The 43,664-nt window shown below is 36.9% G+C and carries 36 protein-coding genes, 2 tRNA genes, 1 rRNA gene and 1 riboswitch; of the genes, 36 read left to right on the forward strand and 3 right to left on the reverse strand.

Translation table 11 applies throughout. The annotated features are described in order from the left end of the window. The 24 genes from BLV53_RS14725 to alr all read left to right on the forward strand — a co-directional run. Nucleotides 1-321 (forward strand): 23S ribosomal RNA (locus tag BLV53_RS14725); the annotation flags it as partial. A gap of 73 nt (nucleotides 322-394) precedes the next feature. Next, nucleotides 395-468: transfer RNA gene (locus BLV53_RS14730), tRNA-Met, on the forward strand. Between the two features lie 10 nt (nucleotides 469-478). After that, nucleotides 479-552 (forward strand) — tRNA-Arg (locus BLV53_RS14735). Between the two features lie 198 nt (nucleotides 553-750). Beyond that, nucleotides 751-1,620 (forward strand): YitT family protein, encoded by an 870-nt coding sequence (locus BLV53_RS14740; RefSeq protein ID WP_207646243.1) that lies wholly within the window; start codon nucleotides 751-753, stop codon nucleotides 1,618-1,620. An 80-nt stretch (nucleotides 1,621-1,700) separates the two neighbouring features. Continuing rightward, entirely contained in the window at nucleotides 1,701-2,288 is a 588-nt protein-coding gene (locus BLV53_RS14745) for a hypothetical protein (protein WP_090302247.1), read from the forward strand. Nucleotides 2,289-2,455: 167 nt separating this feature from the next. After that, nucleotides 2,456-2,570, forward strand: a riboswitch (FMN riboswitch). Between the two features lie 142 nt (nucleotides 2,571-2,712). Next, nucleotides 2,713-3,810, forward strand: coding sequence for a bifunctional diaminohydroxyphosphoribosylaminopyrimidine deaminase/5-amino-6-(5-phosphoribosylamino)uracil reductase RibD (ribD, locus tag BLV53_RS14750; protein ID WP_090302249.1), 1,098 nt, complete (start codon nucleotides 2,713-2,715; stop codon nucleotides 3,808-3,810). Then, entirely contained in the window at nucleotides 3,810-4,394 is a 585-nt protein-coding gene (gene ribE, locus BLV53_RS14755) for a riboflavin synthase (RefSeq protein ID WP_090302251.1), read from the forward strand. The genes ribD and ribE overlap by 1 nt, the downstream gene beginning before the upstream one ends. A 12-nt stretch (nucleotides 4,395-4,406) precedes the next feature. Beyond that, nucleotides 4,407-5,603 (forward strand): bifunctional 3,4-dihydroxy-2-butanone-4-phosphate synthase/GTP cyclohydrolase II, encoded by a 1,197-nt coding sequence (locus BLV53_RS14760; protein ID WP_090302253.1) that lies wholly within the window; start codon nucleotides 4,407-4,409, stop codon nucleotides 5,601-5,603. 12 nt (nucleotides 5,604-5,615) lie between these two features. Then, on the forward strand, nucleotides 5,616-6,083 hold the full coding sequence (gene ribH / locus BLV53_RS14765; RefSeq protein ID WP_090302255.1) for a 6,7-dimethyl-8-ribityllumazine synthase: 468 nt from the start codon (nucleotides 5,616-5,618) through the stop codon (nucleotides 6,081-6,083). 126 nt (nucleotides 6,084-6,209) lie between these two features. Further along, entirely contained in the window at nucleotides 6,210-7,022 is an 813-nt protein-coding gene (locus BLV53_RS14770; protein WP_090302257.1) for a Cof-type HAD-IIB family hydrolase, read from the forward strand. Nucleotides 7,023-7,170: 148 nt separating this feature from the next. Next, complete coding sequence (locus tag BLV53_RS14780) at nucleotides 7,171-9,372, forward strand: hypothetical protein (RefSeq protein WP_139298983.1); 2,202 nt, start codon at nucleotides 7,171-7,173, stop codon at nucleotides 9,370-9,372. Between the two features lie 43 nt (nucleotides 9,373-9,415). Further along, nucleotides 9,416-11,248, forward strand: coding sequence for a glycoside hydrolase family 3 protein (locus tag BLV53_RS14785; RefSeq protein WP_090302261.1), 1,833 nt, complete (start codon nucleotides 9,416-9,418; stop codon nucleotides 11,246-11,248). A gap of 91 nt (nucleotides 11,249-11,339) precedes the next feature. Next, on the forward strand, nucleotides 11,340-12,635 hold the full coding sequence (locus BLV53_RS14790; RefSeq protein ID WP_090302263.1) for a glycoside hydrolase family 27 protein: 1,296 nt from the start codon (nucleotides 11,340-11,342) through the stop codon (nucleotides 12,633-12,635). Nucleotides 12,636-12,885: 250 nt separating this feature from the next. Then, nucleotides 12,886-14,994 (forward strand): HD-GYP domain-containing protein, encoded by a 2,109-nt coding sequence (locus BLV53_RS14795; protein WP_090302265.1) that lies wholly within the window; start codon nucleotides 12,886-12,888, stop codon nucleotides 14,992-14,994. Between the two features lie 20 nt (nucleotides 14,995-15,014). Continuing rightward, nucleotides 15,015-19,250, forward strand: coding sequence for a hybrid sensor histidine kinase/response regulator (locus BLV53_RS14800; protein ID WP_090302267.1), 4,236 nt, complete (start codon nucleotides 15,015-15,017; stop codon nucleotides 19,248-19,250). A 22-nt stretch (nucleotides 19,251-19,272) separates the two neighbouring features. Then, nucleotides 19,273-20,028, forward strand: a complete 756-nt coding sequence (locus BLV53_RS14805; protein WP_090302268.1) for a response regulator — start codon at nucleotides 19,273-19,275, stop codon at nucleotides 20,026-20,028. 45 nt (nucleotides 20,029-20,073) lie between these two features. Beyond that, nucleotides 20,074-20,922: a hypothetical protein gene (locus BLV53_RS17410; RefSeq protein WP_242879118.1), complete on the forward strand. Its 849-nt coding sequence runs from the start codon at nucleotides 20,074-20,076 to the stop codon at nucleotides 20,920-20,922. A gap of 14 nt (nucleotides 20,923-20,936) precedes the next feature. After that, nucleotides 20,937-22,460 (forward strand): HD-GYP domain-containing protein, encoded by a 1,524-nt coding sequence (locus BLV53_RS17415; RefSeq protein ID WP_330388380.1) that lies wholly within the window; start codon nucleotides 20,937-20,939, stop codon nucleotides 22,458-22,460. A gap of 113 nt (nucleotides 22,461-22,573) precedes the next feature. Then, nucleotides 22,574-23,947, forward strand: a complete 1,374-nt coding sequence (locus tag BLV53_RS14815) for an MATE family efflux transporter (RefSeq protein WP_090302270.1) — start codon at nucleotides 22,574-22,576, stop codon at nucleotides 23,945-23,947. A gap of 41 nt (nucleotides 23,948-23,988) precedes the next feature. Then, nucleotides 23,989-24,750 carry a hypothetical protein gene (locus tag BLV53_RS14820; RefSeq protein WP_090302272.1) on the forward strand — a complete coding sequence of 254 codons (762 nt, stop codon included), beginning with the start codon at nucleotides 23,989-23,991 and terminating at the stop codon, nucleotides 24,748-24,750. 4 nt (nucleotides 24,751-24,754) lie between these two features. After that, nucleotides 24,755-25,402: a sce7726 family protein gene (locus BLV53_RS14825; RefSeq protein ID WP_090302275.1), complete on the forward strand. Its 648-nt coding sequence runs from the start codon at nucleotides 24,755-24,757 to the stop codon at nucleotides 25,400-25,402. Nucleotides 25,403-25,555: 153 nt separating this feature from the next. Next, nucleotides 25,556-27,058, forward strand: a complete 1,503-nt coding sequence (locus BLV53_RS14830) for an ABC transporter substrate-binding protein/permease (protein WP_090302277.1) — start codon at nucleotides 25,556-25,558, stop codon at nucleotides 27,056-27,058. A 17-nt stretch (nucleotides 27,059-27,075) separates the two neighbouring features. Further along, entirely contained in the window at nucleotides 27,076-27,813 is a 738-nt protein-coding gene (locus BLV53_RS14835) for an amino acid ABC transporter ATP-binding protein (RefSeq protein ID WP_090302280.1), read from the forward strand. A gap of 131 nt (nucleotides 27,814-27,944) precedes the next feature. Continuing rightward, on the forward strand, nucleotides 27,945-29,114 hold the full coding sequence (alr, locus tag BLV53_RS14840; RefSeq protein ID WP_090302282.1) for an alanine racemase: 1,170 nt from the start codon (nucleotides 27,945-27,947) through the stop codon (nucleotides 29,112-29,114). A gap of 182 nt (nucleotides 29,115-29,296) precedes the next feature. On the opposite strand, the gene BLV53_RS14845 is transcribed toward alr, so the two are convergent. Both BLV53_RS14845 and BLV53_RS14850 read right to left on the reverse strand, forming a co-directional pair. Further along, nucleotides 29,297-30,781, reverse strand: coding sequence for a sensor domain-containing diguanylate cyclase (locus BLV53_RS14845; RefSeq protein ID WP_170830895.1), 1,485 nt, complete (start codon nucleotides 30,779-30,781; stop codon nucleotides 29,297-29,299). A 112-nt stretch (nucleotides 30,782-30,893) separates the two neighbouring features. After that, nucleotides 30,894-31,448, reverse strand: a complete 555-nt coding sequence (locus tag BLV53_RS14850; protein ID WP_090302288.1) for a YgjV family protein — start codon at nucleotides 31,446-31,448, stop codon at nucleotides 30,894-30,896. Between the two features lie 197 nt (nucleotides 31,449-31,645). Here BLV53_RS14850 and BLV53_RS14855 point away from each other — a divergent pair, with 197 nt between their 5' ends. From BLV53_RS14855 to BLV53_RS14870, 4 genes are all read left to right on the forward strand, one after another. After that, complete coding sequence (locus BLV53_RS14855) at nucleotides 31,646-32,113, forward strand: LeuD/DmdB family oxidoreductase small subunit (RefSeq protein ID WP_090302290.1); 468 nt, start codon at nucleotides 31,646-31,648, stop codon at nucleotides 32,111-32,113. 181 nt (nucleotides 32,114-32,294) lie between these two features. Next, nucleotides 32,295-33,542, forward strand: coding sequence for a 3-isopropylmalate dehydratase large subunit (locus tag BLV53_RS14860; RefSeq protein ID WP_090302292.1), 1,248 nt, complete (start codon nucleotides 32,295-32,297; stop codon nucleotides 33,540-33,542). A 113-nt stretch (nucleotides 33,543-33,655) separates the two neighbouring features. After that, entirely contained in the window at nucleotides 33,656-34,135 is a 480-nt protein-coding gene (locus BLV53_RS14865; RefSeq protein ID WP_090302295.1) for a LeuD/DmdB family oxidoreductase small subunit, read from the forward strand. A 13-nt stretch (nucleotides 34,136-34,148) separates the two neighbouring features. Further along, entirely contained in the window at nucleotides 34,149-35,390 is a 1,242-nt protein-coding gene (locus BLV53_RS14870) for a 3-isopropylmalate dehydratase large subunit (protein WP_090302297.1), read from the forward strand. Here the strand turns inward: BLV53_RS14870 and BLV53_RS14875 are convergent. After that, the gene (locus tag BLV53_RS14875; RefSeq protein ID WP_090302299.1) at nucleotides 35,387-36,316 is read right to left on the reverse strand and encodes a GTP-binding protein; all 930 of its coding nucleotides are present in this window, start codon (nucleotides 36,314-36,316) and stop codon (nucleotides 35,387-35,389) included. The two genes, BLV53_RS14870 and BLV53_RS14875, sit on opposite strands and share 4 nt — an antisense overlap. A gap of 108 nt (nucleotides 36,317-36,424) precedes the next feature. Here BLV53_RS14875 and BLV53_RS14880 point away from each other — a divergent pair, with 108 nt between their 5' ends. From BLV53_RS14880 to BLV53_RS14910, 8 genes are all read left to right on the forward strand, one after another. Then, nucleotides 36,425-37,345 carry a carbohydrate kinase family protein gene (locus tag BLV53_RS14880; RefSeq protein ID WP_090302301.1) on the forward strand — a complete coding sequence of 307 codons (921 nt, stop codon included), beginning with the start codon at nucleotides 36,425-36,427 and terminating at the stop codon, nucleotides 37,343-37,345. A gap of 31 nt (nucleotides 37,346-37,376) precedes the next feature. Beyond that, nucleotides 37,377-39,050: a GGDEF domain-containing protein gene (locus BLV53_RS14885; RefSeq protein WP_090302303.1), complete on the forward strand. Its 1,674-nt coding sequence runs from the start codon at nucleotides 37,377-37,379 to the stop codon at nucleotides 39,048-39,050. A 64-nt stretch (nucleotides 39,051-39,114) separates the two neighbouring features. Continuing rightward, the gene (locus BLV53_RS17135; protein ID WP_170830896.1) at nucleotides 39,115-39,288 is read left to right on the forward strand and encodes a hypothetical protein; all 174 of its coding nucleotides are present in this window, start codon (nucleotides 39,115-39,117) and stop codon (nucleotides 39,286-39,288) included. A gap of 88 nt (nucleotides 39,289-39,376) precedes the next feature. Further along, nucleotides 39,377-39,991, forward strand: a complete 615-nt coding sequence (locus BLV53_RS14890; RefSeq protein ID WP_090302305.1) for a cyclodeaminase/cyclohydrolase family protein — start codon at nucleotides 39,377-39,379, stop codon at nucleotides 39,989-39,991. Nucleotides 39,992-40,043: 52 nt separating this feature from the next. Then, nucleotides 40,044-40,901 (forward strand): bifunctional 5,10-methylenetetrahydrofolate dehydrogenase/5,10-methenyltetrahydrofolate cyclohydrolase, encoded by an 858-nt coding sequence (locus BLV53_RS14895; RefSeq protein WP_090302307.1) that lies wholly within the window; start codon nucleotides 40,044-40,046, stop codon nucleotides 40,899-40,901. Between the two features lie 100 nt (nucleotides 40,902-41,001). After that, nucleotides 41,002-41,661, forward strand: coding sequence for a PilZ domain-containing protein (locus BLV53_RS14900; protein WP_090302309.1), 660 nt, complete (start codon nucleotides 41,002-41,004; stop codon nucleotides 41,659-41,661). 8 nt (nucleotides 41,662-41,669) lie between these two features. After that, nucleotides 41,670-42,572, forward strand: coding sequence for a hypothetical protein (locus tag BLV53_RS14905; protein WP_090302311.1), 903 nt, complete (start codon nucleotides 41,670-41,672; stop codon nucleotides 42,570-42,572). A gap of 100 nt (nucleotides 42,573-42,672) precedes the next feature. Beyond that, nucleotides 42,673-43,131, forward strand: a complete 459-nt coding sequence (locus tag BLV53_RS14910; RefSeq protein WP_090302313.1) for an HD domain-containing protein — start codon at nucleotides 42,673-42,675, stop codon at nucleotides 43,129-43,131. Nucleotides 43,132-43,664 lie beyond the last annotated feature (533 nt).

Genomic DNA, 43,664 nt, shown 5'->3' on the forward strand with positions numbered 1-43,664 from the left:
AGCTGGGTTCAGAACGTCGTGAGACAGTTCGGTCCCTATCCGGCGCGGGCGGAGGATATTTGAGAGGAGCTGCCCCTAGTACGAGAGGACCGGGGTGGACGGACCACTGGTGTATCAGCTGTCTACCAAAGGCATAGCTGAGTAGCCAAGTCTGGACGGGATAAACGCTGAAGGCATCTAAGCGTGAAGCCCCCCTCAAGATGAGATATCCCCTCCATAAGGAGATAAGATCCCTTAAAGACGATAAGGTAGATAGGTTCAAGGTGTAAGTGTGGTAACACACTCAGCTGATGAATACTAATAGATCGAAGGTTTATTCTAAGGTAAAGATATGTAGAAAGATAATTCTTTAAAGCTGTATGAAGTTTTGAGGTTGCTATAGTTTTGAAAATGTGGCGAGATAGCTCAGTTGGCTAGAGCACGCGGTTCATACCCGCGGTGTCGAGGGTTCGAATCCCCCTCTCGCTACTAATATTATGTGTGTGTAGCTCAGCTGGATAGAGCACTTGGCTACGGACCAAGGTGTCGGGAGTTCGAATCTTCTCACGCACGCTTTGTGTAGACGTTAAATCATAATGATTTAACGTCTATTTTTATAGTAATAATTAATAAAAATAATATGATTATTCGTTAGAATCTATCAAGATAAATACATTAAGATATATTGACTTTTTTGAATTCAAGTCGTAACCTACTATCGCTGCCTAAATATAGATGGTGGCGATTATTTATATAGGACAGGTAATAAAAATGAATGTAAAATCAATAATTAAGGAGATAGTAGTTCTTACAGTAGCTACTTTAATAATTGGAGCAGCTGTATTCTTTTTCCTTATGCCAAGTCATGCTTCTGTAAGTAGTATTTCAGGATTTGCTATAGTACTAACCAATTTTATTCCATTTTCAGTATCTACAATTACTATGGTTTTAAATGTAGTTTTGTTGATAATTGGATTTATAACGTGCGGTCCAGAGTTTGGATATAAAACAGTTTATACATCAATTTTACTTCCAGTAACTATTGGTTTATTTGAGAGGCTTCTTCCTAACTACACATCACTTACTGGAGATGCTGCGTTAGATGTTGTTTGTTACATTTTTACTGTTAGTGCAGGTACAGCAATATTGTTCAATAGAAATGCATCGTCTGGTGGTTTAGATATCGTTGCAAAGATTTTAAACAAATATCTACGTATTGATTTAGGAAAAGCTATGTCGGTTTCTGGAATGTGTATAGCATTATCTTCAGCGTTAGCATATGATTCTAAAACGGTTATATTAAGTATTCTAGGAACTTATTTAAATGGTGTTGTGCTTGATCATTTTATCTTTGATCAGAAGTTAAAGCGCAGAGTATGTATTGTTTCTCCTTATGAAGCTCAGATACGTGATTTTATATTAAATGATTTACATAGTGGTGCAAGTGTATATAAAGTTACAGGTGCATACCGTATGGAAGAACATGACGAAATCATTACCATCGTGGATAAAAGTGAATTCCAAAAACTTATGGCTTATATAGATAAAGTGGATCCAAAAGCCTTTGTTACTGTTTATAAGGTTAGTGATATGCAATATCAATCAAAAAATATGCCAGAAAGAGTCTTTAAAGACCTATAATTAATGATTATTTTATATTTATTTTATTGAAACATATAGTTTGATTAGATATACTAAATCTCTAGAAATGAGATTAAAATATGAAAATTATAGTTAGTGAGAAAACAAGAGAAAAAATAAATATCGAATATGCAAGATTTATAAAGGACCCTAATAATTTAGCTCGGCTCAAGATGAAACTCACATTAAATCAAAGGATTTTTTTGGAGTCACTTCAAGAAGCGTATGATAATTCAAATAATATCCAGGAGGAAGATAGGCAATTGCTTCTTCAGGAAGCTATATTGACATTTAACGCTGAGCCTGAGCTCGTTCCAAATGTTCCTATAGATTTAATGAAGAAGAAAGTAACTTTTAAAGAGTCTGTAGATGATTTTGAACAGCTATTGATCCTTATAAAAGTGTGGAAAAATTCTATTAGAAGGTCAAAGCGACCAATAAACAGATTGGCTATTTTTTTTGCTAGATGGTCTAAAATAATACTTTATCCTTTTTTTGTAGCCACACTTACGGCTGCATTCACTTCAATTCTTACGACAACTAGTACTGTTTTTGCATATAATTATTTAGATACAAAGTACATTGGTATAGCTATAGTGTCAGCTTTTGTATCTTTAGCAGCCGGCAAAGGAATATATCTGAGGATTGTTTCAGAAAACTTAGTCTAATTCGCATTTTATAGGTTTTATTTTATGATTTATTATGAGATTATAAAATAATGATAAATCATGGTGCGCAATAAGAATTAAGAAAAATAGTTTGTTATTTTAACAGAAATATTATAAATAGGTTGACGTCATTGAATAGATAGCGTACAATCAATCCATAAATTGAATAGAATCTTCAGGGCAGGGTGCGATTCCCTACCGGTGGTATAGCCCACGAGCCGCAAGGCATGATTCGGTGAAATTCCGAAGCCGACAGTAAAGTCTGGATGAAAGAAGATATTATATGTTAGTAAAATTATGCTCTGAGAATAGATTATTCTCAGAGTTTTTTATTATTTTGGTATTGTAAAAGCTCTGGAGAGGATTCCGGAGCTTTTTTTGTTTCACATTAATGGATTAAAAAGGCTGTTTGTCAGGAGGGATTATGAAAGAAAAAATGTTCATGAAACGAGCAATAACGCTGGCTAAATTAGGCGCTGGGTTTGTTAATCCTAACCCTATGGTAGGAGCGGTGATTGTTAAGGATGGGAAAATAATAGGAGAAGGATACCATAAAAAATATGGTGACTTACATGCTGAGCGAAATGCTTTAAAGGACTGTAGACAACGAGGAAATGATTCAACAGGAGCAACATTATATGTAACGTTAGAGCCATGTTGCCATCACGGGAAGACTCCACCTTGTACTGAAGCAATAATAGAAAGCGGAATAACAAGAGTAGTAATAGGTACACTAGATGTAAATCCAATTGTGTCAGGTAGAGGGGCAGAAATACTAAGAAATAGCGGTATAAGAGTTGAAACTGGATTGTTAGAGAAAGAATGCAAAGAATTAAATTGTATATTTAATAAATATATGACAGAAAAACGACCTTATGTTGTCATGAAATATGCAATGACAGCAGATGGGAAAATAGCCACAGTTTCTGGTGAATCAAAGTGGATAACAGGAGATTTGGCCAGAGAAAATGTTCATAGGCTTAGGAAGAAACTATCAGCGATTATGGTGGGGGTATCCACAGTTATTGCTGACAATCCCAGATTAGATTGTCGACTTGATGAGCCAGTGAACAATCCAGTGAGAATTATATGTGATTCGCATTTGCGTACGCCTCTTGACTCACAGGTTGTAAAGACTGCAAATGATATAGAAACTATTATAGCAACTTCATCTGAAGATAAAACGTTGATACAAGAATACGAAAAAAGGGGTTGTAAAATTATTGTTGTACCACAAAGCAAAAATGGAGTGGATCTCAATCATCTAATGAAATTAATAGGTGAGATGGGAATAGATAGTGTTTTGATAGAAGGTGGAGGAACACTGAATTATAGTGCATTGGAGAGTAAAATTGTTGACGAAATTCATGTACATATAGCTCCTAAGATTTTTGGTGGCAGTAGTAAATCACCGGTAGAAGGTATTGGAATATCCGATATAAATCAGGCAATTAAACTAAATCCAATAAATACAATTTGGGCTGGTGAAGACTTAATTATAGAAAATGAGGTGATTTACTAATGTTTACAGGCATTGTGGAGGAACTTGGAAAAGTACAAAGAGTCAGTAGAGGAAGCAGGGAACAGCGTATTATTATTTCCTGCAAATCAATATTAGAAGATATTCATTTAGGGGATAGTATTGCTGTAAACGGCGTGTGTTTGACGGTTGTTGAATATAATACGGTGGGGTTTTCTGCAGATGTAATGAATGAAACTTTTTCACGCTCTAGTCTAGGGACTCTAACTTCAGGTAGTAAAGTGAATCTTGAACGCGCCATGGCCTCGAATGGTAGATTTGGTGGTCACATAGTTAGTGGACATATAGATGGGACAGGGATAATAAAAAGTATTCGCAGAGATAGTAATGCTGTTTGGTTTGAAATCGGTACAGACGATTTTATTCTTGATGGAATCGTTGAGAAGGGCTCTATCGCTATAGATGGAATAAGCTTAACTGTAGCAGAAATAGGAAAAAAAACTTTTAAGGTATCAATAATTCCTCACACACTTGATGTAACAGTCCTTGGTAGTAAAAAAATTGGCGATAAAGTGAATTTAGAAAATGATGTTATAGGTAAATACGTAAAAAAATATTTAACATAGAAAGGGAAAATAATGGAAAAAGAGCTTATCAAAAAAGCCATACAGGACCTGAGGGCTGGCAAAGTCATAATGGTAATGGATGATGAAGGAAGAGAAAATGAAGGCGATTTCATTTGTGCGGCTGAGTCAGTAACTACTGAGAATGTTAATCTGATGGCCTCTGTTGGAAAGGGGCTGATATGCATGCCAATGAGCGAAGAAATTTCCAATAGACTTGCATTATCGCCAATGGTTACACACAATACCGATAATCATGAAACCGCATTTACGATATCCATTGATTACGTAGATACTACTACCGGAATATCTGCAGAGGAAAGAGCGCTTACAGCTAGGAGCTGTGTGAATACAGAAGCTTCTCCATTAGATTTTAGACGCCCGGGTCACATGTTTCCTCTTATTGCAAAAGCAGGAGGAGTAATTGAACGCCCAGGTCACACGGAGGCTACAGTTGATTTGATGAAGCTTGCAGGCTTGAAAGAATGTGGTCTTTGTTGTGAGATTATGGCAGATGATGGAACGATGATGCGAGGGGAGGAGCTGAAAAAGCTCGCCAATGAATTAGGAATGACATTCATTACTATTCCTCAATTGATTGAATATCGCAAGGTATATGACAAGCTAGTAGAATGTGTTTCAATTGCAAAAATGCCAACCCGTTATGGTGAATTTATGGCTCATTGTTATATCAATATATTAAATGGTGAGCATCATGTTGCCTTGGTAAAGGGGGATATTAGTGATGGCAAAGACGTTCTTTGTCGAGTTCACTCAGAATGCCTTACAGGTGATGTGTTCGGTTCTATGCGATGCGATTGTGGACAGCAGTTTGATGCAGCAATGAAGGCCATCGCAAAAGAGGGGCGAGGTGTACTTCTTTATATGAGGCAAGAGGGACGAGGTATAGGTCTTGTTAATAAATTAAAAGCATACAAGCTACAGGATGAAGGGATGGATACTCTTGATGCCAATTTGGCTTTAGGTTTTCCAGGAGATATGAGGGAGTACTATACGGGCGCACAGATATTAAAGGATCTTGGAATAAAATCTTTGGACTTACTTACTAATAATCCTGATAAGGTATATCAACTTACAGATTATGGAATGGAGATTTCAAGAAGAGTGCCAATTGAGATTGAAGCTAACAAATATGACGTATTTTACTTAAAAACAAAAAAAGCAAGAATGGGACATATGTTAGAAGTATAGGAGGATAGTAAAATGAAAATTTATGAAGGAAAGTTAGTATCACAAAACATCAAAGTGGGAATCGTAGTTGCTCGATTTAATGAGTTTATTACTTCAAAGCTTTTAGCTGGTGCTATTGATGGGTTGAAAAGGGAAAATGTAAATGAAGACGATATTGAAGTAGCATGGGTTCCAGGTGCATTTGAGATTCCTTTAATTGCTAAGAAAATGGCAAATAGCAAAAAGTATGATGCTGTTATTTGTCTTGGAGCTGTAATCAGAGGTGCAACATCACATTATGATTATGTTTGTTCAGAGGTGTCTAAGGGGATAGCACAGGTTAGCCTTGGGGCAGAAATTCCTGTTATGTTTGGGGTTCTTACCACGGATACTATTGAGCAGGCTGTTGAAAGAGCTGGTACAAAAGCTGGCAATAAGGGATTTGAGTGTGCTCAAGGTGCCATAGAGATGGTTAATTTAATTAAAAATCTTCAACAATAGAAATAGAGTATAAGAAAAATTTGGTATTTAACGATATAGATGAAGGACTAGTGTTACTAGATGCTGCTTTTAATTTCTTAAAATGAGAGATTGACTAAGTAAACTTGGATTGATAAGATACCAATTATGAAATATAAAGCTATAGCATTGGATTTAGACGGAACTCTTTTAAATAGCAAAAAAGAGATTAGCAAAAAGAATAAAGAAGTAATAATGAAAGCAGCAAAGGCAGGTGTTGTTATAATCCTTGCCTCGGGTAGACCTATCCCTGGAGTTAAAAAAATTGCAAAGCAGCTTCATTTAGAAGAAGTAGGAGGATACATACTCTCATATAATGGAGGAATGATTATCAATTGTAAAACAGGAGAGGTTATTCGCAGGGAGACTATTCCTGAAAAGTATTATGCTGATATTGTTCACATCGCCAATAAATTTGATGTCACCACATTGACCTATGATGCAGAGGGCATCATTACAAATAATGAAAACGATAAATACGTACACATCGAATCGCAAATCAACAATATTCCAATCAGACAGGTGTTTCATTTAGAGGAAGAGGCCCAGATTGATCCACCAGTAAAATTTTTGTGCACAGGTGAACATAAGGAACTAAAAAAGGTTCAGGCAAAGCTTGATGAAAAGCTAAATGGTGCTGTAAACGTATTCTTTTCAGAGCCATTTTTCCTTGAGATAACACCTCAAGGAATTGAGAAGGCATCCTCGCTTGAAATCTTGCTTCGAAGTCTTGACATAGACAGGAAAAATCTAATTGCCTGTGGTGATGGCTACAACGACATTCCTATGATGCGCTATGCAGGTCTTGCAGTTGCCATGGAAAATGCGCAAGCTGAGACAAAGGAATGGGCTGATTATATTGCACCAACCAATGATAAGGATGGAGTTGCAGTAGCAATAGAAAAATTTATAAAAGAATAATACATATTTAAGGAGGCTCCTATCGAGCCTTCTTTTTTTGAAAGTAAAAAAATATTTAGTGACATAACTGTGACAATTCAATTGCTATACTTCTCAATATCAAATGAACGAGTTGATAAATACTTTATATAACGAGGAGGAAACTTAAATGGTTAAGAGACAAATGTGGGTTAGAAAATTTGCATGTGGTATGGCAGCGATTGCTATGGTTTCAAATGTTGGTGCAGTTACAGCGTATGCTGCAGAAAATGATGATTTGGCAATTACAGGTTATGTAGATGAAAGCGTACCAGAAGAAGCTCAGAAAGAAGAAGCTCAGAACGGAGAAGCTCAGAACGGAGAAGCTCAGAACGGAGAAGCTCAGAACGAAGAAGCTCAGAAAGAAGAAGCTCAGAACGAAGAAGCTCAGAAAGAAGAAGCTCAGAACGGAGAAGCTCAGAAAGAAGAAACTCAGAAAGAAGAAACTCAGAACGAAGAAAGTCAAAACGAAGAAACTCAGCAAGAAGAAGTTCAGAAAGCAGATGCTCAGAAAACAGTTGAGAAAGAAACTGTAGATCTTTACATGTTACTTGCTAATACATTATGTAAAGATAAAGCCTCAGAAGAAAACAAGGAGCAGGTGAAAACATCTGAAGGTGAAGTCAAAACTGACGAGAGTAAGGCTGAAGAGAAAAAAGAAGAAACTCCAGTGCACAGAGCAGATGCAGGTATTTTTTCAATAATGGAGTTTTCTAATAGTCGATATGTTTATTATGATGATGGAACTTGTAGTGAAATCAAAATAAATGATGATAAAAGTGAAACTTTAGTAGAAAACAAACCATATACTAAAGAAGATTATTGTAAGGCTTACCTTGGTTACAATTTCTTAAATTATATTGCATTAGGTCGTGAAAAAAGCGATGAAATAAGAAAGATGGATAAACAACAGCTTATGGAGTTCATTGAAGAATGTAACAAGAAACCATATTATGATGTGGACGAATTATATCATAAATATATTCCTAATTATGGTGGTGAGTACAAATCAGAATTATTTGAATTAGCTATTAAAAGTGCAAATGAAGGAGTAATGCAGACCAATGGACAAGCTGCAGCAAATTTGGTTGGAGACGTTGAACCAATAAAATATGCTGAAAACTCAATAAAAAACATTGTTACAGGTTTAGCAGGTCAGAATGTGGTTGTTCCAGATTCTGTATATAACAATGATTTTGTTGAAATCAACAATATGGAAGATGATCCAATCACAAAAAACAATGATTATGTTGACTCTATAATTTTAAGAAATCAAGACAATAACTTTATTAATTTTGCCAAAGATGGAATGTCACGTGCAAAGTCAATCGCTGAAATTAGACAGGACAAGAATCTTTCTGATATTCAAAAAACTATTAAGGTGGCAGAGCTTATAGGAAGTACAAAGGAATGGGATGAGGGAGAAGGAAATGCAACTATCCTAAAGAATATGGCAGCAGCATCCCAGGCTCTGATTGCAAATGAAAACGGTGATAATAGCACAAAGACTATGTATGAGGCTATTTACAATTTTAATAAGCATGATTGCTTGTTCTCAGGTGAAGTTATAACTAAGTCAAAGGGATTTATAGAGACAAGAGTTAGCAGCTTTGTACGTAATTGCGAAATCGTTATGGAATGTTTAAAAGCTCATAACCAAGTTGCTAAATTGACTGAGGAGCAGGTAAAAACTTTAGATCCAGAGACTAAGGCTGTTTATGATAGAATTCATGGTGATTCTGCTACAGTATTTAGCAAGATTAAAACAGTGGCTGAAATCTTCTTAGGCAGCGATAACGCCGATGGAACACATAACGCTGGAGTTGCAGATACTGCCAGAGAATATGGTAAAAAGGATAGATGTACATATATTAATTATGGAAAAAATGGAGCTGGTATCAAATTAAATAATAGGCTCAGTTCAAAGGAAGCTAATGACTATACTATTGGTAAATTTACAGATATAAATGCTATTAACGAGAAAGTTAATAATAGTCCGCTGACTACTGATGACTTAAATAATATTTTTGAAAGAGCAGCTAAGCAGGGAAAGACTGTAAAGAATTATCTATCAGAGGTAGGCTTTGATACAAGCAATATGAATAATGGTGTTATTCTCACAGGTTCTTATGATGACAGACCAGAATATGTTAATGCTGGCATTACTATTTCTGTAGGAAGAGGTACAATGGGATTAAAGGGTGTCGGTGTAGATGATACTTCATGTAAAGAACAGAAAGTTGGAATTACAGAACATGAGCATAGAGTATTTTGGACATGTGATACCAGATTAGAAAACAAGCTACCTATTTTTACATTTGAAGCAAAGTAGAGTATTCTTATTATAATAATACGGGGAGAAAAGGAGGACATTAATGAAAAGAGGATTAGCACTATTAACAGCTTTAGTTGTTGGTACAACAACACTATTCAGCCAGTCGGCAATCACTGCCCAGGCAAAGGCAAATACCATTGAAGCTATGGTACAGGAAATGCCAGTAGAGCAGAAGGTGGCCCAGATGTTTATGCCATCCTTCAGATATTGGGGTACTGGCGATGACAAAAAAGGAGTTACGGAATTAAATGATGAGCTTAGGTCTACTTTAAAGAAGTACCATTTTGGTGGAGTGATTTTATTTGGACAGAATGCTCAGAATGCAAAACAGACTACAGAGCTTGTAGCTGATATGCAAAAGGCTAATCTACAGGGTGGAGCCACTTCATCACTACTGATTTCAATTGATCAGGAAGGTGGTTATGTCTCACGTTTAAATACTGGAACTCAAATGCCAGGAAATATGGCAATAGCTGCTACAGGAAATCCTGATAATGCATATAAGGTTGCCCAGATTATGGGCGAGGAGCTTGCAGTACAGGGAATTAATCTGGATTTTGGTCCTGTAATGGATGTAAACAATAATCCAGCCAATCCTATAATTGGTGTTCGTTCATTTTCAGATAAGCCAGAGGTAGTAGCAAAATTTGGCCAGCGATATATTGATGGTCTTCATGCAAATGGAGTTATGTCTGCCTTAAAGCATTTCCCTGGTCATGGTGATACTGCAACAGATAGCCACACAGGACTTCCACTTATCGATAAATCATATGATGAGTTAAAGCAGTTTGAGCTTATTCCATATGCATCAGTTGCTAAATCTACTGATTTTATTATGACAGCCCATATTCAGTATCCGCAGATTGAAAAGGGTACTTATGTTTCAAAGAAGACTGGTGAGGTAATTAATCTTCCAGCGACTCTTTCAAAGACAATTCTTACGGATATTCTGAGAAAGGATTTAGGATTTGATGGAGTAATCGTAACAGACGCAATGGACATGGATGCTATAAAAGAACATTTTGATAGAATGGATGCTGCAAAATATGCTATCAATGCAGGAGCTAATTTGCTACTTATTCCAGTAGATTTAACTACAGTAGCAGACCTTCAAAGCCTGGATGAATATATTGCAGGAATCGTAAAAATGATTCAAAGTGGTGAGATATCTGAGGCAAGAGTAAACGATTCTGTTACAAGGATTCTAAATGTAAAAGCAAAGTATGGATTGCTATACGATGATTCCCTTAATAAGATTTCAAAATGGTCAAGAATCCAGCCATCAGTAAATCTGGCAGAAAGTGTTGTAGGCTGCAAGGAGCATCATGATGTGGAATGGAAGATGGCACTTCAAGCAATCACTTCTGTTAAAAATGATGATGCATTCCCAATTGCCACAAACAAAAAGGTTACTGTTTTATATCCAGCAGAAAATCAAAAGCTTTCAATTACTTATGCTATCAATAAATTAAATGAAAGTGGCATCAAGGTTGATTCAAACAATGTAAATGCAATCTGTGTAAAGGATTTTGCAAATGTAGATGTTAATAAAGCATTAGAAGGAGCTGATGAAGTAATATGTATTTCAGCTACCTATTCAGCAGAGGTTAAAAATAAGGACTTTGTTAACAGTGTAATCAAAACGGCTCATGCAAATAACGCAAAGGTAGTTTTAGTAAGTGCGCATCTGCCTTATGACAGTGCACTTTATCCTGAGGCTGACGGAATAGTTGCTTGCTACAGCGGCAAAGGTATGCCAGAGCTTCCTACAGGAATGCCAAACAACAAACAGTATGGTGCAAATCTTCCAGCTGCAATTTTTAGCATTTTTGGTGGTTCTAATCCAACTGGAGTAATGCCAGTCAGCTTCTAATAATGTATAATGATTAAAAAGTAAAGGGCACAAACACTGTGCCCTCTATTTTATGATTTATGAAAAAAGGGGTAATACAAGGAGAACTGTTATGACAAAAAATGATTTTGCATTAACACCGCCTATGGGGTGGAACAGCTACGATTATTATGACACCACAGTCAATGAAGCGCAGGTGAAAGCCAATGCGGATTTTATGGCAAAGCATCTAAAGCAATTTGGCTATGAATATGTGGTTGTAGATATCGAGTGGTATTCAAATGATGCTGGAACCAAACGAAACGAATATCAGTACATTCCATTTGGAGATGATGAAATTGATGAATATGGAAGATTTATTCCAAGTCCAGTCAGATTTCCATCATCAAAAAATGGGGCAGGCTTTAAGCCATTGGCTGATTATTGTCATGAGCTGGGGCTCAAATTTGGTATACATATTATGAGGGGAATTCCTCGAACTGCTGCTGAAAGACATCTGCCGGTTTTGGGCACATCTGTTACAGCTGCAGACATTGCAAATCCAAGCAGTATCTGTGGTTGGAATCCAGATATGTATGGTGTTAAAAATGCCATAGAGGGTCAGGCCTACTATGATTCAATTATTAATCTTTATGCAAGCTGGGGCGTGGATTTTATCAAATGTGATGACATCTGCGATTCATGGATGTATAAACCAGAGGACTTTAGTGGCTGGCATGAGACCAGAATGCTTCACGAGGCTATTATGAAATCAGGCCGTGAGATAGTGCTCAGCCTTTCTCCAGGACCGGCACACATCGATAAGGCTTTTCATTATCAGGAAAATGCAAATATGTGGCGCATTACAGATGACTTTTGGGATAAGTGGGAGCTTCTTAAAAATATGTTCTGGCGCTGTGAAATGTGGCAGGATCATGTAAAAACCGGATGCTTCCCAGATTGTGATATGCTTCCAATAGGTATAGTGGGAGGTGGCTTTGGTGAAGAACGCTTAAGTAATTTTACATATGATGAGCTTCAGACAATGATGACTCTTTGGAGCATGTTCCGTTCACCACTTATGATAGGTGGAGAGCTCACAAAAATGACTGAAGAAGATGTGGCATTACTTACAAACAAATATTTACTTACATTTATGGAAGATGGCTGGAAAGCAAGTCAGGTATATAGGGATGACACAAAAGCTATATGGAAGACTAAAAATGCTGCCACTGGCCAATTCGCATTTGCGATATTTAATCTTTCGGATGAATACAGAGATTTTGATGTGGATTTGGAAAAGTTGCTTCAGTCAAAGGTTGAAACACTAAAAATTAAAGATATATGGACAGATAATCTGTATGAAGTGGACAGCAAGCCTGTATTTACCATACCACTTCATGGAGTTAAGGTATTCATAGTACAGTAATAACGACAAAAAAGCAGTTCGGTTTGAACTGCTTTTTTGCATTTCAAGAGACAACAATAAGAGTAAATATCAGAATATATGTGAAATCTTTTTGAAATATAAGATTTATACAAAGCATTTCTTGTATTTGTTGATAAAATCATATATAAGTACTGACACTTATAATTGGCCATGCCTATAATTTTTATCAAGCAGTCTTATCTATGTGGAATGCTTGGTTATTCAGATAAAACAGGGGAATTCAGGTAACATGAAACAAAACAGGATTAAATTAACTGCAATTGTATTAATAAGTATAGCTGCAAATGTATTACTGTACTATTTTATGTATACTTTTGGGCTACCTCTTTATTTTGATACTGTTGGAACGATTTTTACGACAATAGTTGCAGGACCATTTTTTGGAATACTTACCGGGTTTGCTACAAACGTAATAGGTATGATTAGCAATATTGAAACTATTTACTATTCCTCAATTAACTCACTTATAGCCCTTGCAACCTTTTCATATGTGAAAAAGTATTCTATTAACCGAATTTATAATATTGCTGGGCTCACAATCAGACTGGCAACTCTTACTGGAGTTCTGGCCACAATTATTCAGTGGGTATTATTTGATTTTCAAAATTCTGTAGTTGGAAATAATGCCGCTGAGATTGCTGAAATAACTGGCATGCATATAGTAATTCCTACGTTAATTCTAAATATTTTAATTAATATTCCAGATAAAGGGATGTCCATTGTCATAGTTCGTTTGGTGTTAAAGCTGTTCCCTGAAAATTTTGCCGATGATATACAGCTTTGTACACTAAGACAGGCTGTCCGTCCAAAAATGGAAGTGGAAAAAAGAAAAAAGGGGGTTAAATGGATCAGGCATTCTGTTCGCACAAGAGAAACTCTGACTTTAGTTATGACATCATCCATAATCGTTATTGCAATGGCCTGCATTGGCTTTCGTCTGTACTATCAGAACGAAAAAAATTCAATGAAGGAAAACGTTTATAATGCGGCAGCCTTTGTGGCTGAAATGATAGATCCTAAATTAGTTGATAGGTTTAATAAAAATGGTGTAAATGCCGTTGGATATCAGGAGACAGAAAAACTATTAATTATGATAAGAGATAGTGTCCCTGAAATTTCAAGTCTCCATGTGACGGAAATTAAAGAAGATGGATATCATGTGATTTACGACTTGGCAAAAGAAGATATGGTTAAACACAATCCTGGGGATGTTGTTCCTTTTGAGGAAGGATTTAAGCCATACATAGCAAAAGCCATTGCTGGTGAAGACATTGAACCAATCGAAGAGGCGACAATTAGACATTGGACTTACACAATATTTTATCCGGTTAAGGATGATGAGGGAAAAACGGTTTGCTATGTAAGCTGTTATGTATTGCTGGTTTATTTGGCAGGATATATGTTTAAATTCCTACTAAAAGTGCTTTTTATATTAGCCGGATTATACCTGCTTTTGGTAGCATATGAGCTTTGGCGTACCAGCATTAATACCACCTATCCGATAACTGCCATTACAGAATGCGTGGATCATTTTTCTGATAATGGCGATGATCAAACAAGTCTTGATGAAAACGTTAAAAAGATAAGAGCCATTGATATTCGAACTGGCGATGAAATAGAAAAGCTTTATAAGACTATATGTGATATGGCTCTGAATCAGGCTGAACAGATGCGAAATATCAGGCGCCTATCTGAGTCCACCATGAAAATGCAGGATGGATTGATTATAACTATGGCTGATATGGTTGAAAGCCGCGATTCCGACACAGGGGCTCATGTTCAGAAAACTGCAGCATATGTAAAAATAATTGTGGAGGGCCTTAAAGAAAAAGGGTATTACCCTGAAAAGATTAATGCAAAATTTATGTCAGACATTGTAAGGTCTGCTCCTCTTCATGATGTAGGAAAAATAAATATCTCAGATAAAATTCTTAACAAGCCAGGAAAGCTGACAGATGAAGAATTTGAAATAATGAAAACTCATACAACTGCAGGTAAGGAGATTATGGAAAAAGCCATTTACACTGTAAAGGGTGGAAGCTATTTAAAGGAAGCCAGAAATATGGCAGCATATCATCACGAAAGATGGGATGGTAAGGGATATCCTGATGGTCTGCATGGAGAAGTAATCCCTTTATCTGCAAGAATAATGGCGGTGGCAGATGTTTTTGATGCCCTGACATCGAAGCGTGTATATAAGCCTGCTTTTGAATTGGAAAAGGCATTGGATATTCTAAAAGAAGGCGCTGGCACACAGTTTGATCCAAAATGTGTTGAAGTATTTTTGGAAGCTGTACCTGAAATAAAGGTTATTCTCAAGAAATATAATGAGATTTAGGAAGAAAGGTTGTTTTTACTTTGAGACATTTTACTATTAAAAATGCGAAAAAGTTAATAGTCCTTTTAATTGCGTTGCTGCTTTTGGCACCAGCAAAGGTGAATCATGCTGCAGATAAGGACAGCAATGAAGTGGCAAAATCTGGTGGTGGCTATGCACTGTCTGGTCAGCTCCCTCAGGTAGGATATACAGCAAAGATTTATGATGCATCAAACGGACTTGTTACCTCAGATGCAAATTGCGTAATGTGTGCTAGCGACGGAGCAATCTGGATAGGTAGCTATGGTGGAATCATCAGATATGATGGAACTACTTTCGTCAGGCTGGAGTCCAGTGAAGGTCTCACAAGTGGCAGAACTATTTTTGAGGATTCTTCAGGTAGAATTTATATCGGTACAAATGATAATGGTGTTGTAGTTCTAGATGGTGACAACCGCACTCATTACACATATAAGGAAGGCCTTCCATCATCATCCATAAGAGCATTTGCGGAAGATGATGAGGAAAATGTTTTTATTGGAACAACATCTGGCTTGGCTTATCTTAATCCAGAGGGGCAGCTTTGCAAAATTGATGATGAAAGAATTAATCATGAGAGAGTCCTTAGACTGGTTTCAGATGTATCAGGTATTATTTATGGTCAGACCTCAAGCGGAACAGTTTTTTCTATAATTGATTGTAAGATTTCAGCTGTATATACTTCCAGAGACCTTGGTATAGACGATATAACCTCAATTCTTGCAGATCCAAAGGTTTCAGGAAAAGTATATTTTACCACAGAAAGCTCTTCGGTATATTATGGAACCTTTGGCGCCAGAGCTTTTAACATGGAACGTATTTTGACTGACGGAATATCCAATCTTCATTGGATTAGCTATGACTGTGGCAGAGTTTGGGTTTCATCTAAGGATGGATTTGGATACATCGACAAGCAAAAGCATTTCCATCTGGTAAAACATCTTCCTACAAATACATCAATCGAGATGACAACCTCTGACTATCAGGGAAATCTGTGGATAGCTTTATCTACAGAAGGAGTTATGAAGGTTGTTACAAATAATTTTTCTGACATAACAGAAGAAGCTCAAATCAGGGATGCTGTTACTAACGCTGTATGTACCTACAATGGCTATTTATATATTGGTACTGATTATGGCCTTTATGTGGTTGATAGGGAAAATCATGCTTATGATAACGAATTGACCTATATGCTAAATGGCTCAAAAATCAGATGCATTATGAAGGACAAGGCAGGAAATCTTTGGATTTCAACCTATACAAATGGAAAGGGATTAGTCTGCCTTAAAGCCTCAGGAGAGATAGTTTCTTATACCCGTGCTACTGGTATGCCTACCAACCAGGTTAGAAGTACTAACGAAACTGATGATGGAAAAATATTAGTTTCTACAAATGCAGGCTTGGTCATAATTAAGGACGGAGAAATTATAAAAACTGTTGGGGAAGAAGATGGAATCAGAAATACCGTCTTTTTTACAGCTGTAGAGTCAAAGGACGGCAGAATCTATGTTGGTACGGATGGAGATGGAATTTATATAATAGACAATAATAAAATCACTAGAATTGGGCGTGACGAAGGTCTTACAAGTGATGTTGTATCTCAAATTAAGTGGGATGCGGAAAATGAAGTATATTGGATAATCACTTCAAATTCAATTGAATATATGAAAAATGGTGCTATCTACAACGTGCCAACATTTCCATACAATAATAATATTGATATTATTTTGGGCGATAATGGTAATGCCTGGGTACTTTCAGCCTGTGGAATTTATAGCGTTCAAATGGAAGAGATGCTTAATAATAGAGTTGAAAACTACAGGCTATATACTATAGATAACGGTATGCCATATGGAATTACATCGTTGTCATATAGCACAATGGATGACGATGGAAATATGTTAATAGCTGGTCGTCATGGTGTTATAGGCGTTAATATGACCCGTTTCTTTGAGATAGATGCAGATGTAAAAGTAGGTTTAGGCGGTATATTCTGTGATGGTGAAAAAATAATTCCAAATGAAAATGGAAAATATATTATTCCTACTTCAGGGGAACGTATCCGTATTATACCGTCAGTTATGGACTATTCGATGTTAAATCCTACTGTCCATGTATATATGACTGGACTTGATGATAAAGGTGTAATTGTTGGAAAAAGTGAATTAGGCCCAATAGAGTACACAAATATACCTTATGGAAAATATAAACTTCATATTGAAGTCTTGGATAATAACACTGATGAGGTTATTAAGGATGATGTATTTGACATCTATAAAAGACCTCATTTGATGGAGTTTATTGTATTTAGAGTATTTGCCTTGGCAGCAATTGTAGTTATTGTGGGCATAGTCATTTACCAGATAATGCAAAATAAGGTAATTAAAAGGCAATATGATGAGATAATTCAGGCAAAGAATGAAGCTGAAAGAGCTAACACTGCAAAGAGTAGATTCCTTGCCAATATTTCTCATGAGATTAGAACCCCAATCAACACAATAATAGGTATGAATGAAATGATTACCAGGGAAAATCCTGAAGGGGTGCCAAAAAACTATTTCCTGGCAATGATGAATTACTCATTTGATATTAGAAGTGCTGCAGACTCACTTTTGAGTCTTATTAATGATCTTCTTGATATGTCAAAAATTGAATCAGGAAAGATGCATCTTGTAGAAGAGGAATATGACCTGCAGGAGATGATCAGGTCTGTTGCAAGCATGATCAGGGTAAAGAGCACCCAAAAGGAATTGACCTTTGACATAGTTGTGGATGAAATATTGCCAAAACGTCTTTACGGAGATGATGGAAAAATTAAGCAGATAGTCATAAATCTGCTTACTAATGCTGTCAAATATACAGATGATGGTGGCTTTATTTTATCGGTATCTATGCTTAAAAGAGAAGATGATGTGTGTGATATCAGCTTCGTTGTAAAGGATACAGGAATAGGTGTTAAAGAAGAGGATTTAGATAAAATATTTACAGCTTACGAGCGCCTGGATGAGGTAAAAAATAGCGCTATCCAAGGCACTGGACTTGGACTTGATATTTCAAACAGATTTGCAGAGCTCATGGGTGGTAGTCTTACATTAGAGAGTACCTACGGCGAAGGCTCTGAATTCACCCTTACGGTTTCACAAAAAGTAGTAGACAGTACACCGATTGGCGTTTTCACCGAACGAGAAGAAACATTTGCAAAGGGACCATATATTCCAAAATTTATAGCACCAGATGCAGATGTTCTTGTAGTTGATGATAACCCGATGAATCTTAATGTTATCAAAAATCTGCTGAAAGCAACAAAGGTATTTGTGACCACAGCTTCAAGTGGTGTTGAATGTATCGAAAAAATACAACAGGACAAATTCCACATTGTACTGCTTGACCACATGATGCCGGAAATGGATGGTATCGAAACTCTTGAGAAAATCCGTGAGATAGATAAGGAGCTTCCAGTCTATGCTCTTACCGCAAATGCGGTAGCAGGAGAAGAGTTCTATACCTCTAAGGGCTTTAATGGATATCTGTCAAAGCCTGTGGATAGCGAAGCCTTAGAGCGCACCATTATGAAGCATATTCCAGAGGAAATGATGGAAAAGGCTACAGAGGCTGATGTTGAAGAGGACCTTGATGAAATCCCAATCGACCTTGTTTGGATAAGTGATATTACAGACATTTCAGTGCCAGATGGAATTAGAAATTCAGGTGGTATAAAAAACTTTATCTTTGCCCTTAAGCTTTTCTACGACACCATTGATGATAATTCAGAGGTTATTGAAAATGCATATGAAAGTAAAAATATAAGACTATACACCATAAAGGTACATGCCTTAAAGAGTTCAGCAAGAATTATAGGCGCTATTCCACTTTCTACGTTAGCGGCCTCACTTGAGGATGCTGGCAACCATGAGGATGTGAAATTCATCGAAAATAATCACAGGAAATTCATGGATGATTACTATGCATTTAAGGAAAAGCTAAAGCATATAGAGGAAGGAACTGAAGATAGTAGCAATAAGGAGCCTATACCACAAGATGAACTAAAGGAAGCGTATGCAGCCCTAAAGGATATGATTCCGCAAATGGATTACGATGCGGTTGAGATGATAGTTGAACAGCTTAAGGAATACAAGCTTCCAGCAGAAGATAGTGAAATCATTTCAAAAATCGAAAAGCTGCTTAGAAGCTTTGACTGGGATGAAATGGAAACTTTAATTACAGAAAAACTTCAGTAGAGCACACAAAAGGAGAGGCAAGATGGAAAGCAAAATGATTGTAGTGGGGGAAAAGGAATCATTTATCGTCAGGGTTCTTATTCAAAAGGCAACGGCTGCCGGCTGTAAGACAAAATTTGTCCATTGGTCTGTTAATGATATCAATAGTAGCCTTGAAAAAGATATGCTGATTACCTTTTACATTGATGAAAATGACGTTCCCCAGGAGGATGTTATTCATTTTCTCATTGATAATATGGAAAACATGGGGCTACAAATGATTCTCATTGGTGAGCAAAGCGATATAGATGCCATGGAAAAATTTTTCCCTAAGCATCTGATATATCAAGCCTTTGGCAGACCGGTGGATAATGCAGTTTATACCCAGTCAGTCAAAGAGTTTTTTGAGAAGGAAGCAAAGGGCGACTTCAAGAAAAGCATTCTTGTTGTAGATGATGACCCACAATATCTAACACTTGTCAGGGAATGGCTTCGTGACTCCTATAAGGTATCCATGGCGAATTCTGGCATGCAGGCTATAAAATGGCTTGCTAAAAATAAGGTGGATTTGATTCTTTTAGACCATGAAATGCCTGTCACAAGCGGACCACAAGTTTTGGAAATGCTTCGCAGTGAGCCTGAAACAAAAAATATTCCCGTAATGTTTCTCACAGGAAAAGGTGACAAGGAAAGTGTTATGGCAGTAGTGGCACTTAAGCCGGAAGGATATTTTTTAAAGACAATAGACAAAAAGGAATTATTAGATAAGCTTCAGGCCTTTTTTATAATGCAAAAGTAATTAAGAGTAATTCAGATAGTAATGTACATTCAGGAGAAGGTTTAAATGTATAGATTTTTTCAAACCTATCAATTGGATATTATGTTGATACTTTGCGGAGTAAGCTTGACCATGACATTGCTTCTTTTCATCACCAGATTTCTTCCTAAAAGAAGAAAATGGAGTCTAATTTTCATGGAGATAGCTGCGGCCCTTTTGCTGTATTTTGACAGGACTGCTTATATATATTCCGGTGATGTATCTGCCATGGGATATTTTATGGTTAGGCTATCCAATTTTATGGTCTTTCTCATGACTCCAACCATCGTTCTTACATTTGGATTTTGTCTGGTTGATGCACTTAACAAGGGTGAAGAAATACAAATAGTTCCAAAAAGACTTGTTATTGTGGGTATAGCAGCATTGGTAGCAATGATGCTTGCAGTGGTATCCACATTTACAGATATGTATTATTACTTTGATGAATACAATGTCTATCACAGGGGGCCACTCTTTTTATTCAGCTATATAATCCCTGTATTGGGACCTTTGATTCAATACACTGTAATATTTCAATATAGAAAAAGATTTAGTGTATTTTTATACACTGCCTATACGCTATACATTTTCTTGCCTATAGTGGCAGGTATAGTTCAGATATTTGCATATGGAATCTCCATAGTAAATATGGGGATGGTTTTTGTCTCCATATCCCTTTATATATTTACATATCTTGATATAAATGAAGAGGTCATCAGGGCTCACACCATTGAGCTTGAAAATATAGAAAAAGAAAAGAAGAGTATGAAACGACTCTTCGATCAGACCGCTAATGCTCTTGTAAAAGCCGTGGAAAAAAAGGATGAATATTTAAAGGAAATTCTGCAAAAAAGGCTGAGATTGCCAGAGATATAGCAAAGGAAGCTGGGCTGAGTGATGAGGAATGTGAAGAGGTTTATTATGCCGCCCTGTTGCAGAATGTAGGTAGAATTGGATTACCAGATAGCATCATTGGAAAGACAAGTATGCTATCGTCCTTTGAAGAGCAGCTTCTTAAGCAGGAGCCTGTTTTGAGTGGAGAAATTCTTTCTAGCATTACCGAATATCCATATTTAAGCTTAGGAGCCAGATACAGTTGTGAAAGCTATGATGGAAATGGATATCCGGAGGGGCTTTCAGGAGAAAATATTCCAGAGATTGCAAGGATAGTAGCGGTTGCCGACGCTTATGTAGATATGTCGTCAAAGAAAATAAACCGCAATCCAATTCCTGAACCTATGATTAGGGAAGATTTTGTAAAAAATGCAGGGATTAAATTTGACCCGGTCTATGCAAATATCATGGTTAAACTCATCGATAATAATGATTTTAAGATAGTTCCTGAGGCAGAAGACGAGCTTATAACTGAGCTTGAATGTAAACAATATAGAGACAATTTCTCCAAGGGTATAGAGGTTACAGGTTTTGTAAAAAACATTACCTTTTTTTCTGTCAAAGCTGAAGATGACAGTCAGTTTAGTCAGCCATCTATTGTTTTGTTTGATTCCTTTGACAGGCATGTTCATGTGGATGAAATGTCGATTTCTGCTTTTAGATATACAGAGTATGGAGAGCTGTGGTTTGATGGCCATAGTATATCTACCAATGTGAGAAATATGCAGGTGAATGTTTCTGATAAAGAAACGGATCAAAGTATGCCAAAGCTTTTCAAGGAGGCAGGAAAAATCGAATCCAGGTACAGAATTTCTGCATGCCGTTATGAAGATCATGTAAAGATCATCATGGAAAATAATGGAAAGTTAGTAGAGGCAATCATCGCCCTTCCAGATAAAACGAAATCATTATTTATCGGTCTTACAGGTGAGAATTGCATTATTTCAAGTATTAATGTTGAAGAAACCGATATTCAAACAAAGGAAAATGACATCGAAAGAATCGAAGATGAAATTGATTTTAAGGACAGAATGGAATCAGATGTTCCTAATGTACAGATAGACCGAACCAGATCTGATGCCACCGAGGGAATCGAGGTTGTAGATGACCGTATACTTTGTTTTCATTCTATGACGTTACCATCAGGCAGCTTTATCTGGCATTGTCCTTATATTGTTCTATTTTATTCTGAGGACAAAAAAGTCTTTGGAGAGGGATACAAGGAATATGCCATGATAAAGATAAACGGTGAGGACGATGGCTCTAAAGAAGATGCTGATAATAAATTTTTCATGGAAAAAGGAGAGGACTTCAAAGATTGGGAAATTTTCAAGCATTTATGTAAGCAGGGTATAGAATGCAAAGTTACCTTTAAACGAAAAGGAAATAAAATCACTTTGCATACCGAGAACCTTGGAATAAAGATTTCAAACACCACAATTTTGCATGAAGGAAATGAAAAGGTTTATGTTGCAATCACTGGAGATCAGGTGGCTTTGACGGATATTAGAGTAAGATAAAATAAATTATTAAAGAACAAAAATTGTATTCAATTAAATCAAATAAATATGTTGATTTCATCCCCTTCATTTAATAATATAGTCTAAGATTTTTAAGAGAAGGATATATTGTTATGAAGGGGTTTACAATTTCAAAAAGCAAAACTATCGATTTTACAGTAGGAAAGCCATCCAGCCTGATTATGCAGTTTTTCTGGCCGCTATTAATGACTAGCATGTGCCAGCAGCTGTACAACTTTGTGGATTCTATGATTGTGGGACGAGGCATCAGTGATAATGCCCTGGCTGCAGTTGGAAATATGGGGTCACTGTTCTTTTTGATAGTTGGATTTTCATTTGGCTTGGCAAATGGATTTGCCATTCTCATTGCACAAAGCTTTGGCGCAAAAGATTTTGAAGAACTGCGTCACAGAATAGCAGGAACTATAGAGCTTGGTATAGTACTTGCCATAGGACTTACTATTTTTAGTGTGCTGTTTTTACCAAATGCATTATCGTATTTACGAACTGATCCTATCATTATGGCGGATTGTCTTAAGTATGGTTATATTCTTTTTGGTGGATTGTTTGTAGGAATTGCCTACAATATTTCAGCAGCCATTTTACGTTCACTAGGAGATAGCCAGACTCCACTTATTTCTATTATAGTATCCTCAGTTACAAATCTTTGCCTGGATAGCTTATTTATTTTCGGTTTAAAATCAGGAGTAGAGGGAGCTGCAATAGCAACTATTATTGCACAGATAGTTTCAGTTATTATCTGCCTAAAAAAGCTTTTTTCTATTGAGATTATCAGACTATCAAGGGCTGATTTTAAGGATAATACAAGAGTATTTGGACTGCTTATTTCTAACGGACTTCCTATGGCACTTATGAATTCCATCACTGCCATAGGACTTATGGTGGTTCAATATTTTGTAAATGGATATGGTGTTATTTATACAGCAGCCTATGCGGCAGGTAGCAAATATCTTAATCTGTTTATGAATCCTGCGGCTACCACAGCAAACGCAATTAGTGCATTTACCAGCCAAAATTATGGTGCTAAATTATATGAACGTATTGTAGAGGGCATTAAGTATGGCCTTAAGATGGTAACATTTTTCTATATAGTGCTAGGCGGCATCATGGTGGTGTTCCCTGCAAATCTTGCAAGAGTGTTATTGTCAGGTGAGGAACAAATCAGACTGGTGTGCATTTTCCTTCCTACCTGTGGAGTGATGCTGATTTTCCTTAATGTATTATTCATAGTCAGAGCAGCAGTTCAGGGAATGGGCAAACCAATACTTCCAATGATTTCTGGTATTGTTGAGATGGTACTTAGAACATTTGTAATATCATTTTTCCTTGGCAGAATCGGTTATAGAGCTACCGCATTTGCGGAAATTTCTGCATGGATAGGTGCGCTTATTATTAACGCATATGCGTTAGGATTGTACCTAATACCACTTGTAAAAGGAGATAAATTTGAGACTGTACGAGAGTAGTCTCTAATTTTAAGCGGGCACTCTGAGAGGGAGGTAAGCTTATGTATTTAAATACAAAAAGACATTATCTTTCAAAAGCAATATGCATTTCTTCCCTGGTTAGTTTGGTTGCACAGATATTAAACGCAATTGCAAGAATTATATTTTCCTCTCATTTGCCTGAGCCGGATATGTTAAACAGCGCCGTTTTCACATTTAGTGTTGTCACTCAGGTTGGCGTTATTGCCTTTATTTTTATTATTTTTCTTTCTTACATTAAGAAAATGCGTCATCTGACAAATATAATAAATGCAGATGACGCTGATGAATTTGCAGTTCTTCAAAAGCAATATATTCCAGACTCAATATCTACCCTCAGAGGGGAATCTATCTATCAGCTCCTTGAAATCTGGGCTGTTATTTTGCTTTTCGTACAAACCATATCCCTTGTATCTAATTACAAATATAGGAATTTTGTCAGTGAATTATATGATATTATACCTATGGATAATTATGAAAATGCAGTTACTTTTTCTGCAATCTATAATTCTACCCACGGATTTAAATATATAGGAATGTTTTCGGCCATTGTTATCGGCATTTTTGTGACAGCAGTTTTTCTGAAGGATAGATTTTTAAAGGTACTTACTACCTGTATTACAGGATTTTTCGTGTTGGCCTTTACTATTTTTCAGATGGTGACTTTTTATACGCAGCTAAAGATAATAAGTATCGTATGGACATCTGTTATATATCACGGCCTTGAGACTATTGGTCTTATTGCTTTTTCTATATATTTAGCAAAACACTATAAAGGATTGTAAATTAATGCTAAAGGATAAAGACATCAGGGAAGGCCTATTTGATTATTTAGAAATTGAATATGGTAAAATACGTATATACGAAGAAAAGATGATTGGAAAATCAAGAGCGGATGCATACATGGTGATAGATAATGCTCTTGTAGGGATAGAGATAAAGTCAGACGCAGATACCTATACCAGACTTGAAGGTCAGATAAAGGATTACGATAAATACTTTGAATATAATATGGTAGTGGTAGGCAGTAGTCACGCCATGCACATCGAGGAGCATGTACCAGAGCATTGGGGGATTATCACAGTAGATGAAGTAGACGAGATGCCAGATTTTTATTTTTTAAGGAGACCTGTTTTAAATGAAAAAGCAGATGTAAGCAAAAAGCTAGAATTGCTTTGGCGTCCGGAGCTTTCTATTATCGTTGAAAAATATCAGCTTCCAGCTTACAAAAGCTTAAGCAAGCCTGCACTTAGAAAAAAACTTATGGAAAAATTAGAGGTTTCTCAGATAAATGAATCTATAAGTGAGATATTATTCGAGCGAGACTACGAAAAAATGCTTTCAGAGATTAATGAATATAGAAAGGCTAAAAATCCTAGAAGACGTGGTCCTAAAAAAGCTACAAGTGTAAAAAGAGTCAGAAGATTGTCAAAGTAATTAATTATGCATAGTTTATTCAATTTTGAAATGCTGTATTTTGAAATTTAAACATTTACGGAGTTTTGCAGTGCAAAACTCCATTTTTATATTGAAATATAATTTTTTTATGCTATTATATGTATAAAAATACATTAAGAGGAATAAATATACATGAAAAAGAAATTATCGCTATTACTCTTAGGTTTAACAACAGCTCTGATGATAGGCTGTGGTGCTAAGGCTGAGAGCACAGGAAAACAGATTAATTCTGCAGACGATTTAGAGGGAGCAAAGATTGGTGTCCAGCTTGGAACCATCGGCGATATCTATGTCTCTGACATGGAAGGAGACGAGGCAGGCACTACTGTAGAGCGTTACAACAAAATCACAGATGCTGTCCAGGCTCTTCGTCAAGGCAAGATTGACTGTGTCATCGTTGATGAGCAGCCAGCCATCGCCACCACAAAGGACGAGAAGAATCTTGAAATCTTAGAGGAGCCATTCGAATTAGAAGAATATGCTATCTGTATCGCAAAGGATAATAACGAACTTCTTGAAAAGGTAAATGGCGCACTTGCAGAGCTTAAGGAAGAAGGTGTTATCGACCAGATTAATGCAAACTATATCGGCGATGATACAAAGGGAACCTGCCCATATGTTTCTCCAGAGGGAATAGAATATACAGGTACACTTGTAGTTGCTACAAATGCAGCATTTCCACCATATGAATACTATGAGGAAAGCAAGCCTGTAGGTATTGATATGGAGCTTATAAAAGCTGTTGGTGACAAGATTGGTCTTCAGGTTAAAATCGAAGATATTGAGTTTGACAGTATTATCAATGCTGTAGATTCACACAAGGCTGATGTGGGTATTGCTGGTATGACTATGACAGAAGAACGTCTTAAGTCAATCAATTTCTCTGATCCATACACCACATCAAAGCAGGTCATCATTGTAAATAATGGTGCTGGTGCAGGCAACAGCCTTGGATTTGTCGATAATTTCAAACGAAACTTTGTTGATGATAATAGATGGAATTACCTATTTAAGGGTCTTATTAATACACTTATAATCGCACTTTGTGCCGTAGTTGCAGGTGTAATTATAGGTTTCTTGGTTGCTATAGTTCGTGTTACATATGACAAGACTGGCTCAATGGTATTTTTAAATGCCATTTGTAAGCTTTATCTTACAATCATCCGTGGTACTCCTATGATGATTCAGCTTTTGATTATTTACTATGTAGTATTCAAAGCTGTAAATGTTCCAAAGATTCTTGTAGCCATTATCGCATTTGCGATAAATTCAGGAGCATACGTTGCAGAAATAATGCGTGGTGGTATTATGTCAATCGACGGTGGTCAGATGGAGGCTGGTCGAAGCCTTGGTCTTGATTACAAGCAGACAATGACTTCAATCATCCTTCCACAGGCTGTTAAAAATGTACTTCCTGCACTTGGAAATGAGTTTATTTCACTTATTAAGGAAACCTCAATCTGTGGTTACATTGGTCTTATGGATTTAACTCGTGGTGGTGATATTATCAGAAGTATTACCTACGAGGCATTCCTTCCACTTATTGCAGTAGCCCTTATATATCTTATTATTGTTCAGGTTCTTAACATGGGAGTTGGCAAACTTGAAAAGTCATTACGTAAGAGTGAACAATAATTAAAGGAGAAATTAAAATGAGTAACGAAGTATTAATAAAGGTTGAGAATCTTTCAAAATCCTACGGGAAAAATGATGTTCTTTCAAATGTAAATATGCAGATTGAAAAGGGAGAGGTTATTGCTATCATTGGCCCTTCAGGCTGTGGTAAGTCTACATTTATCCGAACCCTCAATCAGCTTGAGAATGTAACAGGTGGTTCTATTTATCTAGATGGCGAGGAAATCACAAAAAAGGGAGTTGATATAAATGATGTTCGCCGTCGCGTGGGAATGGTTTTCCAGCACTTTAATCTTTTCCCACATCTTACAATCCAAAAGAACCTGACACTAGCCCCTGTAAAGCTTGGACTTATGAGCCAGGCTGAGGCTGATAAAAAAGCAACTGAGCTTTTAAATCGAGTTGGACTTGCAGACAAGGCTAGTGCATATCCTGACAGTCTTTCAGGTGGACAGAAGCAGCGTATAGCAATTGCTCGTACACTTGCAATGAATCCTGAAGTAATTCTTTTTGATGAGCCTACATCGGCTCTTGATCCAGAAATGGTAGGAGAGGTTCTTTCTCTTATGAAGGAGCTTGCAGATGATGGAATGACAATGGTGGTTGTAACTCACGAAATGGGATTTGCAAAAGAGGTTGCAGACCGCGTTATGTTCTTTGATGAAAAGGGAATAAAGGAAGAAGGCACTCCAGTCGAAATCTTCCAGTTCCCAAAGAGCCAGAGATTAAAGGATTTCCTTTCAAAGGTATTATAATTAAATATTTTTTCACCTCTCAGTGGTGGCAGTGCTGCTTGTTTAGAGGTGTGCCTTCAACTTTCGTTGAAGGCTTTTTTTTATATTTCAAAAGAGTATAATAAGATTATTCTTTTTTAGGAGATGATGAAATGGAATCTACACTTAGACGTACATGGGCAGAGATTAATCTTGATGCCATTGCGTATAATTACACAAAAATAAGAGAAAAAATCGGTAAAGATGTAAAGTTTCTTGGAGTGGTAAAGGCTGATGCTTATGGTCATGGAAGCATACAAGTAGGCCACCTCTTAGAGGATTTAGGTGCCGATTATTTGGCAGTCAGCTCTGCAGATGAAGCTTTGGAGCTTCGTTTAAATGGAATAAAAATGCCTATATTAATCCTGGGTCATACCCCAAAGGAGCAGGTGGGGCGTCTTATAGAATTTGATATTACCCAAGCCATCACCTGCAAGGCGAAGGCTGATGAATACAGTGCAGAAGCAGTGAAATGTGGTGGCACTTTAAAGGTACACATTAAGGTTGATACAGGAATGTCTCGCCTTGGATATCTTTGTGACAATGGTTATTTTGAAACAGGAGTAGAGGGCATTGTAGAAGCCTGCAACATGCCAGGTCTTAACGCAGAAGGCATCTTTACTCATTTTGCAGAAGCAGATGAGCATGGTGAGGAAAAGGACAGATATACAAAGCATCAGTTCGAGCTTTTTATGAACGTTATAAATGCTGTAGAGGAAAAACTTGGACGCAAATTTCAGATACGACATTGCGCTAATACAGGAGCGACTGTACGTTTCCCAGAAACCTATCTTGATATGGTACGACCTGGTTTATTGCTTTATGGTTATGGTGAATTTGCTCACCAGATGAATCTCAAGCCAGCCATGACTATGAAGACTACAGTAAGCACCATAAAGATTTATCCAAACGGCACAGAAATCAGCTATGGCGGCATGTTTGTCACAGATAAAAAGACCCGTATAGGTGTACTTCCATACGGCTACGCTGATGGTTTTCTTCGCAGCCTTTCCAATAAATGCAGCTTATATACCAAAGAGGGCCCTGCCAAGCTTCGTGGAAAAATATGCATGGATATGTGCATGATAGACATAACAGATATGCCAACGGTAGATGTTGGAAGTGAAGTAGAAATCTTCGGAGAGAAAAACTCCATTGACACCCTTGCAGATGCCGCAGGCACCATCCCATACGAACTAACCTGCGCCGTAAGCAAACGCGTTCCACGTATCTACATTCGCGACGGAAAAGTCATTGAAAAAGAATTGATGCTTCGCATGTAACGGGGCTGTTAAAAAATTCCCCTAATAAAAAGTAAGTAAATTTTTAAAAGCAATAAAGCTCCTAAGTGAGCCAATTACGTAGACAAGCCCAGGTACTACTTTTGGTGAGTATAGCGAAAGCGATACCAAAAGTAGTACCTGGGCTTGTCTGCGTAACTGGCGGACTAAAGATTAAAGTCCACCTATTCCTTCCCATCCTTCATTTCTTTTTTATTCTTATACATCAGGTCGTCAGCTCTACGAAGCACCACTTCCACTCCGCTGTCTGTTTCTGGATCAAAAATTGCCCATCCAATAGCTGCTGACACCCTTTCCCAAGGTTCCAAAGAACTATCAGAAGTGGATTGTTTCACACATTCCTTGAATTCATATACCTTTTGTGGGCACTGCTTGTAATCTTCATTTTGAAGAATAACCACAAACTCATCGCCCCCAATTCTAAAAACAGGAGAGTGTGAAAATACACTACAAACTGTTTCACATATCTTCATGATTGCCAGATTGCCTTTATCATGTCCGTAATGGTCGTTGATATATTTAAGGCAATTCAAATCAACCATAACGATACCAAACTCCTTGTAGTTTTCGCTGTGGATTTTGTATTCAATACTTGCCTCAGTTGCATCATAGGCGGTTTTGTTTCTCACCCCGGTAAGAGCATCTTTGTGAGCAAGCTCATTGGCCTTTCTTATTTTTTCCTGAGCTTCTGTAAGAGCCTCATTTTTTTCTAACAGTGTGTTCATGTAATCGCCAATTTCGATTATCATTGTTGCCACTTGTTGTGCTAAATCTGAAATCTCATCCGATCCCTGTATATCATGTGTGATAGTGACAGCCAAAGAAGAATCCTTGTGGTCAGTGAAGGATTGGATATCGCGTTTCAGCTGAACAAGTCTTGATATATATTTCTTTTGTAGCATAAGACTTAATATTGCAGCAAAAACGACTGACAATAAAGCCATAATAATAATCACATTTACAGTATTGTTAAGTATTGTAGTATTGACCTTTTTGACTTCCACATCCGCACAAACCAGGCCCATTTTTTGTCCATTTACCCATAGTGGATAATAGTTTGCGTAGGTGTGTCCGTATTCGTTATTAAAGATATCGTAACCGTCCAGTTCTCGACCAGCTTGCCAAGTATCCCACATATGAGGGTATAGGTCCACTGGTTCTTCAATATCTAAATTTAACTTCATGTAATCTTGATTGTCTATTGTTATAGTTTCCGGTATCGCATCCAGCACATAATACATATGATAAGGTTCGCCCGTAGGAGTGATGTAATAAACATATGCTACACCAAAGTTATATTTTACCTGGGAATAAACATGAAGCCAATATTCATGCTTATATGTACCGTATAGAATTTGAAGATCTTCAGGCATATCAAGATAATCAACGTCTATTCCTAATGATTTTCCAGGATAGGTGCTATTGTATTTTTCATAGAAAGCAATCTTTGCTGGATGATAATTTCCATCATAGGATAGAGGAATTCTGATTTTGTCGCCATAAGTAAGCAATATCTGTTGATAGGCTATAAATTCTTCACCATCGGCAGACATCATATTTCCCAAATAGGTAACAATGTTTTCAAGATTTTGTTCATTTTGAATTTTATAATTTCTGGATTGAGACAGATAACTACTAAGTCCTGTCATTATAATGATTGACAGAACGAGTATTAGAAAAAAAGAATAAAGTTGTTTGCTTAAACTTGTACGTGTTGTCATGGTACAAGTTTAGCATTTAAATATGTATTTTTAGTTAAAATTAGAAAGGTAATGGATTATTTTTATCTTTGATTATGCGATATACACCAATTAAGCTAGTCATTAGTGAAAAGCAGTCAAATGCGAAAACTGTCCAGTTGCTTAAGATGAAATCGTAGGTTCCAAAGCATAGGATACTACCGATGCATCCAAGCTTAATGATAAGGTCACTCTTTGAACTAAGGGTTAGGGTAATAAGTGTGGCCGCTAAAAATGGAAGCCAGTCCATAATTCCATGGGTGCCAGCATTCATAGGAAGCCATTTGAACCATACGTTATAGAGTGAAATATAAGTGATAGTGCCTTGTAAAAGAATAAAGAACACTTTGAGTGGAGTGTTAAGATTCCATTTAAGGCAAATAATATTTCTGATAAGACTAATCATATTTCCTACAACTGCAGAGATTCCACCAATGCAAGCGTAAGAAATGGAGAATAATATGAATTGAGCATTTTGAGCAATGAGTACGTTGCGTTTTCTTTTAATATATCCGATTGCAACCATCAATATGCAGGCTAATATAGCAAATATTTGACTTACTAAAAATAAATTCATAATTTTATAACCTCTTTATATGTTAAAAGTGTAGCCTTTTACTAAGGAAATGGAAGGCTTATAATTGTTTCAGAGTTTAATGATAATCCATAGTTGTGTTTATTTAAAGTTTTAATTGAAAAACAGATAATTTAACTCTTTAAATCGTTAAAGAATTAATGTAAAATAGACAGAAAATAAATGGAGGATATAACATTATGGGTAAAGTTTTTCGTTTTCATAAAGATGTAGATACCGATCAAATTATCGCATCACAATATCTGCTTTTTCCCACAATCGATGAGATGAAGGAGCACACCTTTGAGTCTCTAAATTCGGATTTTGCATCGCAGGTAAAGCCTGGTGATTTTGTAGTAGCTGATGAAAATTTTGGTTGTGGCTCATCAAGAGAGCAAGCACCTAGTGTACTAAAGGCTTTGGGAGTGAAGGCAGTTATTGCGAAATCTTTTGCCCGTATTTTTTATAGAAACTCAATCAATATTGGCATGCCTGTAATTGTCAGCAAAGAGCTATATGACGTGGTAAAGGATGGCGACGAAATGGATTTAGATCTTCAAGCCGGCAAAATCACAATAGGCGACAAAGAATACTCTTGCACAAAGCTCCCAGCCAAAATGCAGGAAATTCTGGATCAAGGTGGCCTAATCGCGTCGTTGAATAACTAATGGCGTCTACCCCATTCATTTACTACGCAGAAAGAAAGCTTACCAACTTTAAGTGAGCTGGTAGGCTACAAATTTTAGATGTCTAAAGGGTCGCATTCTAAGCTGAGCGTAGACATCTAAAGTTTGTAGCCGTAACCAGCGGACTATAGGTAATCGCACAACCAAAAAGGAGACTAATAACATGGGAATGACAATAGCTGAGAAAATTATTGCAGCTGCCGCAGGAAAAGAAACCTGCAAAGCCGGTGATATAGAAACAGTTACACTGGATAAATTAATGAGTAATGATGGCACCACTCATCTTACCATAGATATGTACAACAATCTTAAGAATCCGCACATAGCAGACCCTGAAAAACTGGTATGGATTGTGGACCACAATATCCCTTCTGACAGTCCAAAGACTGCAGCCAGCCATAAAAAGATGCGTGATTTCGCCAGAGAGCATGGCATCACATTTTATGAGGGCGAAGGTGTTTGCCATCAGATAATGATGGAAAATCAAGTTCGTCCAGGCGAGTTAATATTTGGAGCGGACTCACATACCTGTGCATATGGAGCTCTTGGCGCTTTTGGTACTGGCGTGGGATGTACTGATTATTTATATGCTATGGTTACTGGCACATCATGGCTTTTGGTACCAGAAACTATCCGTTTTAATCTTCACGGCAATCTTAAAAAGGGCGTATATGCTAGAGATTTGATTCTGACTATCATCGGAAAGATTTCAGCAAATGGAGCCAACTATAAGGCTATGGAATTCGCTGGAGATGGACTTAAAAATCTTTCTATTGCAGATAGAATTTCAATTTGTAATCTTTGTGTAGAGGCTGGCGCTAAAACAGCACTTATGGAGGTGGACGGTGTTGCACTTTCTTATCTAGAGGAGCATGGCCGTATACCAAAGGCTATTTATAAGTCAGATGATGATGCAGTATTTTCAGAAGTATTTGACATTAATTTATCTGAGATTGAGCCAATAGTGGCAAAGCCTCATTTCGTAGATAACGTAGTACCCGTCAGTGAATGTGAGGGAGTAAAGATTGACGAGGCCTTCCTTGGCAGCTGTAACAATGGACGAATCGAGGATTTACGTGTGGGAGCTGAAGTGATAAAGGGCAAGCATGTTGCAGATAAGGTACGATTCTTGGTAGTTCCAGCAAGCCGAGCTGTTTACAAGCAGGCTCTTAAAGAGGGACTTTTAGATATTTTCATGGAAGCAGGAGCAATGGTAATGAATCCTAACTGCTCTGTATGCTGGGGCGCTTGCCAGGGCGTAATAGGAGAAGGCGAAACCCTAATCTCCACCGGCACCCGCAACTTCAAAGGAAGAGCGGGCCACAAGGATTCCTTCGTATACCTAGCATCAGCGGCCACCGTCACCGCGTCTGCGATAAAAGGATATATTACTAGCACTGATAACCTATAGAACAAAATCTAGCAGACAATGATTAGCATTCTGTAAGAGACGTGTTAGTCGATGGAAGAATGCTAATTATTGTCTGCGTAAGATTTTGCACACAACGAAAAGGGATAAACAAAATGAGTAGAATTTGGAAATTAGGCAACGACATAGACACTGATATCATTCTGCCTACAGAATACCTTGCATTTGAAACAGTAACGGAGATGAAGCCATATGCTTTTTCTCCACTGCGTCCAGAACTGGCATCTTCGATTCAGCCGGGAGATATGATTGTGGCAGGCAATAACTTCGGCTGCGGCTCATCAAGAGAGCAGGCGCCAGAAGTTGTAAAAGCACTTGGGATTTCATGCATTGTTGCAAAATCCTTTGCGCGAATCTTTTTCAGAAACGCTATCAATAATGGTTTGCTTCTCATCGAACAGCCGGATTTGTATGATGAGGTTAATGAGGGGGAAGAGGCAGAAGTTATCCCAGGCAAAGAGATAATTGTAAATGGTAAATCCTATCCTATAGCAAGTCTCCCTGATAATCTTACAGAGATTCTAGAGGCTGGCGGACTTGTAAAGGCAATGAGAAAACGAAACGGATTAGATTAATTTGGAGAATGTAATGGGACATACTTTAGTTGAAAAAATAATTGGAAATAAAGTTGGACATGAGGTGAAGCCAGGTGATATTGTCACTGTTGATGTAGATTGGTGCATGATTGACGATATCATGGTTCCATTTGCTGTCCAGAAATTTGAGGAGATGGGCTTTAAAGAAGTGGCAAAGCCAGATAGTGTAGTGCTGATTTATGATCATTTCCTTCCGGCAACTCAGGTAGATGATAGCAGACATTTCAGAGCAGGTGATGAGTTTGCAGAAAAATATGGCATCACTCGTGTTCATAGAACTGATGGAATCTGTCATCAGCTTATGACTGAAGCAGGATATGTAAAGCCAGGAGATATTTCTTTTGGTACAGATAGTCATACAGTAACTTATGGTTGCGTGGGTGCATTTGCTACAGGTATCGGATATACGGAGATGGCAGGAATTTTAGGCACAGGCCAGCTTTGGATAAAGGTACCTGAGACCATCAGAATTGAAATAGATGGAACCTTGCCAGGTAACGTTACCTCAAAGGATATCATTCTTAAAATCATTGGTGATTTAACTGCAGCCGGTGCCACATATCAGGCCATCGAATTTGCAGGAAGCACAGTGGATGCCATGAGTGTTGCAAGCCGTATGACCATGTCCAATATGTCTGTGGAGGCAGGGGCTAAATGTGGTCTTTTTGCACCTGATGAAAAGACCTGTGATTATTGTAAGATTCCTTATGACGATAGTATCAAGGCTTTGACACCAGATGGTGATGCAAGCTATTCAAAGATTTTGAGATACAGAGCAGAGGATTTCGTGCCAGTTTGTGCTTGCCCTTCACTTGTAGATAATATCAAGCCTGTGTCCGATTTAAAGGGCACAAAGGTAAATCAGGTGTTCCTTGGTTCTTGTACAAATGGAAGATTAGAAGACTTAAGAGCGGCTGCCACTATTTTAAAAGGTAAGCATGTTGCTCCTTACGTAAATATGATTGTAACACCAGCAAGCCGAAAGATTTATCGTGAGGCGCTTGCTGATGGTACACTTGAAATTCTGTCAGATGCCGGTGCTATCATCACTACACCAGGCTGTGGACTTTGCTGTGGTAGAGGTGGCGGAATCCTTACAGATGACGAGGTGGTAGTTGCTACCAACAATCGTAACTTCCTTGGAAGAATGGGAACCAGCAAGGTTAAGATATTCCTTGCCAGTCCAGTAACCGCTGCAGCCACAGCTATAGCAGGAGAAATTGTAGAAGGCTAGGCAAATAAAGCCTTTACCTTGTCAGCATCAATTTCCTCGCCGATTACTATAAATACTTCCTGTCCAATCTCCATTTCTGATAATTCAAAATCAGCTTTGGTGACATTGAACTGGTACCATTTTTCATCTTCTTTAAAGAAGCCTTTTGCTCTGAAAATCTTTCCATAGGATTCATCAGACATTAATGTATTAATTTTATCTTTAAGACTGTCTTTTTTCATTGGTAGCTCAAGGAAATAGACAGTCTTATATTTTGCATCATCAGTTCCCAGTTTTTTTACGTAGGAGTGCTTTGTGTAACCACTATTAGAAATTAAATCATAGTCCTTATCTTCAAGTTCATCCCATGACTTCGTAAATACGATATCATCAATATTTTTATCAAGGTTAGATTTTACAGCTGCTTCTTTTAAATGTGATATGGTTGCTGTGATTTGATCTTCGTTAGCCAGTTGAGTGCGGCTTAACACAATAATGCCAGCATTTGCAATCTGTGAGGCTAAAAAGAAGTCAGAAGTATCTGATAAAGAATCCTCTAATTTTGCATCAACTATAGTAATTACATTTCCTATTTCATACCATCTATCAAGCGGTTCATCTCTTAGCGAGTCAAAAAATTCGTCTATATCAAAAATTCCTGAAGGCTCTATTATAACTCTGTCGTAGCCACTCATTCCCATAGATATAAGTTTTGTTTTGAAGCGTCTTCTATGACAGTCGGCATCGCATCCTCCGGCCACCATTTCAAGCTCGCAGTTGTCGCCTCTCAAATCATTAAGCAGGAGCATATCTACATTTACCGCGCCATAGTCATTTTCCAGGATTCCAATTTTTTGACCCTTATCAATAAAATGTTTTGCGTATTTTTTTAGAAAGGTTGTTTTTCCACTTCCTAAAAATCCTGTAATAAGATCTACTTTTATCATTTTTGTTCCTCGTAAGCTATATTTGTGACAATTATTTTTAACAATTCTTTGATATTATAACACGTAGTGCTATAATCAAGTCTTGTATTTTTTTTAAAGGAGTAAAAAATGGGAATCGTTGTTTTAGGAGCAGTATTTATCGACATTAAGGGACATTCTACAGCCAGCTACATACCTGCAGGTAGAAATGTAGGAACAGTAGAGGAAGTGCATGGTGGTGTCAGCCGAAATGTTGTAGAGGATATAGCAAACGTAGAGCTTCGTCCTACCTTTGTCAGCCTTGTAGATGAAAGTGGAATCGGTACAGGGGTGCTTGAAAAACTCAACAATCATAAAGTAGACACAAGATTTGTAAGACGTACACCTGATGGAATGGGAAAATGGCTTGCAGTATTTGATAATCACGGTGATGTTGTTGCATCCATTTCTAAAAGACCTGATTTATCTGAGATTAACAATATCTTAGATGAACAGGGCGATGAGATTTTTAAAGATGCAGATAGTATTGCCTTAGAAATTGATATGGAAAAGGATACTATCAAGCGAGTTTTTAAATTTGCGGAAAAATATAATCTTAAAGTTTATGCTGCGGTTTCTAATATGAGTATTGCAGTGGAGAGAAGGGATTTCTTAAAGAATGTTGAATGCTTCGTATGCAATCAGCAGGAAGCAGGAATTTTATTCATGGATGATTACTCTGAGAAAACTGCAGAGGAAATGCAGGAGATTCTTGCAAAGAAAATTCAGGGCGCTCAGATAAAGAAAATGATTGTTACTATGGGTGGCATCGGTGCAGTTTATGCAGACATAGATGGAAAGACAGGCTTTGTACCAGCCAGAAAAGTAGACGTAAAGGATACAACAGGTGCAGGAGATTCCTTCTTTGCAGGTGTTACCATTGGACTTACCTATGGAAAAACAATAGAAGAGGCCTGTGAGATTGGTTCTACACTTGCAGCATCTGTTATTGTTACATCTGACAATGTTTGTCCTAGGTTTTTACCAAGCGAGTTTGGTATTGAAATTTAAGGCTAAGGCTTAATTTCAAGGAGTAGGGGTTATGGAGACGGGGTTTGTTAAAAGAATTGTTACTGCTATATATAGCATTGTAATAATTTTTATAATTGTAGCTAGCTTTGGATATTCCAATCAGGATACTGCAAAATTCTACGAAAACTATATAGAATTTGATAAAGGTTGGCTTAACAAAGGAATAGAAATAGGATTGCCATATGATAATGATCAGGAGTTTGTAGTAGAAAACACCTTGCCACAGGTTTATGGTGATCAATACCTGGTTATGAAATGCTATTATGACAATATTTCAGTTTATATAGATGGAGTGGAGGTTTATCGTTCATTAGACAATTATTTGTTTGGTCGCTCGTCTAATGTGGGCAAAAAAGAAGCACATGTTCTACTAAAACCAGAGTATTCAGGCAAAAAAGTTGAGGCTAAAATACAATTACAGCATTCGTTATATGGTGCGGAATTTTATGATTGCTATATTACTACCCGCTCAGGCTATGGCATCATTACCTTGAAAAAGCAAATGCCAGCTGTAGTCCTCTTTGTAATTTTAGTTTTCTCTGGCATTTGGGAGATGCTTATTTCCATTCATTTTATAATACGCAAATCCTTGATTCTTAGAAAGCTTTCCTTTGAGGCATTATTCTTTGCAGGATTGTTTTCGTTATTGTCTGGCATATGGCTTATTTGTGGTACAAGACTTCCACTAATTATATGGGGAAATAATACGGGCTTTGCCATTCTCGAAATTGTAACATTTTTACTGATGCCGCTTGCATTTTTAGAGCTTATCAGGGCAGTAAACTTTAGGGTAAGCCTTAAAGACAATATCCTGGACGGGATAGTTGCGACATCTATAGCACTTTCATTCATACTGTGCTTAACAGGTGTTATTGAATGGGGCAATATTGTTGTCTTTGGACATTTAATAGACATATTCCTTATTTTCCTTGCTGCTTATTATTCATATACCAGTCTAAAGGAAGAAAAGAGAAAAAGTGAGAGAAAATTGATTGCTGCAGGCAATTGCCTGTTTTTGTTAGTATGTGTAATAGCTCTAGGAATGTACATAAATAACATTGACAGTGACTATAATATCTTAGTTATAATTGGCCTTATAGTTTATATATCTACCCAGATAAGTCTTATATATAGACGAATAGGCCTTAAAGTAGAAGAAGAGGCTGAACTGGTTCAGGTAAAAGAGCTCGCTTATACTGACGAACTGACCAAGCTAACCAATCGGAGATATTTCTATGAAGAGGTTAAATCCATAGAGGATAGAAATCTATCACCTGATGCAACGGTGGTATATTTTGATTTAAATAGGTTAAAATATTACAATGATACCTTAGGTCATGACGCTGGTGATGAACTCATTGTGGCAGCTGCTGACTGTATAAGAAAAGCGTTTTCTGATAATAGTACTTCAGTTATATCAAGAATGGGTGGTGATGAATTCGTTGCTATGTTTATAGCAGGTGAAAAAGAATTGAAAAAACGTTTGGAACTTTTTTATAAATATACAGCAGAATGGAAAGGAAAGTATGTTTCAGACGTAAGTGTATCCGTTGGGGTTGCCTCATTAAGGGAATATCCAAATGCCACTGTAAATGAACTATGTAAATACGCGGATGATAAGATGTATTATGCTAAAAAAGAATATTATGCGTATAAAGGTATAGACAGGAGAAAAGGGCATTAAAACTATTTACAAGTGACATCCATTGCGTCTATAATGAGGACTTGAAAGGATTTTAGCAGTTATTATGATTGATATTGACAACACAAAATACAGACAGATGTATTTTGATATAGACGGGACAATAAAACAGGAGACATACGTGTTTCATAGAGAGATGACTGCAGAGGAACAGCGGCACTATGAGTATCTGGTTTCTGATTCTAATCAGATGACTATTTATGATTTTATAAAAGGTTAATATACTCCAAGGCTTTGAGTAATCAAGGCTTTGGAGTTTTGTTTTTTGTTATATAAATTTTTATAATCAAAAGAGTATGGAGAAAGTTATGAGCCTTATAAATGAAAGTGTGATGAGTTTTAGTTGTAAACTGGCTTCAAAAACCTCAGTTCCAGGAGGAGGCGGGGCAAGCGCTCTTGCCGCTGCAGTGGGAACGGCTCTCGGAAGTATGGTAGGCGAGTTTACTATTGGTAAAAAAAAGTATGCCGATGTGGAACAGGACATAATATCGCTTATGAAAAAAGCAGATGATATTAGATTTTCACTCCTAAAATGCATTGATGATGATGCAATAGCATTCGAACCATTATCCAAAGCTTACTCTATTCCTAAAGATGAACCAGGCAGAGATGAGGTTATGGAGAAATGTCTGAAGGATGCAGCGCAGGTACCATTTAGAATATTAGAACTGGCTTGTGATGCTATTGATTTACAGCAGGAATTTGCTGATAAAGGATCTGTAATTATGATTAGTGATGCTGCTACAGGAGTTGCTCTTCTTGAGGGGGCAATAAAAGGCGCTGCTGTAAATGTTAAAATCAACACTAAATCGATGAAAGATAGAGATTATGCTTGTGATTTAGAAAAAAAAGTAGATGCATTACTAAAGGAATACATAGTTAAGGCAGAAAATATATATATTGGAGTATGTAACAGAATGTAGTGTATATATTATATTAATTACATTCAATTCATGATAGTTGGCTGGAGGGAACATGGCAACACTATTAAAAGGGAAAGCAGTAGTTGATAGCTTAAATAATGATTTAATCAAAGAAGTTGATTATTTAAAAAAATTAGGAATTATACCTACACTTGGAATACTTCGTGTAGGAGAACGACCTGATGATATATCATATGAGCGAGGTGCTCTGAAAAGATGCGAATTAATAGGGGTAGAGGTTAGAGTAATTGCTCTACCAGAGGATGTATCCGAACAGGAATTTTTTGACACTCTCGAAGGCTTAAATAAAGATTCAAACATACATGGAATTCTTATGTTCCGACCTCTTCCAAAACATATAGATGGCGAAAAGGCTCGTACCATGTTGCTTGCATCAAAAGATGTGGATGGTTGCACAGATTTGTCTTTGGCAGGTGTATTCACAAACACTAATCTTGGGTTTCCGCCATGTACTGCCGAGGCGGCAATGGCGATATTAAAGTATTATAATATTTCTGTTTCAGGAAAGAAGGTAGCTGTAATAGGCAGATCTCTAGTAATAGGCAGACCTGTGGCGATGATGCTTATGCATGAAAATGCTACCGTTACTATCTGTCATACTAAAACAACTGATGTACCTTCTATCACGAGGGATGCAGATATTGTTGTAGTTGCTTCTGGTCAGATGGAAAGTATTGGAAAGGAATTTGTAAAAGAAGGACAGATTATTATTGATGTTGGAATAGGCTGGAATGAGCAAAAAGGAAAACTCTGTGGCGATGTATGCTTTGAAGAAGTAGAGGATATTGTTGATGCAATAACACCTGTTCCAGGTGGGGTTGGTGGTGTCACTACAAGTATTTTAGTAAAACATGTTGTGGAGGCCGCAAAAAATATTACTAATAACTAAATATAAATTAATTGATAATTCAATTTGCTAAAAATGGAGAAAAATATTCAAAGAACATATATAATGTAATAAGTATATTTAATATGTGTGGGAGAATGTTATGAAATTAGAACAGTTAGAGGCTAAACAAGCAGTTTCTTTAGAGGTTTTGATTGGTGGCTCATCCTTTGAAATTAAAACTGAGGTTGTAGGCACCAATGCTGGTACAGGAGTTTTAGTTAAGCCATATGTCTATAATGGAACGGTTGTTGATTTTACAAACGGTTCTCCTAAAAGCATGTCTTTTAATCTTCATTGTATTGATCCCCATACAGGTGGCAGAGTAGTCTGGAAAAATGTAGTAGTTAATCTTGTTACTTTCAAAAATGTTGATTACTATGCAATTGACTCTAGTTCATTTGGAAATGTAGCGGCGTCAAGTGAGCGGCGAGAAGATGCTCGAGTATCATTAAATATTCCTGGATCTGCCAGCATGGAAGATGGAAGGCGCTTCTCTATAACTATGCTTGATGTTAGTGATAGTGGAGTGTCATTTATTGGAGATGGCAATAGAGTTACCATTGGAGATATTGTGGAAGTTAACTTTGCTGACACTGCCAAGGGCTCTGATTTTAGTTTAGCGATTATATGCCGAATAGTACGAGCGGAAGCTGAGCATAATGGAATATTTTATGCTGGTAAGATTTTAGAACGAGACAATAAGTTATTAGCTTACCTTTGTTTTAAAGGAATAGAATCAAAAGAGGCCAGAAAGAATTAGGTAAAACTATGGGCGACGATAATAATCTTAAACAAGAACTATATTATATGGTGCGTCTTACTTCCAAGTATGACTTTTCAGATACGAATGTTGTTGAGGTGATTCTGAGACTTGAAAATGAAAATTGTATATTAGACTCTGTTTTTGGGCGTCGCTTTAAAAGGCGAATTTCTGATATTGCTTCAGGAAATGTTGTAGATAGCAGCTGTGTAATCTGCGGTCAGCCAACAACAAATAAAGTAATCTGTAACCATTGCATGGAAACTATTGGTGGTAGTGAATATGCAAAGGGGCACCCTCAACAAGTCGAACTTGAAAGAAAGTTCAATTTGAAAAATAATATTTCCTATCTGTTAAAACAATTTAGGGCAAAAAAAGATACAGACAAGAAAAAGATAAATACTGATGTAACAGGGAAGCTTGCCAAGATAGGGTTAAAAGAAATATTTAAAGTAATTGCAGTAGTGTTCTTAACATTTCTTTTGATAGCCCAGATATGGGTACTTTCAGTTTGGCGTTATATTAACAAATTTAATCCAACAGAAGAACCAGCAATTTCATCTTTTGAACCTACGTCAGTTTTATCAGAAGAAGAGGCGAAGCAGCAAATAGCTCTCGATTTTCCAGAAGAAGCAGGATATACCCTAACTTTTGCCAGAATGGATAAAGATTTTGTTGGTCGATTTAAATTAAAAAATGGAACATGCTGCGAAGATGTTGAAGAACAGCTTTCGGATGATGAAAGATACGATTACTTCTTTACAGAAGATGTGTATATTTTTTATATATCTTATAATGAAAAATATACAGCAAAGGTAGGAATAGCGGAAGTAAATAGTGAAGGTAATATTTTGGTGCTTGGTGTATTTAATGATGGAAGAAAAACTGATTGCCATTACAAATATAGATAGTAAAACAATTACACTTCACAAATATAACACAATAATCTGCTAGAATATCAAAAGCTTCAGGGATGAAGTTCTAAAAAAGTTATATTAGGGGTATTGTTTTATGAAGTTAAGACCTGAAGAGGAGACCAGACTGAGGCACATTCTTGAGCCACTTAAAAGTGACAAAAGGATTCAAAGGATGAAGAAATATATTCAGCATGGTCGTGTTAGCACTTTTGATCATGTAGAGAGTGTCACAAGAGTAAGTTACTGGTTAAATAAGAGATTGCATATTGGAGCAGATGAACAAGTTTTAGCTATTGGTGCATTTCTTCATGATTATTATCTTTATGATTGGCATGAAACAGATAATGGACATGGTTTACACGGGTTTTCTCATTCTACTACTGCAAAAGATAACGCAGTTAGGCATTTTGGGATTGGACAACGAACACAATCTGTTATTGAATGTCACATGTGGCCGTTAAATATCACTAAAATTCCACGAAGTAGAGAAGCATGGATAGTCTGTATAGTGGATAAATACGTATCAACTAAAGAAACTCTTTTATGCAGATAAATGCGATGATAGTTATAAAGAGACTACTACATAGTTGTTTAATGCAATTGTAAATGTTTTTTATACTTACATACAATCAATATATTAGCTCAACTGGTTTCATTCAGTTGGGCTTTTTGTTAATTTAATTACAAATGTAAATTTGAATATAGTGTTTGCACAATTCATACAAAAGGTCTTTTTTTCGACAATAGATTTACTTTGATAAAATGACAAAAAAACACTTTACATGTGTGTGGTTGGATGATATTATAATCGAGCACTGAGGGACAGCAAGTCACACAGAGCAAAAAATAAATGAAGATTGATAACTGAACAGTGAAACAAACCTTGAATTAATACAAGTTATTTATAGTTAACATGTATCCTTGAAATTCATTTAAGTTTCTTAAAGAAACGAAACCTTTAATAAGCGAATATGAATTCTTGAATTCATATTCTAGTAAGAATCTTTGATTCTTACATTTACAGTAAACAAGTCAGTTTTGTGCTGACCTGGAATTGAACTCAAGCAACTTCGGTTACTTACATAT

The sequence above is a fragment of the Pseudobutyrivibrio sp. ACV-2 genome (assembly GCF_900107545.1).
Lineage (GTDB): Bacteria > Bacillota > Clostridia > Lachnospirales > Lachnospiraceae > Pseudobutyrivibrio.

Coding starts and splice junctions, on each gene's coding strand:
- BLV53_RS14740 (WP_207646243.1), top strand. CDS start 751: ATGAATGTAAAATCAATAATTAAGGAGATAGTAGTTCTTACAGTAGCT.
- BLV53_RS14745 (WP_090302247.1), top strand. CDS start 1,701: ATGAAAATTATAGTTAGTGAGAAAACAAGAGAAAAAATAAATATCGAA.
- ribD (WP_090302249.1), top strand. CDS start 2,713: ATGAAAGAAAAAATGTTCATGAAACGAGCAATAACGCTGGCTAAATTA.
- ribE (WP_090302251.1), top strand. CDS start 3,810: ATGTTTACAGGCATTGTGGAGGAACTTGGAAAAGTACAAAGAGTCAGT.
- BLV53_RS14760 (WP_090302253.1), top strand. CDS start 4,407: ATGGAAAAAGAGCTTATCAAAAAAGCCATACAGGACCTGAGGGCTGGC.
- ribH (WP_090302255.1), top strand. CDS start 5,616: ATGAAAATTTATGAAGGAAAGTTAGTATCACAAAACATCAAAGTGGGA.
- BLV53_RS14770 (WP_090302257.1), top strand. CDS start 6,210: ATGAAATATAAAGCTATAGCATTGGATTTAGACGGAACTCTTTTAAAT.
- BLV53_RS14780 (WP_139298983.1), top strand. CDS start 7,171: ATGGTTAAGAGACAAATGTGGGTTAGAAAATTTGCATGTGGTATGGCA.
- BLV53_RS14785 (WP_090302261.1), top strand. CDS start 9,416: ATGAAAAGAGGATTAGCACTATTAACAGCTTTAGTTGTTGGTACAACA.
- BLV53_RS14790 (WP_090302263.1), top strand. CDS start 11,340: ATGACAAAAAATGATTTTGCATTAACACCGCCTATGGGGTGGAACAGC.
- BLV53_RS14795 (WP_090302265.1), top strand. CDS start 12,886: ATGAAACAAAACAGGATTAAATTAACTGCAATTGTATTAATAAGTATA.
- BLV53_RS14805 (WP_090302268.1), top strand. CDS start 19,273: ATGGAAAGCAAAATGATTGTAGTGGGGGAAAAGGAATCATTTATCGTC.
- BLV53_RS17410 (WP_242879118.1), top strand. CDS start 20,074: ATGTATAGATTTTTTCAAACCTATCAATTGGATATTATGTTGATACTT.
- BLV53_RS14815 (WP_090302270.1), top strand. CDS start 22,574: ATGAAGGGGTTTACAATTTCAAAAAGCAAAACTATCGATTTTACAGTA.
- BLV53_RS14820 (WP_090302272.1), top strand. CDS start 23,989: ATGTATTTAAATACAAAAAGACATTATCTTTCAAAAGCAATATGCATT.
- BLV53_RS14825 (WP_090302275.1), top strand. CDS start 24,755: ATGCTAAAGGATAAAGACATCAGGGAAGGCCTATTTGATTATTTAGAA.
- BLV53_RS14830 (WP_090302277.1), top strand. CDS start 25,556: ATGAAAAAGAAATTATCGCTATTACTCTTAGGTTTAACAACAGCTCTG.
- BLV53_RS14835 (WP_090302280.1), top strand. CDS start 27,076: ATGAGTAACGAAGTATTAATAAAGGTTGAGAATCTTTCAAAATCCTAC.
- alr (WP_090302282.1), top strand. CDS start 27,945: ATGGAATCTACACTTAGACGTACATGGGCAGAGATTAATCTTGATGCC.
- BLV53_RS14845 (WP_170830895.1), bottom strand. CDS start 30,781: ATGACAGGACTTAGTAGTTATCTGTCTCAATCCAGAAATTATAAAATT.
- BLV53_RS14850 (WP_090302288.1), bottom strand. CDS start 31,448: ATGAATTTATTTTTAGTAAGTCAAATATTTGCTATATTAGCCTGCATA.
- BLV53_RS14855 (WP_090302290.1), top strand. CDS start 31,646: ATGGGTAAAGTTTTTCGTTTTCATAAAGATGTAGATACCGATCAAATT.
- BLV53_RS14860 (WP_090302292.1), top strand. CDS start 32,295: ATGGGAATGACAATAGCTGAGAAAATTATTGCAGCTGCCGCAGGAAAA.
- BLV53_RS14865 (WP_090302295.1), top strand. CDS start 33,656: ATGAGTAGAATTTGGAAATTAGGCAACGACATAGACACTGATATCATT.
- BLV53_RS14870 (WP_090302297.1), top strand. CDS start 34,149: ATGGGACATACTTTAGTTGAAAAAATAATTGGAAATAAAGTTGGACAT.
- BLV53_RS14875 (WP_090302299.1), bottom strand. CDS start 36,316: ATGATAAAAGTAGATCTTATTACAGGATTTTTAGGAAGTGGAAAAACA.
- BLV53_RS14880 (WP_090302301.1), top strand. CDS start 36,425: ATGGGAATCGTTGTTTTAGGAGCAGTATTTATCGACATTAAGGGACAT.
- BLV53_RS14885 (WP_090302303.1), top strand. CDS start 37,377: ATGGAGACGGGGTTTGTTAAAAGAATTGTTACTGCTATATATAGCATT.
- BLV53_RS17135 (WP_170830896.1), top strand. CDS start 39,115: ATGATTGATATTGACAACACAAAATACAGACAGATGTATTTTGATATA.
- BLV53_RS14890 (WP_090302305.1), top strand. CDS start 39,377: ATGAGCCTTATAAATGAAAGTGTGATGAGTTTTAGTTGTAAACTGGCT.
- BLV53_RS14895 (WP_090302307.1), top strand. CDS start 40,044: ATGGCAACACTATTAAAAGGGAAAGCAGTAGTTGATAGCTTAAATAAT.
- BLV53_RS14900 (WP_090302309.1), top strand. CDS start 41,002: ATGAAATTAGAACAGTTAGAGGCTAAACAAGCAGTTTCTTTAGAGGTT.
- BLV53_RS14905 (WP_090302311.1), top strand. CDS start 41,670: ATGGGCGACGATAATAATCTTAAACAAGAACTATATTATATGGTGCGT.
- BLV53_RS14910 (WP_090302313.1), top strand. CDS start 42,673: ATGAAGTTAAGACCTGAAGAGGAGACCAGACTGAGGCACATTCTTGAG.